Origin of the sequence: Bacillus daqingensis (assembly GCF_042654445.1) — a bacterium.
Lineage (GTDB): Bacteria > Bacillota > Bacilli > Bacillales > Salisediminibacteriaceae > Alkalicoccus > Alkalicoccus luteus.
In genome coordinates this window covers 287,377-345,047 of record NZ_JBHSGK010000005.1, presented here as the reverse complement: position 1 = coordinate 345,047, position 57,671 = coordinate 287,377, and the positions used below count along the sequence as shown (strand labels likewise).

At 53.7% G+C, this 57,671-nt stretch carries 54 protein-coding genes (2 of these 54 only partly in view); 4 read left to right on the top strand and 50 right to left on the bottom strand.

The features are described 5' to 3' along the window. The 20 genes from atpD to prfA all read right to left on the bottom strand — a co-directional run. A protein-coding gene (atpD, locus tag ACFO4L_RS07955) for a F0F1 ATP synthase subunit beta (protein WP_377909153.1) crosses the window boundary here: on the bottom strand, window positions 1–569 show its beginning. It extends 844 nt beyond the left edge of the window; 569 of the gene's 1,413 nt are visible here — the first part of the coding sequence; its start codon is at window positions 567–569; the stop codon falls past the left edge of the window. 27 nt (window positions 570–596) lie between these two features. After that, window positions 597–1,481, bottom strand: coding sequence for an ATP synthase F1 subunit gamma (gene atpG, locus ACFO4L_RS07950; protein WP_377909152.1), 885 nt, complete (start codon window positions 1,479–1,481; stop codon window positions 597–599). Between the two features lie 62 nt (window positions 1,482–1,543). Continuing rightward, window positions 1,544–3,052, bottom strand: coding sequence for a F0F1 ATP synthase subunit alpha (gene atpA, locus ACFO4L_RS07945; protein WP_377909151.1), 1,509 nt, complete (start codon window positions 3,050–3,052; stop codon window positions 1,544–1,546). A gap of 13 nt (window positions 3,053–3,065) precedes the next feature. After that, window positions 3,066–3,617, bottom strand: a complete 552-nt coding sequence (locus ACFO4L_RS07940; protein WP_377909150.1) for a F0F1 ATP synthase subunit delta — start codon at window positions 3,615–3,617, stop codon at window positions 3,066–3,068. Continuing rightward, window positions 3,614–4,111 carry a F0F1 ATP synthase subunit B gene (atpF, locus tag ACFO4L_RS07935; RefSeq protein ID WP_168005917.1) on the bottom strand — a complete coding sequence of 166 codons (498 nt, stop codon included), beginning with the start codon at window positions 4,109–4,111 and terminating at the stop codon, window positions 3,614–3,616. The genes ACFO4L_RS07940 and atpF overlap by 4 nt, the downstream gene beginning before the upstream one ends. A gap of 126 nt (window positions 4,112–4,237) precedes the next feature. Beyond that, window positions 4,238–4,468, bottom strand: coding sequence for a F0F1 ATP synthase subunit C (gene atpE / locus ACFO4L_RS07930; RefSeq protein ID WP_205774536.1), 231 nt, complete (start codon window positions 4,466–4,468; stop codon window positions 4,238–4,240). Between the two features lie 76 nt (window positions 4,469–4,544). After that, the gene (atpB, locus tag ACFO4L_RS07925) at window positions 4,545–5,270 is read right to left on the bottom strand and encodes a F0F1 ATP synthase subunit A (RefSeq protein ID WP_377909149.1); all 726 of its coding nucleotides are present in this window, start codon (window positions 5,268–5,270) and stop codon (window positions 4,545–4,547) included. A 57-nt stretch (window positions 5,271–5,327) separates the two neighbouring features. After that, window positions 5,328–5,699, bottom strand: a complete 372-nt coding sequence (locus tag ACFO4L_RS07920; RefSeq protein ID WP_168005915.1) for an ATP synthase subunit I — start codon at window positions 5,697–5,699, stop codon at window positions 5,328–5,330. After that, window positions 5,683–5,934: an AtpZ/AtpI family protein gene (locus ACFO4L_RS07915; protein ID WP_377909148.1), complete on the bottom strand. Its 252-nt coding sequence runs from the start codon at window positions 5,932–5,934 to the stop codon at window positions 5,683–5,685. Before ACFO4L_RS07915 ends, ACFO4L_RS07920 begins: the two co-directional genes overlap by 17 nt. A 678-nt stretch (window positions 5,935–6,612) precedes the next feature. Continuing rightward, on the bottom strand, window positions 6,613–7,242 hold the full coding sequence (gene upp / locus ACFO4L_RS07910; protein ID WP_168005910.1) for a uracil phosphoribosyltransferase: 630 nt from the start codon (window positions 7,240–7,242) through the stop codon (window positions 6,613–6,615). A 238-nt stretch (window positions 7,243–7,480) separates the two neighbouring features. After that, a complete protein-coding gene (locus tag ACFO4L_RS07905; RefSeq protein WP_377909147.1) occupies window positions 7,481–8,746 on the bottom strand; it encodes a serine hydroxymethyltransferase in 1,266 nt (421 codons plus the stop codon). A 225-nt stretch (window positions 8,747–8,971) separates the two neighbouring features. After that, on the bottom strand, window positions 8,972–9,682 hold the full coding sequence (locus tag ACFO4L_RS07900; protein WP_377909146.1) for an ABC transporter permease: 711 nt from the start codon (window positions 9,680–9,682) through the stop codon (window positions 8,972–8,974). Then, complete coding sequence (locus ACFO4L_RS07895; protein WP_377909145.1) at window positions 9,679–10,530, bottom strand: ABC transporter ATP-binding protein; 852 nt, start codon at window positions 10,528–10,530, stop codon at window positions 9,679–9,681. The genes ACFO4L_RS07900 and ACFO4L_RS07895 overlap by 4 nt, the downstream gene beginning before the upstream one ends. A 106-nt stretch (window positions 10,531–10,636) precedes the next feature. Then, window positions 10,637–11,608, bottom strand: a complete 972-nt coding sequence (locus ACFO4L_RS07890; protein WP_377909144.1) for a LytTR family transcriptional regulator DNA-binding domain-containing protein — start codon at window positions 11,606–11,608, stop codon at window positions 10,637–10,639. Window positions 11,609–11,833: 225 nt separating this feature from the next. Beyond that, complete coding sequence (locus ACFO4L_RS07885) at window positions 11,834–12,373, bottom strand: TIGR01440 family protein (RefSeq protein WP_377909143.1); 540 nt, start codon at window positions 12,371–12,373, stop codon at window positions 11,834–11,836. Window positions 12,374–12,386: 13 nt separating this feature from the next. Continuing rightward, window positions 12,387–12,827 (bottom strand): ribose 5-phosphate isomerase B, encoded by a 441-nt coding sequence (rpiB, locus tag ACFO4L_RS07880; protein ID WP_377909142.1) that lies wholly within the window; start codon window positions 12,825–12,827, stop codon window positions 12,387–12,389. A gap of 5 nt (window positions 12,828–12,832) precedes the next feature. Then, entirely contained in the window at window positions 12,833–13,498 is a 666-nt protein-coding gene (locus ACFO4L_RS07875; protein ID WP_377909141.1) for a low molecular weight protein arginine phosphatase, read from the bottom strand. Window positions 13,499–13,671: 173 nt separating this feature from the next. Next, window positions 13,672–14,724 carry an L-threonylcarbamoyladenylate synthase gene (locus ACFO4L_RS07870; protein ID WP_377909140.1) on the bottom strand — a complete coding sequence of 351 codons (1,053 nt, stop codon included), beginning with the start codon at window positions 14,722–14,724 and terminating at the stop codon, window positions 13,672–13,674. A gap of 142 nt (window positions 14,725–14,866) precedes the next feature. Beyond that, window positions 14,867–15,721 carry a peptide chain release factor N(5)-glutamine methyltransferase gene (prmC, locus tag ACFO4L_RS07865; protein ID WP_377909139.1) on the bottom strand — a complete coding sequence of 285 codons (855 nt, stop codon included), beginning with the start codon at window positions 15,719–15,721 and terminating at the stop codon, window positions 14,867–14,869. 10 nt (window positions 15,722–15,731) lie between these two features. Beyond that, window positions 15,732–16,799 carry a peptide chain release factor 1 gene (prfA, locus tag ACFO4L_RS07860; protein ID WP_377909138.1) on the bottom strand — a complete coding sequence of 356 codons (1,068 nt, stop codon included), beginning with the start codon at window positions 16,797–16,799 and terminating at the stop codon, window positions 15,732–15,734. Between the two features lie 192 nt (window positions 16,800–16,991). Between prfA and ACFO4L_RS07855 the strand changes: the two genes are divergently transcribed. Continuing rightward, window positions 16,992–18,320 carry an FAD-dependent oxidoreductase gene (locus ACFO4L_RS07855; protein ID WP_377909137.1) on the top strand — a complete coding sequence of 443 codons (1,329 nt, stop codon included), beginning with the start codon at window positions 16,992–16,994 and terminating at the stop codon, window positions 18,318–18,320. Between the two features lie 873 nt (window positions 18,321–19,193). On the opposite strand, the gene fabG is transcribed toward ACFO4L_RS07855, so the two are convergent. The 12 genes from fabG to ACFO4L_RS07795 all read right to left on the bottom strand — a co-directional run bounded on the left by fabG (window position 19,194) and on the right by ACFO4L_RS07795 (window position 33,053). After that, entirely contained in the window at window positions 19,194–19,934 is a 741-nt protein-coding gene (gene fabG, locus ACFO4L_RS07850) for a 3-oxoacyl-ACP reductase FabG (RefSeq protein ID WP_377909136.1), read from the bottom strand. Window positions 19,935–19,968: 34 nt separating this feature from the next. Beyond that, window positions 19,969–21,267, bottom strand: a complete 1,299-nt coding sequence (locus ACFO4L_RS07845; protein WP_377909135.1) for a GntP family permease — start codon at window positions 21,265–21,267, stop codon at window positions 19,969–19,971. A 12-nt stretch (window positions 21,268–21,279) separates the two neighbouring features. Next, window positions 21,280–22,848, bottom strand: coding sequence for an acyl CoA:acetate/3-ketoacid CoA transferase (locus tag ACFO4L_RS07840; protein ID WP_377909134.1), 1,569 nt, complete (start codon window positions 22,846–22,848; stop codon window positions 21,280–21,282). Between the two features lie 301 nt (window positions 22,849–23,149). Beyond that, the gene (locus tag ACFO4L_RS07835; RefSeq protein ID WP_377909133.1) at window positions 23,150–25,153 is read right to left on the bottom strand and encodes a sigma 54-interacting transcriptional regulator; all 2,004 of its coding nucleotides are present in this window, start codon (window positions 25,151–25,153) and stop codon (window positions 23,150–23,152) included. Window positions 25,154–25,174: 21 nt separating this feature from the next. Further along, window positions 25,175–26,365, bottom strand: a complete 1,191-nt coding sequence (locus ACFO4L_RS07830; RefSeq protein WP_377909132.1) for an acetyl-CoA C-acetyltransferase — start codon at window positions 26,363–26,365, stop codon at window positions 25,175–25,177. Between the two features lie 192 nt (window positions 26,366–26,557). Then, complete coding sequence (locus ACFO4L_RS07825; protein ID WP_377909131.1) at window positions 26,558–27,187, bottom strand: thymidine kinase; 630 nt, start codon at window positions 27,185–27,187, stop codon at window positions 26,558–26,560. A 184-nt stretch (window positions 27,188–27,371) separates the two neighbouring features. Beyond that, window positions 27,372–27,614, bottom strand: a complete 243-nt coding sequence (locus ACFO4L_RS07820; protein WP_377909130.1) for a type B 50S ribosomal protein L31 — start codon at window positions 27,612–27,614, stop codon at window positions 27,372–27,374. 134 nt (window positions 27,615–27,748) lie between these two features. After that, complete coding sequence (rho, locus tag ACFO4L_RS07815) at window positions 27,749–29,020, bottom strand: transcription termination factor Rho (RefSeq protein ID WP_377909129.1); 1,272 nt, start codon at window positions 29,018–29,020, stop codon at window positions 27,749–27,751. A 411-nt stretch (window positions 29,021–29,431) separates the two neighbouring features. After that, window positions 29,432–30,718 carry a UDP-N-acetylglucosamine 1-carboxyvinyltransferase gene (locus ACFO4L_RS07810; RefSeq protein WP_377909167.1) on the bottom strand — a complete coding sequence of 429 codons (1,287 nt, stop codon included), beginning with the start codon at window positions 30,716–30,718 and terminating at the stop codon, window positions 29,432–29,434. Between the two features lie 112 nt (window positions 30,719–30,830). Next, the gene (fsa, locus tag ACFO4L_RS07805) at window positions 30,831–31,478 is read right to left on the bottom strand and encodes a fructose-6-phosphate aldolase (protein ID WP_377909128.1); all 648 of its coding nucleotides are present in this window, start codon (window positions 31,476–31,478) and stop codon (window positions 30,831–30,833) included. A 114-nt stretch (window positions 31,479–31,592) separates the two neighbouring features. Beyond that, window positions 31,593–32,459, bottom strand: a complete 867-nt coding sequence (gene fba, locus ACFO4L_RS07800; protein ID WP_377909127.1) for a class II fructose-1,6-bisphosphate aldolase — start codon at window positions 32,457–32,459, stop codon at window positions 31,593–31,595. A gap of 219 nt (window positions 32,460–32,678) precedes the next feature. After that, on the bottom strand, window positions 32,679–33,053 hold the full coding sequence (locus ACFO4L_RS07795) for a response regulator (protein WP_377909126.1): 375 nt from the start codon (window positions 33,051–33,053) through the stop codon (window positions 32,679–32,681). Between the two features lie 213 nt (window positions 33,054–33,266). Here ACFO4L_RS07795 and ACFO4L_RS07790 point away from each other — a divergent pair, with 213 nt between their 5' ends. Beyond that, a complete protein-coding gene (locus ACFO4L_RS07790; RefSeq protein ID WP_377909125.1) occupies window positions 33,267–33,773 on the top strand; it encodes a DUF2529 family protein in 507 nt (168 codons plus the stop codon). 130 nt (window positions 33,774–33,903) lie between these two features. Here ACFO4L_RS07790 and ACFO4L_RS07785 read toward each other — a convergent pair whose 3' ends face one another. The 10 genes from ACFO4L_RS07785 to ACFO4L_RS07740 all read right to left on the bottom strand — a co-directional run bounded on the left by ACFO4L_RS07785 (window position 33,904) and on the right by ACFO4L_RS07740 (window position 48,411). Continuing rightward, window positions 33,904–35,499 (bottom strand): CTP synthase, encoded by a 1,596-nt coding sequence (locus ACFO4L_RS07785; RefSeq protein ID WP_377909124.1) that lies wholly within the window; start codon window positions 35,497–35,499, stop codon window positions 33,904–33,906. Between the two features lie 540 nt (window positions 35,500–36,039). Continuing rightward, window positions 36,040–36,531 (bottom strand): DNA-directed RNA polymerase subunit delta, encoded by a 492-nt coding sequence (gene rpoE, locus ACFO4L_RS07780; RefSeq protein ID WP_377909123.1) that lies wholly within the window; start codon window positions 36,529–36,531, stop codon window positions 36,040–36,042. A 154-nt stretch (window positions 36,532–36,685) separates the two neighbouring features. Then, on the bottom strand, window positions 36,686–39,958 hold the full coding sequence (icmF, locus tag ACFO4L_RS07775) for a fused isobutyryl-CoA mutase/GTPase IcmF (protein WP_377909122.1): 3,273 nt from the start codon (window positions 39,956–39,958) through the stop codon (window positions 36,686–36,688). A 3-nt stretch (window positions 39,959–39,961) separates the two neighbouring features. After that, on the bottom strand, window positions 39,962–40,627 hold the full coding sequence (locus ACFO4L_RS07770) for a TetR/AcrR family transcriptional regulator (RefSeq protein ID WP_377909121.1): 666 nt from the start codon (window positions 40,625–40,627) through the stop codon (window positions 39,962–39,964). 4 nt (window positions 40,628–40,631) lie between these two features. Further along, window positions 40,632–41,555, bottom strand: coding sequence for a methylmalonyl Co-A mutase-associated GTPase MeaB (gene meaB / locus ACFO4L_RS07765; protein WP_377909120.1), 924 nt, complete (start codon window positions 41,553–41,555; stop codon window positions 40,632–40,634). A gap of 20 nt (window positions 41,556–41,575) precedes the next feature. Beyond that, a complete protein-coding gene (locus ACFO4L_RS07760) occupies window positions 41,576–42,718 on the bottom strand; it encodes an acyl-CoA dehydrogenase (protein ID WP_377909119.1) in 1,143 nt (380 codons plus the stop codon). A 30-nt stretch (window positions 42,719–42,748) separates the two neighbouring features. After that, window positions 42,749–43,891 (bottom strand): acyl-CoA dehydrogenase, encoded by a 1,143-nt coding sequence (locus ACFO4L_RS07755; protein ID WP_377909118.1) that lies wholly within the window; start codon window positions 43,889–43,891, stop codon window positions 42,749–42,751. A gap of 19 nt (window positions 43,892–43,910) precedes the next feature. Next, window positions 43,911–44,762: a 3-hydroxybutyryl-CoA dehydrogenase gene (locus ACFO4L_RS07750; RefSeq protein WP_377909117.1), complete on the bottom strand. Its 852-nt coding sequence runs from the start codon at window positions 44,760–44,762 to the stop codon at window positions 43,911–43,913. Window positions 44,763–44,766: 4 nt separating this feature from the next. Beyond that, window positions 44,767–45,957 (bottom strand): acetyl-CoA C-acetyltransferase, encoded by a 1,191-nt coding sequence (locus tag ACFO4L_RS07745; RefSeq protein WP_377909116.1) that lies wholly within the window; start codon window positions 45,955–45,957, stop codon window positions 44,767–44,769. A 351-nt stretch (window positions 45,958–46,308) separates the two neighbouring features. Next, window positions 46,309–48,411: a (Fe-S)-binding protein gene (locus ACFO4L_RS07740; RefSeq protein WP_377909115.1), complete on the bottom strand. Its 2,103-nt coding sequence runs from the start codon at window positions 48,409–48,411 to the stop codon at window positions 46,309–46,311. Window positions 48,412–48,651: 240 nt separating this feature from the next. Between ACFO4L_RS07740 and ACFO4L_RS07735 the strand changes: the two genes are divergently transcribed. Together ACFO4L_RS07735 and ACFO4L_RS07730 are read left to right on the top strand one after the other, a co-directional pair. Further along, window positions 48,652–49,842: a phospholipase D-like domain-containing protein gene (locus tag ACFO4L_RS07735; RefSeq protein ID WP_377909114.1), complete on the top strand. Its 1,191-nt coding sequence runs from the start codon at window positions 48,652–48,654 to the stop codon at window positions 49,840–49,842. A 168-nt stretch (window positions 49,843–50,010) separates the two neighbouring features. After that, window positions 50,011–51,894 carry a heavy metal translocating P-type ATPase gene (locus ACFO4L_RS07730; RefSeq protein WP_377909166.1) on the top strand — a complete coding sequence of 628 codons (1,884 nt, stop codon included), beginning with the start codon at window positions 50,011–50,013 and terminating at the stop codon, window positions 51,892–51,894. Between the two features lie 53 nt (window positions 51,895–51,947). Here the strand turns inward: ACFO4L_RS07730 and ACFO4L_RS07725 are convergent, their stop codons facing one another. From ACFO4L_RS07725 to mbcS, 8 genes are all read right to left on the bottom strand, one after another. Continuing rightward, entirely contained in the window at window positions 51,948–52,400 is a 453-nt protein-coding gene (locus ACFO4L_RS07725) for a nucleoside deaminase (RefSeq protein WP_377909113.1), read from the bottom strand. Then, a complete protein-coding gene (locus ACFO4L_RS07720; protein WP_377909112.1) occupies window positions 52,397–52,855 on the bottom strand; it encodes a nucleoside deaminase in 459 nt (152 codons plus the stop codon). Before ACFO4L_RS07720 ends, ACFO4L_RS07725 begins: the two co-directional genes overlap by 4 nt. 145 nt (window positions 52,856–53,000) lie before the next feature. After that, window positions 53,001–53,171, bottom strand: a complete 171-nt coding sequence (locus tag ACFO4L_RS07715; RefSeq protein WP_168005851.1) for a XapX domain-containing protein — start codon at window positions 53,169–53,171, stop codon at window positions 53,001–53,003. Window positions 53,172–53,342: 171 nt separating this feature from the next. Next, complete coding sequence (gene argS / locus ACFO4L_RS07710; protein WP_377909111.1) at window positions 53,343–55,010, bottom strand: arginine--tRNA ligase; 1,668 nt, start codon at window positions 55,008–55,010, stop codon at window positions 53,343–53,345. After that, complete coding sequence (locus ACFO4L_RS07705; protein ID WP_377909110.1) at window positions 55,007–55,447, bottom strand: YwiB family protein; 441 nt, start codon at window positions 55,445–55,447, stop codon at window positions 55,007–55,009. The genes argS and ACFO4L_RS07705 overlap by 4 nt, the downstream gene beginning before the upstream one ends. A 61-nt stretch (window positions 55,448–55,508) precedes the next feature. Then, complete coding sequence (gene speB / locus ACFO4L_RS07700; protein WP_377909109.1) at window positions 55,509–56,390, bottom strand: agmatinase; 882 nt, start codon at window positions 56,388–56,390, stop codon at window positions 55,509–55,511. Further along, a complete protein-coding gene (gene speE, locus ACFO4L_RS07695; RefSeq protein WP_377909108.1) occupies window positions 56,391–57,224 on the bottom strand; it encodes a polyamine aminopropyltransferase in 834 nt (277 codons plus the stop codon). 425 nt (window positions 57,225–57,649) lie between these two features. Continuing rightward, on the bottom strand, window positions 57,650–57,671 hold the final stretch of the coding sequence (mbcS, locus tag ACFO4L_RS07690; protein ID WP_377909107.1) for an acyl-CoA synthetase MbcS. 1,553 nt of this gene lie beyond the right edge of the window; 22 of the gene's 1,575 nt are visible here — the last part of the coding sequence; its start codon lies beyond the right edge, outside the window; its stop codon occupies window positions 57,650–57,652.

Here is a 57,671-nt window from a genome sequence, read left to right as displayed (position 1 = left end):
TCCCCTACGCCGGCAAATACGGAAATACCTTCGTGCTCCTGAGCGATGTTGTTAATCAGCTCCTGGATCAGAACGGTCTTTCCTACTCCGGCACCGCCGAACAGACCGATCTTACCACCTTTTACGTAAGGGGCAAGCAGGTCTACGACTTTGATGCCTGTTTCAAGAATAACCGTTTCCGTCTGAAGCTCATCATATTCTGGAGCTTGACGGTGAATCGGGTTGCGCGGTGCGTCTGCTGCAATTTCTTCATCGAGGTCGATGTTTTCACCGAGTACGTTGAAGACGCGGCCGAGCGTCACATCCCCGACTGGAACGGAAATAGGGCGACCTGTGTCGAGTACTTCTGTGCCGCGGACGAGTCCGTCTGTAGAGGACATCGCAACCGTACGGACTGTATCGTCTCCGAGGTGAAGCGCAACTTCGAGCGTCAGGTCAATGCTGACTTCGCCTTCTGTCTGCGCCTTCTCGGAAATCGTGATGGCGTTGTTAATGTTAGGCAGGTGGCCGCGCTCAAACTGAACGTCTACTACCGGACCGGTAACCTGCGTGACGCGTCCTTTCATCATGGTCTTTCCTCCTCCACCTTAGCTGTCTTAGCTTTGTGCTGCGGCTCCGCCGACGATCTCGTTGATTTCCTGCGTGATCGCTGCCTGACGGGCGCGGTTGTAGCTGAGTGTCAGTTCGCTGATGCGGTTGTCTGCATTATCCGTTGCAGAGCGCATCGCGGACATACGGGCACCGAACTCACTGGCCTTTGCATCGAGCAGGGAGCCGTAAATCAGGCTTTCTGCGTAGTGCGGCAGCAGCTTTTCGAGAATCGTTTCGGCATCCGGCTCGTACAGGTAGGAAAGGCGTCCGGAAGATTCCTCTTTCGGCTCCTCTGCCTCCTCTACAAGGCTTGTGAGCGGAAGCAGCTTCGCTTCTGTTACCTTCTGGCTGATCGCACTGATAAAGTGGTTGTAGTGAATGAACACTTCGTCAAACACTTCATCGGTAAACATCTGCACCGTTGTTTCCGCTATATTTTTAATCTCTGCATATTCCGGCTGGTCAGCGAGACCGACGATTTCCTGGACGATCGGCATGTTGCGCTTCTTAAAGAAGTCGCGGCCGACTTTTCCGATGACGACGAGACCGTACTCCTCCTCGGAGCTGTGACGCTCCTGGATCAGCTGGTACGTTTCACGGAGAAGTCCGCTGTTGTATGCGCCGCAAAGTCCGCGGTCGGACGTGATGACGATGTAGCCGGTTTTGCGGATTTCCTGTCTCTCCTGAAGCATCGGGTGGGACACATCTTCAGAGCCCTTGGCGATGCTTGCGACTACCTCACGGATTTTGGCCTGGTACGGCTGAAACTGTTCAGCTTTCCCCTGGGCACGATTAAGCTTGGCAGCGGAAACCATTTCCATGGCCTTCGTAATCTGCTTTGTCTTTTTCGTGGAGCCGATCCGCGTTTTAATATCCTTCAGAGATGCCAACGTTCTTCACCACCTTTACTGCGGAAAAGCCGGGGAGGACTGCCTCCCCCGCTGTCTTTACATTAGTTTGAGGACTGGAACGTCTTCTTGAATTCGTCAATCGCACCTGTCATCGCTTCGTCTTCTGCGAGCGCGCCGGTGTCCTTGATTTGAGACAGAAGATCTTTTTTATTGTGCTCGAGGAACGTGTACAGCTCCGCTTCAAAGCGGCGTACATCTTCCACCTCGATGTCGTCAAGGTGTCCTCGCGTCAGTGCGAACAGAATGAAGACCTGCTTTTCAACCGGAAGCGGCTGGTTGAGGCCCTGCTTGAGCACTTCTACTGTACGGGCACCGCGGTCGAGCTTCGATTTCGTCGAGGCGTCGAGGTCGGAACCGAACTGCGCAAATGCTTCAAGCTCACGGTAAGAGGCAAGGTCAAGACGGAGCGTACCGGCTACCTTCTTCATCGCCTTAATCTGGGCGGAACCGCCTACACGTGATACGGAAAGACCTGCGTCAACGGCCGGGCGTACCCCGGAGAAGAAGAGGTTGGACTGCAGGAAGATCTGACCGTCTGTGATCGAGATCACGTTTGTTGGAATATAAGCTCCGATATCGCCTGCCTGTGTTTCAATGAATGGCAGTGCAGTCAGAGAGCCTGCTCCTTTGTCGTCGCTGAGCTTTGCAGCACGCTCAAGCAGACGAGAGTGAAGATAGAAAACGTCCCCTGGGAATGCTTCACGACCCGGCGGGCGGCGGAGCAGGAGGGAAAGCTCACGGTAGGCTGCTGCCTGCTTCGTGAGGTCATCGTAAATAACAAGCACGTGCTTGCCGTTGTACATGAACTCTTCACCCATGGAAACCCCGGCGTACGGCGCGAGGTAAAGAAGCGGTGCCGGCTGGGACGCACTTGCTGTAACGACGATCGTGTAATCGAGTGCGCCGTGCTGGCGAAGTGTTTCTACCACGCCTGCAACGGTTGATTCCTTCTGACCAATTGCGACATAAATACAGATCATGTCCTCTTCTTTCTGGTTGATGATCGTATCCATGGCAATCGCTGTTTTACCAGTCTGGCGGTCCCCGATGATCAGCTCACGCTGTCCGCGGCCGATTGGAATGAGGGAATCGATTGCTTTTACGCCTGTCTGAAGCGGCTCGTGTACGGACTTACGGTCCATGACACCAGGAGCGGCGCTTTCAATCGGGCGTGTTTTGGATGTTGCTACCGGGCCTTTGCCGTCAAGCGGCTGACCGAGCGGGTTGACAACGCGGCCGAGGAGCTCTTCCCCTACCGGTACTTCCATGATTCGTCCTGTACGCTTGACTTCGTCTCCTTCACGAATATCAACATACGGTCCGAGAATGATAATACCTACGTTGTTCTCCTCGAGGTTCTGGGCCATTCCCATGACACCATTGGAAAACTCGAGCAGTTCTCCGGCCATAACGTTCTCCAGGCCGTGAGCAACGGCGATCCCGTCCCCGACACGGATGACGGTACCGACATCATTTACTTCCATTTCAGATTCATAGCCTGCAATCTGCTGCTTTAGCAGCGAACTGATTTCATCGGCTCTGATGCTCATATATCGTTCACCCCTATCTACTGATGCCTGCAGTCATGCGTTCATGAATGCGTGCAAGCTGATTCGCGACAGTGCCATCATACACAGTATCTCCGATGCGTACGCGCAGCCCGCCGATGACATCTTTGTCCGTAACATTATGGATCGTCAGCTTCTGCTTTCCGGAACGCTTGGCAAATACGTCTGCAACGGCGTTCTTTTCAACTTCACTGAGCGGCTTGGCTGAATGTACGACCGCCTCAGCAACTCCCTGCGCTTCATATGTCAGCGCCTTGAAGTTGTCCGCAATGGCCGTAAACAGCGATTCACGCTGGTTGTCCACGAGAACCTTCAGCAGGTTAATCACCTGCTGGCTGACCTTGCCGGAAAAGGCCTGGTCGAGGATCTCTTTTTTACGGATGTTCGTCATCTTTGGATGGCGGAACACTTCGTCAAGAAGGTTCGTGTCCTGCGTAACCTGTGCTACGGTATCAAGATCTTCCAGAGTTGTGTCCAGCGTCCCCTGCTCCTGCGCCAGTTCAAACAGCGCAGTGGCATAACGCACACCGATTGGATGTCTCATCATAGGTCTTCGCCAACTTCTTTAAGTGTTTCCTGAATGAGTTTCTCCTGTTCCCGTTCATCCAGCTCTTTCTCGATTACCTTGGATGCGACAAGGACAGACAGGGTGGAAACTTGCTCACGAAGCGCGGAGATAGCCTGTGCTTTTTCTGTGTTGATTTCCTGTTTCGCGTTTTCTTTCATTCGTTCTGATTCACGGCGCGCGTTCTGCATGATGTCCGCCGCCTGGTTTTCACTTGATTTTTTCGCGTTTTCCACGATTTCTTTCGCTTCTTCACGCGCTGTCTGAATGGCGTCACGCTGCTCCTGCAGGTACTTTTCAGACTCTTCGCGGTTCTTTTCTGCCGTAGCGATCTGGTCCGCTACATGTTTTTCCCGCTTTTCCATCATTCCCATAACAGGACCGAAGGCAAATTTCTTGAGCAGGAGAAGCAGAACGAAAAATGCTGCTATTTGATAAAGCGCATTAATCCATTCAATTTCATTGATATCAAACAACAGGGTCGCCTCCTTTTTCCTAAGCTGTCTTGTGGGAAAAGGGAATCCAGACGAGCTGGACCCCTCTATCTACATAAGGAATGGCGAAGCGAGTTAAAACTTCTCCGCCAGTTAGAATGTGTTAACCTACATTTGACCAAGGAGCAGGAAGGAGATAACGATCGCAAAGATCGGAAGGGCCTCAACAAGCGGAATACCAATGAACATAACAGTCTGAAGCGGACCGCGCAGTTCCGGCTGACGAGTAACACCCTGAAGCGTGTTTGCAACAACAATAGCAACCCCGATACCACCTGCGATAGCTGCAAGTCCAGCTGCTAGACCAATACCAATACCAATAAGACCAATTTCAATCATTCTGAAAATCCTCCTTAGAATTATGTGTGATAGATGTATGAAGAATACGCCCTTGCAGGGTCATTATTCACGAAAATTAGTGTTCCTCGTTTACTTTGTGGGCCATGTACACCATCGTCAGCATGACAAAGATGAAGGCCTGAAGGGAACCAATGAAGACACTGAATGCCTGGAAAATAACGAGCGGCAGAAACGCACCGAACACCCAGAACAAACTTGACGTACCAAGGCCGACGAGCATGACGATAATAACTTCTTTCGCATAAATGTTTGCGAAAAGTCGCATACCAAGCGTGACCGTGTTGGAAAACTCCTCAATCAGCTTAAATGGTAATAAGAAGCCGACCGGACGGAGATAATCCTTTCCGTATTCTTTCGGACCTTTCAGCTTAATGCCGTAATAATGCGTCAGCAGGATCACGAACAGGGCAAGCGAAAGGGTCAGAACCGGATTTGATGTCGGGGAATTCCACCAGACGTAGTGCTCTCCGGCAGTCGCAAGCTCAAACGGAACACCCATCATGTTCGCAACGAACACGTAGAGGATGAGCGTGATGCCCAGCATAAAGAAATTTTTGCCGCGTTCCCAGTCCATCGTACTGCTGATGATGTTTTTGATAAACTGCACGAGATACTCAATGGCATTCTGCGCGCCGGTCGGATACATCTCAATGCGCCGTGTCATAAAGAATACGACGAAAAAGACGATGGTCATCGCTGCGGTTATCAGCAGAATGTTCGGCACGTTGACCGTCATCCACGGAATACCAAACAGATCGACCGTTAAGAATTGATTATCCAATCGTAAATTCACCTCTCTTTGATGCATTTCAGACGGTTCCGCTTTGCAAAAGCCGCACTACTGGAAATGTTTTTTTTGGAAAATGGGATCAATCAGAAGAATGACATACGTAACTGCGAGGCCTGCAATTACACCAATCATATCGAAATACTGGGGAAAAGCTTGCGCAATAACTAATGCGATGATGACACCAACCATCCTGCCGAGCGTTCCGATAGAAAACCTGTACCTGCCCGAAGCGTGCGAGTCGAGCACCCGCTTCGTCTGGAAATATGTACTGATGAGATTCAGCAGGCTAACCGCCGTACCGAATGCCATTCCAAGGAAAAACGTCGAAAACGACGTCACCGCAGCAGTCATGAGCAACAGGACGATGATAACCGCCGTGTAAATTGTGTAGCGTCTGGCAAGGTTATACATCATTGTCATCGTTGTCCTCCGTAAATCTCATCACTGTGGTGTAAATGCCGTACATCGCTGTGATCAGTCCTGCCAGAAGCAGAGTGATCAGAAAAACGCTGCCGGTTCCTAGCCATTGATCGAGCCATCTGCCACCAAAGACACCTACCAATACCGCTCCTATTATATAGGAGGATATCGTCGACATAAGCGCAAAGGCTTTCAAAACGGATCGATAAGGTGATCGCTTTGGCTCGTTCGGCATACCGCATGACTCCCCGCTCACAAAAAATGGATTGTTCACCCGATACCCTTAGTCATCGTACAACACGCCCCCCTGTCTGTCAACACAGTGAAAACGTCAACAATGCCGACGTATCAAGGGCTTGTGCAATGTCCGACTGCCTCGTCAGAACCCCTCGGATTCCGTCCCAAACCTTTTTCGCACGCCTCCTATTATACATAAGATTGTGAAAAATGTCTTTTATATGTGGGAGAAAATTAAATGTGAATTTTTTGTGAAGAATCAGGCTCTCTGCCTGTGACAGCAGGAATTCTGCCGGCTTACAGGAAAATCCATTCGGCAGATAAGCCAGAATGTGGTTTACGATTGTATAAAGAGGGTAAGAAAATTGCTATTTTGAAGAAGAACACGGTTTGCGGTGTCGGCAGCAGGCGCTTATTTGGGCGGTGCAGAAAAAGTTGAATGTTTGCATGCTGAAGTTAATCATTTGCCGGGTGTAAATGATGCTTTTTTCGTTATAACAGTCTTACGTTGATGCTCGTGAACAGTTGCTTGCCAATGATAAAGCTTTCAGAGGAAAAGTTGAAGCTTTTGCAGGCAATGTTGATGATTTACTCCGAAAAGTTGAACACTTTCATTAATCGTTTTTCACTATAAAAAAAGCAGAAGCCCTCGTACAGAGCTTCTGCCTTGCGACTTTTACTTTGTTCCAAACAAACGGTCGCCGGCATCGCCGAGACCTGGAACAATATAGCCTTTTTCATTCAGCTTTTCATCAAGTGCTGCGAGGAAGATATCCACATCAGGGTGGGCTTCCTTCATCGCTTCGACGCCTTCCGGTGCAGCGACGAGGCACATAAGCTTAATGTTTTGAGCGCCGCGCTTTTTCATGACGTTGATCGCTTCGATCGCCGATCCGCCTGTGGCAAGCATCGGGTCAACGACGATAAAGTCACGCTCGCTCGTGTCCTTTGGAAGCTTCACGTAATATTCGACCGGCTTGAGCGTTTCCGGGTCACGGTAGAGACCGACGTGGCCGACCTTTGCAGCTGGAATGAGCTCCAGCATGCCGTCTACCATGCCGAGACCGGCGCGCAGAATCGGGACGATGCCGAGCTTTTTGCCGGCGATCGTGTGGCACGTTGCTTCTGCCACCGGCGTCTGTACCTGTACTTCCTGAAGCGGCAGCTCGCGGGTGATTTCGAACGCCATGAGACCGGCAATTTCATTTGTCAGCTCGCGAAATTCCTTCGTGCCGGTCTTCTCATTGCGTATGTAAGAAAGTTTATGTTGAATCAACGGGTGGTCAAACACGTATACTTTTGCCATCATTTTCACGCTCCTCAGCTTCGTTTCCTTTGCGTATTCTACCGTACCAGGGCCCTCTCTGCAAGAGCTGATCACGCATGCACCTGCCGAATGAACGGCTCGCGCTGCTTGAAGAGCAGCATAAACCTGGTCTTCTTTGCCCCGCAGCGCTTGCCACCGCCGCTTCGTCCCTTTCTTTTCCATAAAAAAGGGGCCGTCCTCCACGATGGATGGACAGCCCCGAAACAGGGCTCAGCGCCTATTCGTCTTCGTACATTGGGAAGGCAGCAGTCAGCTTCGCCACGCGGCTGCGCGCTTCTTTGAGCACTGCTTCGTTTTCCGGATCCTTCAGTACAGAAGCGATGATTTCGCCTACTTCTGTCAGCTCCTGTTCTTTGAAGCCGCGGGATGTGACCGCTGCTGTACCGATACGGATACCACTTGTGACAAACGGGCTTTCCGGATCGAATGGAATGGCGTTTTTGTTCGTCGTAACGGCCACTTCATCGAGCGCTTTTTCCGCTACTTTTCCTGTCAGGTTCAAGCTGCGCAGATCGAGCAGCACGAGGTGGTTGTCGGTGCCGCCGGAGACGAGATCGATCCCGTTGTCCGTGAGCGCCTTGCCGAGCGCTGCCGCATTTTTCTTCACCTGCTGGGAATACGTTTTAAAGTCGTCACGAAGCGCTTCGCCGAATGCGACAGCCTTCGCGCTGATCACGTGCATGAGCGGTCCGCCCTGCAGACCAGGGAAAATCGCTTTATCGAGCTTTTTACCGTACTCTTCTTTGGCGAGAATCATACCGCCGCGCGGTCCACGAAGGGTTTTGTGCGTTGTCGTGGTCACAAAGTCCGCATACGGCACCGGGTTCATGTGGTCGCCTGTTGCGACAAGTCCTGCGATGTGGGCCATGTCGACCATCAGGTATGCATCGACTTCGTCCGCGATTTCCTTAAAGATGCTGAAGTCAATTTCACGCGGATAGGCGCTTGCACCGGCAACAATCATCTTCGGCTTGTGCTCCTTCGCCAGCTCGCGCACCGTATCATAGTTGATTTTACCGGTGTCCGGCTCGACGCCGTAGCCGACAAACTCATACTGCTTTCCGCTGAAGTTGACCGGGCTTCCGTGCGTTAAATGTCCGCCGTGGTTCAGATCCATGCCGAGCACTTTGTCGCCGTGCTCCAAAAAGGCAAAGTAAACAGCCATGTTCGCCTGGGCGCCGGAGTGCGGCTGCACGTTGGCATACTCTGCCCCAAACAGCTGCTTGGCGCGGTCCCGCGCGATATTTTCGACGGTGTCTACGTGCTCACAGCCGCCGTAATAGCGCTTTGCCGGATATCCTTCTGCATATTTGTTCGTGAGAACCGATCCCTGCGCTTCCATTACTGCACGAGATACAAAGTTCTCGGATGCGATCAGCTCGATGTTATCGCGCTGACGCTTCAGTTCCAGCTCCATTGCCTCAAAAAGTTCCGCGTCCTGTGCCTTTACATGACTAAGTGCCTGCTTATCGATCGTTGTCATTATACATGGACCCTCCCTAAGCTCTTCGTAATTAGCTTGATACTGCCCTTCATTTTAACGCCTGCCGCGAAAATAAGCAAAGGAATTTGCACTCGTCGGACGAATGAACACGCTTTCATTCTGTTTTTTCTTAAAAACCAGTTGATTCGCGTGATTTTATCTCCCAAAACAGAGCGAAAAGACGGATGTCCCTTCGCTCTGTTTGCTTAAACATTCGTATTTTGTCTACTCCTCAATGAATGTCCGCTTCCGGTAGACAGCGACCGTCAGTACAGCAGCCGCAACTGTCCATCCGGTAATAACAAGCAGATAGCCGGATACGTCAGCCAGTCCTCCGCCCTGGCCGACGGCAGCCGCAATGTACTCCAACTGAAAGTTCGGCAAGTATTCCAGCCAGGCAGCAATATCATACTGCTGGAAAAACTCGATGAATAATCCGCCCATGCCGAGAATGAAAATAACCGGCAGAATCAGCACCGATGCTTCTACGAGCGTCCGGGCAAGCAGACCGAGCAGCAGACCGACCATTAAATAGAACACAAGCGAAATCGCCAGGCCTGCATACACGTATATTCCTTCCGGCGTGTAGCCGGTGATTTGCATGCAGATGACGAGTGTTACGGCAGTCAAAGCGGCAGCTACTGCACTTTTTCCCGTTAAAATCTCCGTAGATGTCGCAGGTGACAGCATGAGAGAACGAAGCGTCTTCTTTTCTTTTTCTTCAGCGATCAGCGCCGTCTGCACAAAGCAGGCGACAGAGGCAAACGTCAGATTAATGACGAGGTAATGCACAACAAGCGGAATATCGTCCTGGCGTCCAAACATGAGCGCGAAGAAAAATGGCATCACGGCTGTTGTCAGCACGAACATGTTCTTGGAGAGCTCCTTCATGTCTTTCGCAGCGATGGCGTAGGTTCTGACGATGGAAAAATTCATACGAGCTCCCTCCCGGTTGTTTGAATAAAAATGTCTCCAAGCGTTGGCAAATTCGTTTTAACCTCAGCCACACGGCCGCTCCCAATCCAGTCGGCGAGTTTTGCCGCATCATCCTTCGTCTGCTGCAGGCTGTATGCTGAACCGTCCTTCAGTTCAACGGAGATCGTGCCATCGGCGTACGCCTGTCGCAGCAGCTTCGGCTTGTCGCTCAATTGAACCCGTCCATTGTCCAGGAAGGCAACACGGTCGCAGAGCGTTTCCGCTTCCTGCATATCGTGCGTCGTTAAAAAGATCGTGGTCCCCTGCTCCCGCATTTCCTGCAGACCGCGGTGAATGCGGCTGGAGCTCGCCGGATCAAGCGCCGCTGTCGGTTCATCGAGGAACAGCAGCTCCGGCTCATGCAGAATCGCTCTTGCAAACAGCACCCGCTGTGTCATGCCTTTGCTCAGCTTGGCGGCAGGCTTCTTCTTTTCCCTACTCATGCCAGTCAGCTCAAGTACTTCGTCAATTCGTTTTCCAGGCTGCTTTACTTCATAAAGCTTTGCGAACAGCTTTAAATTTTCCTGAACGGTCAGCCGCTGGTACAGACCGCTTGCCTCCGTCATGATCCCGATCCGCTGTAAATTTTCCCGCCGCTTCATCTGCAGCGCCGGCTTTCCGAATACTTCTGCTTCCCCATCCGTAATTGGCATTTGTCCGGTCAGCAGATGAATCGTCGTCGTCTTTCCAGCTCCACTCGGTCCGAGAAACCCGTAAATTTCTCCGCGGCTGATGTCGACATGCAGTCCGTCGAGCGCCTTTTCCTGCCCGAAATACTTGCTCACCTGATTCATATAGATGATACTCATGTGCATTTCCTCCTTGGCTGGTTGATGCTTTCAGCGTAAAAGGAAATCCGTGCCGGCGCAGTAAAAATCGGCTGAACGGAGCATATGACCGGCTGACAAGCGCACCTTACAGGCCAAAAACAGCCCGCAGTTCGTCGAGCTTCTGCTTGGAAAGCGGCACTTCCGTTTTTGCTTTGTTTGCGAGCTGCAGACTGTAGCTGTTGCGCGTCCACGTGATCACTTCGCGCACCTTTTGCAGGTTGACTATATAGGAGCGGTGACAGCGGAAAAAGCCGAATGATTTCAGCTTCTCCTCTAGCTCCTGCAGCGTAAACGCACACGGATAGGATTCGTTGTTGATACATATGTACGATCGGCTGTCCCGGCTCTCAATATAATCAATTTCCGGAGGATCAAACAGCACCATTTTATCCTCCAGCTTTGCCGGGATTTTTGAGAAACGAACCTCATCTGCCGTTGCATCACCGGTCTCATGATCGTGCTCAACCGGCACTTCTTTCAGTCCGTCCTCCTTTAACCGGTATATCACATCTGCTGCGGTAATGGCACTTTCCATTGCAGACGTGAGAATGAGCACGGCACGACCGCTGTCTGCAAGCTTTCGCAGCTGCCGGCGGATGATTTTACGGGATTCGGTATCGACGTTTTGCTCCATTTCTTCCACGATATAGATAGAAGCATCCTGAAACAGCATTTTCGCAGCGCAGATCCGTCGCTGGATGGAATAGGAGAGCCGGTCAATCCGGTCCCGATAGCAGTCAAGCAGCTGCAGTTCTTCGGCTGCTGCTTTAGCTGAAAGGCTGGACTGGTACAGGCGTCTGTAAAAGGTGAGCTGATCTTTGACGGTAAGCTTTGGATACAGACCTTCTTCACGCAGCATGAGCGACATCTGCTCATCTGGCATCATCGCATCCTCCGCTTTGAATACCGCTTCTTTAGCGATGATTGCCTCAATCAGCTCCAGCTGATGTTCACTCGCTGTATAACAGGCGGTGATCGTTTCGTTTGGAAGCGGGATCGTCAGCTCCGGCAGGCGTCGTCCGGCTCCAGCTCGCGGGATAAAGTGCAATTCGGTCATCACGTGCTCCTTTCACCAGGATCATTTCCCGGGAAATAGTCGTCTATTTCCTAATTCTACCGCATGCTTGAAAAATGTACACCATCGGTTTATCAGCAGGATACCAATAAGAACATATGTTCTTATTGCAGGGTGCAGTCCCTGACTTTCGTCCCTCAAACATGGTGCAGACTTATCACCTGCTGCACGAAAAAACCTCAGGCGCTTCTGCCTGAGGAATGTCTTCTACTTATAGGAGGCGCGTGCGCCGCCGATCAGCTTCGGCCGGGTGCGCGCAAACGTGACGTGTGCTTCCCCAATCGACTTGATCGAGGTGCGCACCGGCACGGCCACTTCCTTTAAATGCATGCCGATAAACGTATCGCCGATGTCGATCCCGGCGTGAGCGTGAACACGCTCCACAACGACCGGATCATTCATTCGTTCGTAAGCAAGAGCTGCCATCGAGCCGCCTGCTTCCGGCACAGGCACGACCGTTACCGGGTCGAGGTGATACCGCTCGGCTGCCTCTGCTTCGAGCGTTAAGGCGCGGTTGATGTGTTCGCAGCCCTGGAAGACGAGATGCACCCCGTACTTCGTCTGAAACGCTGAAAAAGCATCCCACAGCTCACGCGCTACGTCTGTCGTGCCGGCTTTTCCGATTTTATGACCGCGCACTTCACTCGTACTTGTGCCAATAACGAGCAGCTGACCGGGCTTGAGTGCGGCCTGCTCCTGTAGCTCTTCCAGCGCCAGCGTGACATCGTGCTTCAGCTTTTCTTCCACGGCAGATCCCCTCCTAGCGATTTTCGTATTTCATCATTTTGTCGACGCGCCGCTCGTGGCGGCCGCCTTCAAATTCAGTGGAGAGCCATACCTTTACAATTTCCTGTGCGATCCCTGGCCCGACGACGCGTTCTCCCATGGCCAGCACGTTCGTGTCATTGTGCTCACGCGTTGCTTTTGCAGAAAACAAGTCGTGCACGAGGGCACAGCGGATGCCTTTCACCTTATTTGCCGAAATCGACATGCCGATGCCGGTTCCACAGATGATAATACCGCGGTCTGCTTCGCCGGAAGCGACCATTTCTGCAGCTGGAATGCCGTAGTCTGCGTAATCAACGGAATCGGCGGAGTGGTTGCCAACGTCCTTTACTTCATGGCCAAGCTCTTCTATAACGGGTACGAGCTGCTCTTTCAATGCGTATCCTGCATGGTCTGATCCAACTACAATTTTCACTTCCGTCACATCTCCTTTTGTGCTAGTTTCTTTACAAGTTTCTCAACTGCTTCTTCGATTTCTTCATACGTTGCGTTGTAAATGGCTTCGTCTCCGCCGAATGGATCACGGACATCCATCGCCGGCAGATCCCATTCCAGCCGATCGATGGCGCGCTGATGCGGTTCGAGCGCCTGAAGCAGCTCCTCTTCCATTTTTTTCTGCTTATCAGACTGCATCGGTCTTTCATCGTTGTATTTATCCACAGCCGACTGATTGTCCGCAACAAAAGCCGCACGCTTCATTTCGATCTGGGCGAGATGATCGCGAAGCTCATCGATTTTATCAAGCGATTCCTGATCGTCCAGCACATATTCCTTCAGCGTGTACACGTGATCCGCCCGCTCCGGAAATTGCTCAATCACGAGCTGCTTATGCGATTCTGTCATCGTAAGGACGAGATCGGCCCAGCCGAGCAGGTCCTCCGTCAGAGACTGTGACTGATGACTTTCCATTAGATTATGACGGGCCAGCGCCTGCCTGGCACCTTCTGAAATCGGCATGCCGTCCATTGCATGCACGCCGGCTGATTTCGCCTGCATGTCCTCATGCTCTCTCTTTTCCATAAATACGGCTTCTGCCATCGGGCTTCTGCACGTATTTCCGGTGCAGACAAATAACACTCTCTCCATCCTGTCACTTCCTTTGTTCTGTCTTTATATCCTTCTCATACCCGACGCCGTCCGTCGTGAATCTCTCTTCTATTTTACCATATTATCCGATTTTCGGCCGTTATTCACATGTGGATAACCGCTTCACGCATAAAAAAAGCAGGACCCCGCTGCGACGGGATTCTGCCTATTTGCTAGAACGTACGGTTTTCCGTGAGCACGCGTCCTCCAGCTGCTTTCACGAGCCGATTCATCACTGCAAAGCCAAGGTCTTCTCCTGCAATCACCTGCATGAAAATCTGATCGACCTCTGTTTCTTTAAAGGTGCGCAGGGCATGATAAAGCTCGCGCGCGACTGTTTCGGTATCGCCGGCTGGCAGCACGTATTCGCGATCGGCGCCGCTCTCTCCGGCAAGATCTTTCGTTAAAATAACGCCGACCCGCTCCCCGCGCTCGCGGCTGGCGCGAATTTGTTCATGCATGAAAGCAGTGGTGCCATCCAGCAGCGTGAGCGGTGCTTCCGGAGCATAGTGGCGGTATTTCATACCAGGCGATCTCGGCTGTTCTTCTTCTGACAGCGCCGGATCCACGTCGACGGTGCCGATGACGGCTTCGATTTCGGCTGACGTCACGCCTCCCGGCCGTAAAATAAGCGGAGGTTCCACCGTACAGTCAATCACCGTAGACTCCAATCCGACTCCGGTGGGACCGCCGTCCAAAATTCCCGCAATCCGTCCATCTAAATCCTCGGCCACGTGCATCGCACGCGTTGGACTCGGCCTTCCCGACCGATTTGCGCTCGGAGCAGCGATGGGACAACCGGAAGCACGAATCACCGCTCGTGCTGCAGGATGGTCCGGCAGGCGGATGCCGACAGTGGATAAACCTGCCGTTACCTTTGTGGATAACGTGCCGTTATGAGGGAGAATGATCGTTAATGCCCCCGGCCAAAAGGCGTCCATCAGTTTTTCAGCTGTTTCCGTGATCGCTGCCGCAGCAAGCGCAGCATCCTGTTTATCGGCGATATGCACGATCAGCGGGTTATCGGACGGACGGCCCTTCGCTTGAAACACAGAAGCGACGGCTGCATCAGAGCGGGCATCTGCGCCGAGTCCGTAGACGGTTTCAGTCGGAAATGCAACCAGCTTTCCCTCACGCAAAAGCGCCCCAGCTTCAGCGACCGCAGCTTGAAACGTCTTTTCCCCAACATTATCCACAGACCAGTGGATAGTTTGTTGATAATCCATCAGTTATCCACTCCCCTCGAATTATTTAATCTGATGTTCGCCGGACAACTCTACACATTCTGTGGATAAAAACGGTTTATCCACAGAAACTGGGTATAACTTCCGCATATTCCGTGGATAACTTTGTGGAATACCGAAAAAGTTATCCACGGATACGAACAGGCTGACGGATTGCCGAAACGATCCGCTCCCGTCCGTTGATGTCGCGTCGTACGTTCACTTCCGCATCCGGAAGCGCCTCTTTCAGGAGCGCCGCTACGGCTTCTCCCTGACCGTCCCCGATCTCAAACGCTGCCAGGCCGTCTTCGTTTAACATGCCAGGCAGTGCCGCCGCGAGCCTACGGTAGATGACGAGTCCGTCCTCCCCTGCAAACAGGGCACCTTCCGGCTCGTGCTCGGTGACGTTTCGTTTCATAAACGACCGGTCTCCCTCTGGTATATACGGCGGGTTGGATACGAGTACATCAAACATTCGTCCGGCTACCGGACTGACGAGGTCACCGAGCAGAAACGTGACATCTGCTTCAAGCGAAGCTGCGTTTTGTTCGGCTGTTTGAAGCGCCCGTTCAGATATATCAACTGCCGTGACAGAAGACTCCGGCAGCTCCAGTGCCAGTGTAATGGCAATGATTCCGCTTCCCGTACCGATATCGACTATAGATGCGTCCTGCTTCCGGCACTGCTCGAGCACGTGCTGCACGAGCTCTTCTGTTTCCGGACGCGGAATCAGCACGTCCGGGTTGACGTGAAAACGACGCCCGTAAAATTGTTCGCTGCCGGTGATATGCTGCACGGGCACGCCGGACGCGGCCGTGCACACATCCTCCATGTACCGTTCCAAAAGTGACTCCTCGATCGGACTGCGCATTTCTGCCAGCAGCTGAGCCCGGCTGTATCCGGTATGGTGCTGCAGAAGAATGGAGGCAATTTCTTTTTCTTCTCCGGCTTCCTCCAAAAAAGAAGAAGCCCGGGAGAGGGCTTCAAACATCATCGTCATGGACATCTCCTTAGTTTGCGTTCTCCATCATACGGGACTGCTCTTCAATGATAAGCGGATCGATCACTTCATCCAGTCCGCCTTCTAAAATCTGATCCAGCTTCTGCAGCGTCAGGCCAATACGGTGGTCCGTCACGCGGCTCTGCGGGAAATTGTACGTGCGGATCCGCTCGGAGCGGTCGCCGGAGCCAACAGCTGATTTGCGATGCTCGTCGTATTCTGCCTGAGCTTCCTTTTGAAACTTGTCATAGATGCGGGCACGCAGTACCTTCATCGCTTTTTCTTTATTCTTGATCTGTGATTTTTCATCCTGACAGGAGACGACGACGCCGGTCGGCATGTGCGTAAGCCGCACGGCAGACATCGTCGTGTTTACCGACTGGCCGCCCGGTCCGCTCGATGCGAACGTATCGACGCGGATATCTTTTTCGTTAATGTCGACTTCTACTTCTTCAGCTTCCGGCAGAACCGCAACCGTCGCCGTCGACGTATGAATCCGGCCGCCGGATTCTGTCGTCGGCACGCGCTGAACGCGGTGAGCGCCGTTCTCGTACTTCAGACGGGAGAAGGCTCCCTTTCCGTTTACCATAAAGATAATTTCCTTATAGCCGCCGATGCCGGTGCCGTTCGCTTCAATCACTTCCGTTTTCCAGCCCTGCTGATCCGCGTAGCGGGAATACATGCGGTACAAGTCTCCGGCAAAGAGAGCTGCTTCATCGCCTCCGGCTGCACCGCGGACTTCCACGATGACGTTTTTGTCATCGTTTGGATCCTTTGGAAGCAGGAGCACGCGCATCTTTTCCTCGAGCTCCGGGATCTCGTCGCCGAGCTCATCCATTTCCATCTTTACCATTTCACGCATCTCATCATCGAGACTGTCCTGCAGCATTTCTTTTGCTTCGTCGTACTGCTGCTTAATGTCCTTATAGCGGCGGTACGTTTCTACCGTTTCCTGCATGTCGGACTGTTCCTTGGAATAATCGCGCAGTTTTTTGTTATCACTGATGACGTCCGGATCCATCAAGAGCTCTGTCAGCTGATTGTACCGGTCCTCTACTGCTTGCAGACGATCAAACACGTCGCTTCACCTCACCTTAAATTCGCGTCACCTCGTCCATCGGGCAGACGAAGGCACTTTCTATCCTTTTCACAGTATAGGCGTAAACCCTGTGAAAATCAACGGGCAGAGCCGGATTTGACAGGGGTGCAGATGTGTTTACGAAAAGTGGGCCGGGGGGTATAGGAGAAGCAGTATGCAAGGAGGGATAGCATGAAAGTAGTGATTATCGGCGGAGATGCTGCCGGCATGAGTGCCGCCATGCAGATTGTACATAAACGGGAGGACGCTTCGATTACGGTGCTCGAGCGCGGCGGTATTTATTCATACGGCCAGTGCGGGCTTCCTTATTATCTGGGCGGAACCGTTGATGAGGCGGAAGACCTGATTGCCCGTCCCGTTTCCTTTTTCCGCGACAAAGGAATCGATGCGAAAACGTACCACGAAGTGACAAAGGTCGAATCTGATAAACAGCTCGTCCACGCGTTCGATCACGAAAGCAGCAGCGACGTTTCCTTCAGCTATGACGTGCTGCTCTGTGCAAGCGGCGGCAGTCCGTTACGCCTGCCGGTAGACGGTGCTGATTTGGAAGGCATTCATACGCTGAAGACGATCCCGGATGCGAAAGCGATTAAAGACGACCTCGAGCAGACCGACCAGATTACGATCGTCGGCGCCGGCTACATTGGACTGGAGGTAGCGGAAAATTACGTCGAGCAGGGGAAAAAGGTGCGCCTCATTAACCGCTCCGATAAACTCGGCAGCAACTTTGATGAAACCGTGAGCGAGGCCCTGCGCGAAGAAGCAGAAAAGCACGGCATTGAGCTGCATCTGCATGAAGACGTCACGCGCTTTGAAGGCGAAGACGGCCGCGTGTCCCGCATTGTGACGACAAAAGGATCGTATGAAGCAGACGGCGTCATCGTTGCGGTCGGCATTTCGCCAAACACCTCCTATTTAGAAGGAACTGGCGTGCACCTGCATTACTCCGGAGCCGCGATTGTCGATCCATACATGCGCACGAACGTGGCCAACATTTATGCCGCCGGCGACTGCGCCACCCAGTATCACCGGATAAAAGAGCAGCATGACTACGTTCCGCTCGGCACGCACGCCAACAAGCAGGGCCGGGTTGCCGGCGCCAACATTTCCGGTGAGCGGAAGACGTTCCAGGGCATTGTCGGTACTGCCATCATGCGCTTTTTTGATCTCACTGCGGGCCGTACCGGCATCGGCGTGAGTGAAGCAAAGGAAACCGGCTACGCCTGCAGCGTGAAAGTGATCGAGACGCATCCGTATGCCGATTACTTCCCGGGGGCCAATAAAATGAAGCTGCAGCTCGTAAAAGATGATGCCAGCGGGCGGCTCCTCGGCATCCAGGCCGTCGGCACGACCGGTGTTGACAAGCGGATTGACGCGGCTTCGGTCATGATTTACAACAACATGACAACGACCGACATTCAACATTTGGATTTAAGCTACGCCCCGCCGTACAACTCAACATGGGATCCCGTACAAAAAGGGGTAAGAGCCTTTAAATAACAACAAAAGCCCGCACGTCGAGGTGCGGGCTTTTCAGACTGTGGATAAAGTCATTTTAGGTGAATAAGATGGCGGCTGCCTGTATCTGCGGACCCTCGCTTTCCGGAGAGAACGGGCTCGGCTTTCCCTTCTTCCGTCCGCCGGACCTTCGCCTCGTTCTGAGCCGAGATCCTTCGATGTCGGCAGCTGATCGTACGTTTTACGTGCCTGGTTATGAAGGCACAATCGGCTTCCATACGGATAGAACTTCCTCATGAGACGTTTCGATGTTAAATAGGGATGTCCGTCCTACATCGAATTCATGATAAATGTCAAAAAGCAGTTACGTCTGTCGTGACGTTGTTCTCCAACAAGCAGAGCCGTTTTCCCGATGTGTCCGGCGTGCCCGTGGAAGCCGCGCAGTCTGAAGATGCCGTACCGTCCAGATCTGCGAACGGCATCCACGCACGGGCGGAGCCGGACTGGCTCTTGAAGGCTTCTTGTAAAAAGCCCGTGTCCGAAGCCGTGCCTTTCTTCCTTTCATACAGGGTTACCCTGAGAAATAGCTGAAGGCCAGCCCAAGGCAGGCTCGGTAAGCAGAGGGGAAAGTCAACCAAACGAATCAACATGTAAGTTGAAAGGCTTTTGCGTGCATACACGCATGCCTAGGAGACTGGTGCTATTCCTTCAATTTCAGCTGGAAGAGTGGGAGTTGATCTGGTGAAAATAGACTGCAGTTGAAATACGCTATTTTATCCTTACTGGAGGCTGGGCGGCGTTAAGCCGCTTTCGCCTTTCGTTAAGTTGCCTTTCGGCTCCTCAGTCGAAAACCATCATTATATTCATTGCCCAAACAAGAAAAAACCGGGCCGCGGCCCGGTTTCCTTTAAGCTATTAAATGACAACGCCGCCGTCTACGGCGAGAATCTCGCCGGTGATAAACGAGGCTTCGTCGGAGGCGAGGAATAAATACGCGTTTGCGATGTCACGGCTTTCCGCAAGCCGGTTCATGACGGACTTCTCTTCCATAAAGGCAAGCACCTTGTCCGGCATCTTTTCGGTCATCGGCGTTTTTACGAATCCAGGAGCAACTGCATTGACGCGCACATTAAAGCGGCCGAGCTCCTTGGCCCACGTTTTCGTCATGCCGTTCACGCCCCATTTCGCGGCTGCATAATTTGTCTGGCCGAAGTTGCCGTAGCTCCCAACAACGGAGGACGCATTTAAAATGACCCCGCTCCCCTGTTCCTTCATAATGGCAGCAGCTGCCTGCCCGGTGTTGAACACGCCTTTTAAGTTCACGTCAATGACACGGTCCCACTGATCTTCTTCCATTTTCAACAGCTGTGCGTCTGCAGTGATGCCGGCGTTGCTGACAACGATGTCGACCGAGCCGAATTCCTGCTTGCACTGCTCGAGCATCGCCTTCACGGAGTCGCGGTCTGTGACGTTGACCGTGCAGGCAGAAGCACGTCCGCCCGCCTGTTCAATCGCTCCCACCGTCTGCTTCACATCGTCCTCGTTCATATCTGCCACGACGACAGTGGCTCCTTCTTCTGCAAACCGGAGGGCGGTTGCCGCTCCAATTCCTCGTCCTGCTCCTGTGATGACAGCTGCTTTATCTTTTAATCGCATGTGTATCTCTCCTTTAAACTAATAGAGTTTCTTTTTACAGTAATCCGACGGCATATACCGCAATGGCGACGACCGCGGAAAAGACAGGGATCAGGGCGCCGACGACGAAGATATCCTTGTAGGAATCTTTGTGCGTCATCCCCGTGATCGCCAGCAGCGTGAGCACGGCACCGTTATGCGGCAGCACGTCCAGTCCGCCGGAGGCAATCGAAGCGATGCGGTGGAACGCTTCCGGCTCCATATTCGTCGCAATCGCAATTTCATAATAGCGGTCCCCGAGCGCATTGAGCGCGATCGTCATCCCGCCTGAGGCAGACCCGGTCGCACCGGCGAGCACGTTGATGGCAACTGCCTGTGAAAAGAGCGGGTTTCCCGGCACGCTCAGTACGAGCTGGGTCAGCCGGTCAAAGCCCGGTACCGCCTGCACGACTGCCCCGAAGCCGACAGCGGCACTCGTGTTGACGATCGCAATCACGGAGCCGCCTGCCCCGGCGTTGACAGCGGCGGAAAAGCCGCGGAATTTGTGAATATTAAATGCCATGATCAGAAAAATACCGATCAAGAGCGCCACGACAATGTCGAGTCCGAACAAGTTCAGAGAAAGCACGACCGCAGCGAGCGGTACGAGCGACAGCACCGTAAACAGCTTCGGCGGTATTTTCTCCTCCTCTTCCTGGTTGAACACCTTTTTGTCCTTCGGCTCTGTATATACTTCCCCGGCAGCACGCAGCTTCCCTTCCCGCCAGCGTAAATATAAGTAGCCGCCGACAGCCATGACGATCGCCGCGGAAATCCCCATAATCGGTGCGGCCATCGCATCCGTCTGGTAGTAGTCGCGCGGAATCAGGTTTTGAATCTGCGGCGTGCCGGGAATCGCCGTCATCGTAAACGTAAAAGCTCCGAGCGCAACCGTCGGCGGAATGAGCCGGCGCGGAATATTGGCGTCCCGGAACATGGCAAGCGCAAGCGGGTACACCGCAAATACAACGACGAACAGGCTGACCCCGCCGTACGTCAGTACAGCTGCTGATACGATAACCCCTAAAATAGCCCGCTTCGTGCCGATCACCTTCGTGAGCGCTTCTGCAACAGACCGGGCCATCCCGGTATCCTCCATCAGCTTCCCGAAGATCGCGCCGAGCATAAAGACAGGAAACCAGTCACGTGCAAAACCGACGAAGCCGTCCATGTACGTATTCGTGTAGGCGTCAAGCAGATCCAATCCGCCTGTTAATGCGACGACCCCTGCTGCGATCGGGGCTACCCAGATGATCGACCACCCGGCGTATGCAAGCCCCATAATAAGTAATAGCCCTAGAAATATGCCTAACATGAGTGTCCCCCCTTAGTTAACTGCCGGCTGCATAGCCTCCTGAAGCCCCATGCGTTCCCGGTTGAAAATCATTTTATCCATCGTTTTCAACTCCGGCGAAATAACCGGCCGGAAGTTCATCTGTGCGAGAATGTCGGCTTCGAGATCGACACCCGGTGCAATCTCGGTCAGCATGAGCCCGTCTTTTGTCAGTTCGAATACGGCCCGCTCGGTCACGTACATGATCGGCCGCTCCAGCTCGGCGGCGTATGTGCCGCTGAACGTCGTCTGCTCGACCTGCTCGAGGAATTTCTGCACCTTTCCCTCCTGTAAAATACGGAGCTCGCCATCTTCGACATCCACTTTCAGGCCGCCTGCAGTAAACGTGCCGCAGAAAACCACCTTCTGCGCGTTTTGCGAAATATTAATGAAGCCGCCTGCTCCCGTGACCTTTGAGCCGAACTTGCTGACATTCACGTTTCCTTCCTGATCCAGCTGCGCGAGTCCGAGAAAGGCGATGTCGAGTCCGCCCCCGTCGTAAAAATCAAACTGATACGGTTGATCAATGATGGCATCCGGGTTATTCGCAGCGCCAAAGCTGAGTCCGCCTGCCGGCATGCCGCCGATCGGTCCGGATTCCACCGTCAGACGCATGTCGCTGAGTACGCCTTCTTCACTTGCTACAGCTGCCACTCCTTCCGGCACGCCAATGCCAAGGTTCGTGATCGCTGCCGGGATCAGCTGCATCGCCGCACGGCGCGCGATTATTTTACGTTCATTGAGCGGCAGCGGCTCGAGTGAATCAAGCGATCGTTTGATCTCGCCGGAATAAGACGGGTTGTACTGCTCGGCAAATGTCTGCATGTGATGCTCCGGCGCTGCTTCTACGACTGCATCGACGAGGATGCCGGGAATTTTGACGAGCTTCGGATCAAGCGTGCCGCGCTCGACCACCTTTTCCACCTGCAGCAGCACGATGCCGCCGCTGTTTTTAGCTGCCTGCGCAATCGAAAGTGCTTCCAGGCTTCCGGCTTCCTTCGTCATGACGGCATTTCCCTCTTCATCTGCATACGTCGCGCGAATGAGTCCGACGTGAATCGGAAACGTCTTGTAAAACAGATACTCCCGGCCGCCGATTTCCATCAGCTCGACGAGTTCTTCCGTCGTGACGTTGTTGATTCGTCCTCCGCCCTTGCGCGGGTCAACAAAAGTGCGCAGGCCGACGTGGGAAATCGTTCCTGGCTTGCCGGCAGCTGTATCCCGGAACATGTGGGTGATGATGCCCTGCGGCAGATTGTAAGCCTCTACTTTGTTGGCAATCGCAAGCTCCGCCATTTTGGGCGCAAGCCCCCAGTGGCCGCCGACGACGCGCTTTAAAAATCCGGGATGTCCGAAATGATTCAGCCCTTTTGCTTTTCCGTCCCCTTGGCCTGCTGCGTACATCAGCGTCAGTCCGGCCGGTGCTTGCTCCTCTAAAAAGCGTTCTTCAATGGCGATCGCGAGCCCTTCCGGCACCCCCGTGCCGACAAATCCTCCTGTAGCTACTGTCGATCCGTTCTCAATCATGCCCGCTGCTTCACGGGCGCTCCTTACTTTTGACATGCGAGTCCCTCCTAAAAACGTTCTGCCACGTTACATTGCAAGTTCCGTGCCAACTTCTCACCGACAAAACTTGCGGTATGACAGGGTTTTATAGAAAGCGCTTTCAATCTAACGGATAAAGTTGTACGTATTTCTAAACAGATAATCGAATGACTCTAATCAATATGTAAGCGTATTCATACATGTTTTTCAGAAGAAGTGAACATGTGTCAGATAAAGCGGACACTTTCAATTGTATTGCCCGAACCGCTGGATGCCGGTAAAAAAAGAATACGCCGGGAAGCTTGTCCCGGCGCTGGCACTATACCTTTTCATACCGCTTCAGTTTTTCATACAGAGACGTCCGGCTGATGCCGAGCAGGCTGGCAGCGAGCGATTTATTTCCATCTGCATAGCGAATCGCCTGCTCCACCGCCCGCTGTTCCGCCTCCTGCAGCACTTGCTGCAAGGCAGCTGGCTTTTCCATCGTACCGCCGCGAATCGACGGCGGAAGGTGCTCCGGCTTCAGCGAGCTGCTGCCGCGCGCGATCGTAACCGACCGTTCCAATACGTTTTCGAGCTCCCGCGTGTTGCCGGGCCAGCTGTACGTGCGAAGCAGCCGCCAGACATCCTCATCGACGCCGGCGACCGACGTGCCGGTTCGCTCCGAGGCTCGCGCGAGAAAATGCGGCACAAGCTCCTCCAAATCGTCTGTCCGTTCACGCAGCGGCGGAATCAGGATGGAAAAAACGTTCAGCCGGTAGTAAAGGTCGAGCCGGAACTGTTCGTCTTCAATCATGCTTTCAAGGTCCCGGTTGGTCGCCGCGATAACCCGGATATCCACGCTTCGTGACGCCGTGGCACCCACCGGCTCCACCTCCCGCTCCTGCAGGACGCGAAGGAGCTTTACCTGAAGATGCAGCGGCAGTTCGCCGATTTCATCGAGAAAAATCGTACCGCCGTCCGCTGCTTCAAATTTGCCTTTTTTACCGCCGCGTTTAGCGCCGGTAAACGATCCTTCTACGTAGCCAAACAGCTCGGATTCGATCAGATCGCCGGGAATCGCCGCACAGTTAACCTTCACGAACGGACCAGGTGCACGCGGACCTGCCAGATGAATCGCGTGGGCAAACAACTCTTTTCCTGTCCCGCTCTCTCCCTGAAGCAGCACGCTGCTGTCCGTGGCAGCAGCCTGCCGGGCCATTTCCTTCGTCCGGTTCCATGCGGCGCTTTTCCCTAGCAGCTGGTGGAACTGGTAGCTGGCCCGGTTAGTCTCGCGCCATTCACCCTTATAAGAGTCGAGCTCCCGTTCCAGCTTTTCAATTCGCCGCTTCAGCGCCTTGAAGCCGCCTAAATTTTTGAAAAGCACTTTGCCGACCGCTCCGTCGAGCTCGCCGTCCTTGTAAAGCGGCAGCCGGTTAGCGACCATATAGTCGCCGTTGATTTTCTGGATATCGGCAATTTCCGGCTTACCGGTTTCGGCGACAATGTGCATACGCGTATTTTCGATGATGTCGGCGACGTGGCGGCCAACCATATCTTCTTCCTTCATCCCGATAAACTGGGCGTACTCATTATTAACCATTGTAATGATGCCGCTGCGGTCGACCATGATAATCCCGTCGGAGGAGAGCTCAATCACCATTTCCATCTGTTCCGCCTTGTCTTTCCAGGCTTCATCTGCCGGCGCTTCGTCCGAGCGTACCTGCAGCAGGAACGAGCCGCCTGCAGGCTCTGCGAGCAGGTGATACGTACGACCTTCTTTCTCGACCGTCGTCGGCACCGCCTCCGCTTTCCCATGCAGGTAAGAGAGGAGCTCGCCGCCTCCCGGAATCTCTTGCAGCTCTGCGGCCTCCGTTCCGGCTGACGCGAGAATCTCTCCGCTGCCGGAAAGGAGACAGAGCATCCCTCCTTGCGGACAGAGAACGCGCAGCAGCTCTTTTCGTTCTGCTGCTGCCAGTCTGTCCGCTTCCTTCAGCCAGTCGTCTGCGTGAATGACACCGGCAAGTCCGCCTGCCTCATCTGCAACAGGCAGGACCGGCGGAAGCCAGCGCCATCCGGCAGGAACATCGTGCTCCCTCAGCATCACGTCCGGCTTTTCCATGACAGCCTCAACGTGCGTATCCGGTCCGAGCCCGTTCATCATCGAGCTCATGAGCGTATCGGCCGAAATCCAGCCCGCCGCTTTTCCGTCAGCATCGACGACCGGTACTGCCTCATCCTTAAGACGGTATAAGCCCGCGGCTGCCTCCTGAATGGTATCCGTCGTGCACAGCACGAGGTTTGGCTGCTTTAAAATGTGATGAACGTGAATCCGGCTCAGCATATCGGCTCTCCTCCACTTCGTTTACTGCTGCGGCCGTTCGACGAGCAGCGCCGTTCCCTGGCCCCCGCCGATGCAGAGTGCCGCCATCCCCCGGCTCTGACCGCTTCGCTTTAATTCATACAGCAAGGTGGTCAGCACGCGCGCGCCGGAGGCACCGATCGGGTGCCCGAGTGCGATCGCGCCGCCGTTTACGTTAACCTTTGCCGGATCGAGCTTTAAATCATCGACGACAGCGAGTGACTGTGCGGCAAATGCTTCATTTGCTTCCACGACGTCCAGATCATCAATGCCCCAGCCGGCACGCTCCAATGCCTGTTTCGCAGCCGGTACCGGCCCGTAGCCCATGATGTCCGGATCAAGTGCGGCATTGCCGTAAGCTTTTAAGACAGCGAGCGGCTTTACTCCGAGCTCGTTTGCCTTTTCTTCTGACATGACGACGAGCATCGCTGCCCCATCGTTGATGCCGGAAGCGTTTCCTGCTGTCACTGTGCCTCCGTCTTTTTTGAAGGCCGGCTTCAGCTTCGCCAGCTTCTCCATCGTCACGTTCGGCTTTGGAAATTCATCGTCGGACACGGTTGTCACTTCACCTCGGCGGCCCGGTACATCGACTGGCACAATCTCATCCTGAAAGCGGCCTTCTTCCACGGCACGGCCGGCGCGCTGCTGGCTTTCCAGTGCAAATGCATCCTGCCTTTCACGGGAAATGTTCCACCGCTCTGCAATGTTTTCAGCGGTGATGCCCATGTGCACCGGTTTAAACGCGTCCATCAGGCCGTCTTTCAGCATCGTATCGACAAGCTTGCCGTCGCCCATGCGCTGGCCCCATCTCGCGCCAGGCATGACGTACGGTGCGTTGCTCATGCTTTCTGTGCCGCCCGCTACGATAATGTCGGCGTCGCCGAGCATAATAAACTGGGCCGCCATGCTCACCGAACGAAGTCCGGATCCGCAGAGCTTATTGATCGTTGTCGCCGGAACCGTATCCGGAATTCCGGCCTTTATCGCCGTCTGCCTAGCAACGTTCTGCCCGAGTCCGGCGGAAAGAACATTACCGATATAGACATCTTCAATTTGATCCGGCTGAAGTCCAGCCCGCTGAATCGCTTCCTTAGCAGCGTGCGCCCCAAGCTCCACGGCTGATACTCCTGAAAGGGCGCCTCCAAAATTGCCGACTGGTGTACGTGCTGCGCTTGCAATAACTACATTTCGCATGTGTAAGTCCTCCTTTGAATTTTACGTATGCGCTTTCTTTATCATGCAATAAGCGTGCCACTCTCGTAAAGTGTTCATTTTTCCGTACACCTCAGCAAAGGAAGGACAAATGGCCCTCAGCGCAGTCCAATCAGCCTTTGCGCTCCCATTAAAAAAGCCAGCTGAGCACAACGGCTTCAGCTGGTTTTTCGGTTACTGGTCGGTATTACGGGCGAGGTTGATGGCTGGCACGTGGGTCGTTTTCGGTCTGCCGGGCACGTCGTGGCAGTGGCGGCAGCGCGGCTCGTACTGCTCGGAAGCACCTACGAGGATGATCGGATCATCGTAGGAGGCCGGTTTATTGTTAATAAGACGCTGGGTGCGGCTGGCAGGGGAGCCGCAGGAAAGGCAGATCGCCTGCAGTTTCGTGACCGATTCGGCAAGCGACAGCAGCAGCGGCATGCAGCCGAACGGTTCTCCACGGAAATCCTGATCCAGGCCAGCGCAGATCACGCGCTTGTTGTCATCAGCAAGCGTCTGCACCACGTCGACGATCGCCGGGTCGAAGAACTGAATTTCATCAATTGCGACAACCTGTGTATCTTTTTCAAGCAGGGTGTAAATATCCTCAGAATCTGTCACCGGATACGCGTACACTTTTGACCCGTTGTGCGAGACGACTTCAGTTTCACTGTAGCGGTCGTCAAGCTGCGGCTTGAAAACCTGTATTTTCTGGCGGCCGAAGCTTGCGCGGCGGACTCGGCGGATCAGCTCCTCCGACTTGCCGGAAAACATGCTGCCGCAGACCACTTCAATCCAGCCTTCTTTACTCGTCAGATGCATAGGCGACGCTCCCTGTTCATGGTTTTTGTATGTACAGCGGTCAAATAGTCATAAAAAAAACACGGCATCCGCGACGCTTCCGCTAAGAGCCTCAGCTCCAACGGGGTAATCCAGCGTCGGTTCCGCACGTGTTCTGACAGAGACGGGCCGGAATGATCCGGCCGCTTCTCTGAATGGAGTCTGCTTACATTCCGTACTTCTTCTTGAACTTGTCTACGCGTCCACCTGCATCAGCAAACTTCTGCTTGCCAGTGTAGAACGGATGAGAATCAGAAGAAACTTCGACTGTGTAAAGCGGGTATGTGTTCCCGTCTTCCCACTCGATTTCCTGATCCGTGCTCGCTGTAGATCCACTCAAGAACATGAAGCCAGTACTGGAATCTTTGAATACTACTTTACGGTATTCTGGGTGAATTCCTTGTTTCATGTCTTTTCAACTCCTTCCGCCCTGAATCTCTCGAAACAGAGTAAGTCTGTGCACTAACTTCTTCACACATAGATGGAGTATAACAAGCGGCCAGGCGGAATGCAAGTCCTATTTCACCCGGATGCGGAACCGGATTATTTATCAGAAGACTTTGGCTTGGAGGCTCGCTTAAATGAAGCAAACAGCTCTTCGTTTGTTTTCGTTTCTTTCACCTTCTTCAGGAACTTTTCCATGAAGTCAGGCTGATCGTTGAGTGTACGGCGGATCGCCCACAGGTTCTCAATCTGCTCCTGCGGCAGCAGCAGCTCTTCTCGGCGCGTGCTGGAGCGGCGAATGTCGATCGCCGGATAGATACGTCGTTCGGCAAGCTTGCGGTCGAGATGCAGCTCCATGTTGCCGGTGCCTTTAAATTCCTCATAAATGACATCGTCCATGCGGGAGCCGGTTTCGACAAGCGCTGTAGCGAGAATCGTCAGGCTGCCGCCTTCCTCAATGTTTCGGGCAGCTCCGAAAAAGCGCTTCGGACGGTGAAAGCTCGCCGGATCGATCCCGCCGGAAAGCGTACGTCCGCTCGGCGGTACAACGAGATTATAGGCACGTGCAAGTCTCGTGATGCTGTCCATCAAAATAACGACGTCCTTCTTCGCTTCGACGAGCCGCATCGCACGGTCAAGTACGAGTTCAGCTACCTTGATATGGTTTTCCGGCACTTCATCAAACGTGGAGCTGACGACTTCCCCTTTGACGGACCGTTCCATATCCGTCACTTCTTCCGGGCGCTCGTCGATCAGCAGCACGATGATCTCCATTTCAGGATGATTGACGGCGATGCTGTTGGCGACCTCCTTCAGCAGCAGGGTTTTACCTGCTTTAGGCGGTGCTACGATCAGCCCGCGCTGGCCGTAGCCGACCGGAGAAATCATATCGAGTACGCGGGAGGCGACCATTTTCGGTTCGTGCTCCAGCTTCATTTTCCGATCCGGATAAAGCGGTGTCAGCTGTGGAAAATGAGGACGCTCCGAGGCTTTATCAGGATCTTCACCGTTTACAGCAGCTACTTGCAGCAGTCCGTAATAGCGTTCGTTTTCCTTCGGTTTTCTCACCTTCCCGGATACTTTATCACCGTTACGGAGCCGGAAGCGGCGGATTTGCGAAGCGGAAATGTAAATATCCTGCGGGCTCGGCTTGTATGTATTAGACCGCAGAAAGCCGAAGCCTTCCGTTTGGATAATTTCCAAAATCCCTTCCATGAACATCAGGTCTTCGTTTTCCGCCTGCTTTTTAAAAATAGCAAAAATCAGCTCTTTTTTCGTAAGCTGGCTGTAGTAGGAAACTTTATGTTCCTTTGCGAGCGCGTAAAGCTCTTTCAGCTTCATGTGCTCCATTTCTTTTAATGTTACACCCATTTGTGTCACCAAACCTTTTCTTCGTTTTCAAGCTGTCCGCTGCTTCCAAAAATCCAGCAGGAAGCATCCGGCAGCGTATTTGTACTGTCGGTGCGAAGCAAGACTTATTTATCTAATCATAATCGAGCTGGACTGACAAGAGAGGACGGTCTGCAGAAGTACGAGGAAAACAGGCAGGGCGCTTTGAAAAAGAGGCAAAGCGCCTGCGGCAGCCGGCGCTGGCTGCCTGATCTGAAAACGTTGCTTGGAAGACGGCGGCTGTCCTCGCATAACGTGTAAGAGAAACCGGTCTGAGCCTTGCAGCGGGACCCTTTCGGCCGTTCGCCGTCCGTCACGCCGGTTGCTGCGGAGATCGCGTCTTCTCCGGATACGAGATCCTCCACCTAAAGGACGCGGCCCAATGCATTCCCGCTATGAATTTTTAATTTCTTCTTCCTCTTCGACGGAAAGCTTTTCACGCCATACATTCGCTCCAAGCGCATTCAGCTTCTCTTCGAGGTTGGCATAACCGCGGTCAATATGATGCACGTCTGTGATTTCTGTCACTCCGTCTGCGATCAGACCGGCGGCGACGAGGGCTGCACCTGCACGCAGGTCGGTCGCGCGCACGCGGGCTCCCTGCAGCCTGGACGTCCCGCTCACCAGTGCTGCGCGGCCTTCCACTTTAATATCTGCTCCCATGCGGCGGAGCTCGTCCGTATGCTTAAAGCGGGCGCTGTAAATCGTATCGGTGACCATGCTGGAGCCGTCAGCCTGCGTTAAGAGCGCGGTGACGGGCTGCTGCAGATCGGTTGCAAATCCCGGGTAGACAAGTGTTTTAATGTCCACCGGCCGCAGGTGATCCGCCCGTTCAATATGAACCGCATCCTCATCTTCCGTAATCTTCACGCCCATTTCGCGAAGCTTCGACATCAGTGATTCCAAATGAAGCGGAATAATGTTGTCGACTGTTACGCTGCGTCCCATCGCTGCTGCGAAAATCATATACGTTCCAGCTTCAATCCGGTCAGGAATAATCGAATGACGGCATCCGTGAAGCTCCTTTACTCCTTCGATACGGATGACGTTCGTTCCTGCTCCTTTTATTTCTGCCCCCATGTTTGTTAACAGCGTAGCAACATCAATGATTTCCGGCTCCTTCGCCGCGTTTTCAATCACGGTGCGCCCTTCCGCTCTGACCGCTGCAAGCATAATATTGATCGTAGCGCCGACGCTTACGACGTCGAGATATATCCGGGCACCGGTCAGCTTCTCCGCCTGCAGATAAATCGCTCCCTGCTCATTTGTCACCTTCGCACCTAGGGCTTCGAACCCTTTAATATGCTGGTCGATCGGGCGCGGGCCCAGATTGCAGCCGCCCGGCAGTCCAATGACGGCCTTGCCGAAGCGGCCGAGCATCGCTCCCATCATATAGTAGGAGGCGCGCAGCTTCTTCACACGGCCGTTCGGCAGCGGCATGGCGATCATCCGCTCCGGATTGATGGAAAGTGCTCCGTTGATAAACTCTGTTTCCGCTCCTGCTTCCTGAAGCAGATCTGCGAGTATGCCTACATCTGAAATAGCAGGCAGGTTGTCGATGATGACGGTTGAATCTGCCAGCATGGCTGCCGGGATCAGCGCAACAGCACTGTTTTTAGCGCCGCTGACCGAGACACTGCCTTCCAGCAGATGACCGCCTTCAATTAAAATTTTATCCATCACGTGGTTCCTTCCTTGAACGAAAATGAGATGATTGTTGCTGCGTACCCGGGGCTGTCTTCGTGCGGAGAAAGCAGGCGGACGAGTCGCCCGCCTCTGTCAGTTTGCTTTATCAGGCGTTCTGGCTTTTCTGCCAGTCGCTGAGGAATTTTTCAATACCGATATCCGTAAGCGGGTGCTTTGTCAGCTGCTCGATGACCTTCCACGGCAGCGTCGCAATATGAGCGCCGCGCAGGGCCGACTCTGTTACGTGCTGCGGGTGGCGGATCGAAGCGGCAATAATTTCTGTTTCAATGCCGTGCAGGTCAAACATGTCGGAAATCGTGCCGATCAACTCGAGGCCGTCGTGTCCGATGTCATCCAGTCTGCCAAGAAACGGAGAAACATAACTTGCACCGGCTCGTGCAGCAAGCAGCGCCTGATTCGCTGAGAATACAAGCGTCACATTCGTTTTGATTCCGAGGCTGCTGAACGTCCGAACAGCTTTCAGGCCTTCCAGGGTCATCGGCACCTTCACCGTAATGTTCGGTGCGATTTCCGCGAGTTCCTTGCCTTCCCGGATCATACCGTCCGCGTCTGTCGCGATTACTTCCGCACTGACAGATTCCTCAACGAAGCTCGTAATTTCCCGGAGCCTTTCATGAAAGTCCGCCCCCTCTTTGGCTACGAGAGACGGGTTGGTCGTCACGCCTGCCAGAATGCCAAGCTCCTGCGCCTGGCGGATCTCGTCTGTATTGGCTGAATCAATAAAAAATTTCACTGCTGAATTCCTCCTCTGCTGCAAATCGTCCGGGTTCCCCCGGCAAATGATAACGCTTTCTCCCATGATGGAAAAGAAGGAGTCAGCGCACTGCTGACCTCCTTCTCCTTTCGCTTACTGCGCCTGGCCGGAAGAACCGAACTCACGCATTTTACCAATCACGGTTTCCTTGATTGCTTCGCGGGCCGGCCCGAGGTATTTACGCGGGTCGATCATGTCCGGATTCGCATCAAGCGTCTCGCGGACTGCCTTTGCAGAAGAAATCTGGTTTTCCGTGTTCACGTTGATTTTAGCTGTGCCAAAAGAAATCGCCTTTTTGATGTCTTTTGTCGGAATACCGGTTCCGCCGTGCAGAACGAGCGGCACTTCCGTCATCGTGGAGATTTCCTCCATGCGGTCAAAGCCGAGGTTCGGCTCGCCTTTATATGGACCGTGTACAGAACCAAGAGCTGGTGCGAAGCAGTCTACGTTCGTTTCACGGATCAGCTGGTCACACTCGGAAGGGATCGCATACGCCGCTTCTGCGTCGTCTACAATCAAATCATCTTCCTGTCCGCCGATACGGCCAAGCTCTGCTTCAACAGAAACGCCGAGCAGGTGAGCCACTTCGACAACCTTCTTTGTCAGAGCAATGTTTTCCTCAAGCGGGTGGTGGGAGCCGTCGATCATCACAGATGTGAAGCCGGCATACATTGCTTCCACGCACTTTTCAAAGCTGGAGCCGTGGTCCAGGTGAATCGCAACAGGAACCGTTGTTCCGTAGCTTTCCATCAGCCCTTCAACCATTGCTACGACAGATTTGAATCCGCCCATGTAGCGGGCTGCACCTTCGGATACACCGAGAATAACCGGTGACTTTTCTTCTTCTGCCGCCTGCAGGATCGCCTGCGTGAACTCAAGGTTGTTCAGGTTGAACTGACCTACCCCGTAAGAATTGGCTTTTGCTGTTTCCAGCATCTCTTTCATCGATACTAAAGGCATGTGCTAAAGTCCTCCTTCTGAATGGTCACGTGCTTCTTTCAGCTTTTCTGATGACTGCAGGGTAAAGCATACAAATAAAGGCGATCGTGCTTGATCGCGGCTGTTATTTGTATGATTCGGACGTTTTACCAGCTGCTGCCCAGAAAAACTCACGCCCTCATTATAGCACATTCCGCTCCCGTTTCACGGGTTTGAATCGATTATTTTCAAGGATAGCGCTTACAGTTTCGCCTTTTCCTCAAAAAACCGCCGCACGCTCTGCCGAACGATATCAATATCGAATGGTTTGGAAAACTGCTGGGATGCTCCAAGATCCGCCGCTTCCCGCATCAGCTCCATTTCTCCGTATGCCGTCATCATAAATACTTCTGTTGCCATGCTTCTGGCACGCATCTCCCGCAATATTTCAATACCGTCCATGCCCGGTATTTTCATATCCAGCAGGACAAGGTCCGGCTCTTCAGACTGAATCATGTCGAGTGCGGCCTGCCCATTGGACGCCTCGAACGTTTCATAGCCGTCTTTTTCCAGTACTTCCTTCAGCAGGAGGCGGATGCCGATTTGATCATCCACAACCAGCAGTTTTTGGCCCATACGTATTCCCCTTCCTTCATACTCCCCTATATTCTTCCTTCAATTACCTTTTGTTACCATAATAGTGAATCTGATCGAAAAGATCAATCATTGTTTTTCGGATCGGCCGTTCCCGCTGGTTCTTCTGGTTTCAAACGGCGTGTTGCAGGCAACAGTTAGATGGAACCGCTATGCTCATGATAGGCTTAGATGGAAAGGAAAGGATGGATAGTCATGAAAAAAATGTTTGATACACAAGTGAGCGGGCTTCTTCAGAAGCTGGAGGCCCTTGAGGAGTCCGTCGAAGATGCTGCCCGGATGACAGCGCAAAGCCTGATCGGCGATGGTCATCTTTATGTCGCTTCAAGCGCCGATCTCGGCGGAATTGTATCCCAGGCCGTGCACGGGGCGGATGCCGTTCAGGATGCCGAACGGCTGGAGGACGACACAGTGCTGACGGATTTGGATACGGTCTGGGTGTTCACGTCCAGCCGTGAAGAGACTGCCGCAGCCGAAACACGTGCTGCCGATGCCGGGGCCGTACTCGTCGTCGCCTCACCCGAAGCTTCGGAGGAAGCAGACAGCATCCGCTCGTTCTCCCTGCCGACCGGTGTGACGCGCCCGCTGCTCCCGACCGAGTCGGGCGCACGGATCGGCGAGCCGCACCTGCTCGTCACTCTTCACCTGTACTACATGCTCTTTTTTCAGCTGCAGGAAATCATCGAAGAGCACGAAGACTAAGGCTTCGAGCAGAACCACTGGCCGAAAAGAATCTCTTCATCAAAGGGAATACCTTCTAAGAGCAGGATGACTTCATCTTGAAACAGGAAAGGACCGGCGGCCGCCGGTCCTTCTCTTATTTTCTATACGATCAGTTGTCGGAAGCAGCGCGGATGAACTCCCGGAAGAGCGGCTGCGGTCTTGTTGGACGGGACACGAATTCCGGATGGAACTGGGACGCCACAAAGAACGGATGATCCGTCAGCTCAATTACTTCCACGAGGCGGCCGTCCGGGCTGGTGCCGGAGAAAGCAAAGCCTTTTTCAACCATTTCTTCGCGGTATTTGTTGTTAAACTCATAGCGGTGACGGTGCCGCTCGTATACGACCGGCTCTCCGTAAGCTTCGAACGCCTTCGTGTCCGGCGTCAGCTTGCACGGATAGAGGCCGAGGCGGAGCGTGCCGCCAAGATCTTCCACGTCCTTCTGCTCAGGAAGCAGGTCGATTACCGGATCTGGAGTCGCCGGATCGAGCTCAGCCGAATGCGCCTGCTCATAGCCGAGTACGTTGCGTGCAAATTCGACCGTGGCTAACTGCATGCCAAGGCAGATGCCGAGAAACGGAACGCCGTTAACACGTGCGTGTTCAATCGCCGCGATCTTCCCTTCAACACCGCGGTCGCCGAATCCGCCCGGCACAAGAATACCGTCTGCACCGGCAACCTGTTCGGCGATTGTTTCACGTGAAACTTCTTCCGAGTTGACCCATTTAATCGATACGTCAGCATCGAACTGGAAGCCTGCATGCTTAAGTGCCTCTGCCACAGACAAATATGCATCCGGAAGCTCGACGTATTTGCCGACCAGGGCAATTGTAATGCTGCGGGAGAGATTTTTAACACGGTCGACGAGCGCGTTCCACTCGGTCATATCTGCTTCTTTGCAGTTCAGGCTGAGGTGGTCGCAAACGAATTGATCAAGCTTCTGCTCCTGCAGATGAAGCGGCACTTCGTACAGAGTATCCGCATCGCGCGCTTCAATCACCGCCCGCTTATCAATGTCGCAGAATAACGCAATTTTATCCTTCATTTCTGTCGGCACCGGACGCTCGGTACGCACGACGATCACGTTTGGCTGAATGCCGAGACTGCGCAGCTCCTTCACGCTGTGCTGTGTCGGCTTCGACTTCATTTCACCTGCTGCAGCCAAATAAGGGATGAGCGTGCAGTGAATGTAAAGGACATTTTCAGCCCCGAGGTCGCTCTTCACCTGGCGAATCGCTTCGAGGAACGGCAGACTCTCAATATCTCCGACTGTGCCGCCGATTTCCGTAATCACGATATCCGGATTTCCTTCTGAAGCCGCCTGCTTGATGCGCCCTTTAATCTCATTTGTGATGTGCGGAATAACCTGCACGGTCCCGCCGAGGTAGTCGCCGCGGCGCTCTTTTTTCAGGACGGAGGAATAGACCTTTCCTGTCGTGACGTTGCTGTATTTACCGAGGTTGATGTCGATGAAGCGCTCATAGTGACCGAGGTCGAGGTCCGTTTCCGCCCCGTCATCTGTTACGAAGACTTCCCCGTGCTGATACGGGCTCATCGTTCCCGGATCGACGTTGATGTACGGATCAAACTTCTGGATGGTCACTTTCATTCCGCGGTTTTTCAAGAGCCTTCCCAATGATGCGGCTGTGATGCCTTTTCCAAGGGAGGAAACGACACCGCCTGTTACGAAAATATACTTTGTCATTCTGCTCATCTCCTTTATCGTGCATGCCGAATGCCTTCCGGCGCTGCTTTACGTCCGGGCTTTGTGTGCAAAAAAGAAAAGCGCCCCCTCTCAGAAAGAGGGGGCGCGTACATGTCTGTTCCGCTACTCCGTTTTAGGGAGCCCAAACATGATTCTATCCGGGGCATGATCAAAAGTCAAGGCGGACTTTCATGCTCTCGCAAAATCAGGCTAAAGCCCTCGTTGTGCAGACCGGATGGAAACGGATGCGTGAACCAGAAGCGCCTCCCTGCGAGCGCCAAAAAAGGGAACAAAGCTGAATGCTTTGCCGTTGCAAATGAAGCTTTCTTCGGGAGATCAGTCCCAGGTTGATGCCCGTGAACACTTGCCGGCCGAGGTTACCGTTTTCCAGCTGAAGGTAAACGCTTCGGGAGAGAGGTTCACGCTTTTGCAGGAAATGTGAACCACTTTCGCAGCACGCCAGTCCGCTCGCACACGCTTTTGTCAGACTAAACGAAAGCCGCCCCGCGCTGGCTGCACAGGACGGCTTCTCGTTGTCTGTTAATTCGTTTCTTCTTCCTCTTCTTCATCCTCGTCGTCTTCGCCAACGACAGGCTCTTCTTCGGTATCGAATTCGTCTGATTCATCCACGTCTGCATCTTCTTCGTTCGCAAGCTCGTCCAGCTCGTCCTCGATGTCCTCGAACTCGTCGTATTCTTCAAGCTCGTCCTCAAGCGCCTCTTCTGCATCTGCTTTACGCTTTTTCGGCATCATTTGAGACAGCTCTTCTTCCGTCTGCTCAAACGGATACCAGGAACGAAGTGCCCAGCGGTTGTCACCGAGGTTCACGAAACGGCCGTCCAGAGACATTTGTGTATAGAGATGCGCGATGCGCTCCTGCTTACGCTCTTCTGTCAGACCTTGAATTTCAGCTACGCGGTTGATCAGTACACCGTAGTCCTCGGGGCTGTTCTTTTCCGTCAGCAGCTCAAACGTCACTTCAATCATCGAAATTTCCTTCAGCTGTTCTTCTGTGTAATCCTTCAACGCCATAAGTGAGGCACACCCTTTCCCTTCATCCTGTATCCATAATCAGAAGCAGCCCGCCTTGCTTCGGGCGGACGGCTCCCGTTATACGCATAAATTCATACCTTCCATTATAAACATACTGCCGCCTGTTTTTCCAGCGGATGCGTAAAATTATTTTCTACAGGTTGCGCCGGTACTGTCCGCCGACTTCGTAAAGGGCAGAGGTGATCTGACCAAGACTCGCTGAGCGTACGGTTGTCATGAGCTCTGCGAAGATGTTGCCGCCGGACAGCGCCGTCTGCTTCAGCCGCTCCAGCGCTTCTTCCGCCTCTAGTGCATGGCGCTCCTGGAAGTCTTTCAGCCTGGAGATCTGACCTTCTTTTTCCTCACGGGAGGCACGCGCAAGCTCCATATCGAAGTCCTCTTCGGACGGCGGGTTCGGATTCAGGTACGTGTTCACGCCGATGATCGGCAGGTCGCCGTTGTGCTTTTTCGTCTCATACAGCAGGGACTCTTCCTGAATTTTTCCGCGCTGGTACTGTGTTTCCATCGCGCCGAGCACGCCGCCGCGGTCGCTCATCCGCTCCATTTCGAGCAGAACCGCTTCCTCGACGAGGTCGGTCAGCTCTTCAATGATATACGAGCCCTGCAGCGAGTTTTCGTTTTTGGCGAGTCCCATCTCCTTCGTGATGATGAGCTGGATCGCCATCGCGCGCCTTACGCTCTCTTCTGTCGGCGTGGTCACCGCCTCGTCATACGCATTGGTATGGAGGGAGTTACAGTTGTCGTAAATCGCCATCAGGGCCTGCAGCGTCGTACGGATGTCATTAAAATCGACTTCCTGCGCGTGCAGCGAACGGCCGGACGTCTGAATGTGATACTTCAGCTTCTGGCTGCGCTCGTTCGCGCCGTATTTTTTCTTCATTGCCGTCGCCCAAATACGGCGGGCAACGCGACCGATAACCGCATATTCCGGGTCGAGGCCGTTACTGAAGAAGAAGGACAGATTTGGCGCAAAGTCGTTGACGTTCATGCCCCGGCTTAAGTAGTACTCGACGTACGTGAAGCCGTTGGACAGCGTAAACGCCAGCTGACTGATCGGATTCGCTCCGGCTTCTGCGATGTGATAGCCGCTGATTGACACGGAATAGTAGTTTCGCACGCGTTGGTCGATGAAGTACTGCTGAATATCCCCCATCATACGCAGCGCAAATTCCGTTGAGAAAATACACGTGTTCTGGCCCTGGTCTTCTTTTAAGATGTCGGCCTGAACAGTACCGCGAACGACCTGCAGCGTCTGCTCCTGAATGCGGGCGCGCTCGTCTTCTGTCGGGTTGCGGCCTTCACGCTCTGTGAAGAGCTCGACCTGCTGGTCAACGGCTGTATTCATGAACATCGCAAGGATGATCGGAGCCGGTCCGTTGATCGTCATCGACACGGACGTGGACGGTGCGGTCAAATCAAAGCCTTCGTACAGCTGCTTCATGTCGTCCAGCGTACAGATGCTGACGCCGGATTCGCCGACCTTCCCGTAGATATCAGGACGGTAGTCCGGATCTTCCCCGTAAAGCGTAACGGAGTCAAACGCCGTGCTGAGACGCTTCGCCTCATCGCCCTCCGACAAGTAGTGGAAGCGGCGGTTCGTTCTCGCCGGACTGCCTTCTCCGGCAAACTGCCGTTTTGGATCTTCCCCTTTTCGCTTAAATGGAAAGACACCTGCCGTATAAGGAAAGACACCTGGCACGTTTTCGCTGCGGACCCAGCGGATGATATCTCCGTAGTTTTCATATTTCGGGAGGGCAACCTTCGGGATATCAAGTCCGGAAAGCGAGCGGGTTTTCAGCTCCGTCACGATCTCCTTGTCGCGGATTTTCGTCGTAAACGTATCCTGCGCATATGCCTGCTTCGTTTTTTCCCACGTGTCGAGCGTCTTTTTGACGTCCGGAAGCAGCTTTTGCTCTGTTTCCTGCTTCAGCCTGGCGACGTCTTCCACCGATGCGCCGGTTTCTTCCAGCAGCTGCAGCGTGCCTTCCAGCTGGAACAAACTGCGCGCATAGCCCGCCTGCTCCTCTGTTTCCTGGTGGTAGCCTTTTACGGTCTGTGCAATCTCCCGTAAATAATGCACCTGCTCGGCCGGAATGACGGCGCTGCGAAGCTGAATTTCGTCATGCTCCCCAAGATCCGTCTCCCATTCCATGCCGCAGCTGTTGTTGATCACCTGAACGAGCTCGAAAAAGAGACGGTTCGTACCCGGATCGTTAAACTGGCTCGCTACTGTACCGTAAACCGGCATCGTTTCCGGCTCTTCATCAAAGCGGAGATGGCTGCGCTGATACTGCTTGCGTACTTCCCGGCGTGCGTCTTCCGATCCTTTCCGGTCGAATTTATTAATGGCAATGATGTCTGCGAAGTCGATCATGTCAATTTTCTCCAGCTGCGATGGTGCTCCGAATTCGCTCGTCATCACGTACATGGAAACGTCAGACACGTCTGTCACCGCAGCGTCACCCTGGCCGATCCCGCTCGTTTCAACGATAATCAGGTCAAAACCGGCCAGCCGTACAACCGGGATGGCTTCCTCAACAGCCTTCGAAAGCTCCTGCCGGCTGTCCCGCGTAGCAAGCGAGCGCATGTAGACGCGGTCATGGTGAATCGCATTCATGCGGATCCGGTCGCCAAGCAGCGCACCTCCGGTTTTCTTTTTCGTCGGGTCGACCGACAGCACGGCAGCCCGTTTATCCGGAAACGCCCGCAGAAAGCGGCGGATCAGTTCATCGGTCAGGGAGCTTTTTCCAGCACCGCCCGTACCGGTGATGCCGAGCACCGGCGCTGTCGTACCCGCCTTTTCGCGAATCGCTTCCAGCACCCCGCTCTCTTCGTCACGGAGCTCCTCGCCGAACGCCTTTTTCTCAGCACTCGTAATAAATTTAGCGAGTGCCCGCCGATCCGCGTCGATGATGTGCTCCAACCCAAGTCCTGCAGCCGGTGTTTCAAAGTCACATGCTTCCATCATTTGATCGATCATGCCCTGCAGGCCGAAGCGGCGTCCGTCCTCCGGTGAAAAGATGCGTGTGATGCCGTAGTCGTGCAGTTCGCGGATTTCAGCAGGAATAATCACCCCGCCGCCTCCGCCGAACAGCTTAATATGACCGGCGCCGAGACGTTCCAGCTCATCGTGCAAGTACTTGAAATACTCCACGTGACCGCCCTGATAGGACGAAATTGCAATTCCCTGCACATCTTCCTGTACGGCTGCCTGTGCGACTTCACCGACGGACCGGTTGTGCCCGAGGTGAATCACCTCTGCGCCGGACGCCTGCAGCATGCGGCGCATAATGTTGATGGACGCGTCGTGTCCATCAAACAGAGCGGATGCTGTTACGAAGCGGACCGGGTGCTTTGGGACATACTTTTCCTGCTGCTGAACCGGCTGTTGAGACGTCTTTTCCATACGCTATTCCTCCTTTTGCGGCACCGGCTGCTTATCCGGCGCCTGTTCGTTGACTCCAAATCCGTAAATGAGCTGACGGAGCTGATAGTCGATGTATTCATCCACGCTGTATTCTTTTTGAACGGCCCAGCGGCGGAAGGTCCACATCTGGCCGACGACGAGAATGTGGTGGGCAGCGAGCGACAGCTGCCTGTCATCCATCGTTAATACACCTTCCTCCCGCGCGTTGATGAGCTCTTTTTCAAACACGTCCTTGATCCGGATTTCTTTTTCCAATACGTAGCGGAGCGCTTCCCCGGAGAGCGACTTCGTCTCCTGATACATGACGAGCACTTCATCCTGCAGGTCATCGACGACGCGGAAATACGATTCGATCACCTGCCGGAGCCGTTCCAGCCCGCGCAGATTGCTGTCGAGCAGTTTTTCCCACTTTCTGACGACCTCATCGTAAACCGAATCACAAACGAGAAAGAGGATGTCTTCTTTCGACCCGATGTATTCATAGAGCGTGCCGATGCTGAATCCGGATGCATTGGCGACCTCTCTCGTCGTTGCTTTATGGTAGCCTTTTTCGTTAAATAAACCGACAGCGGCTTTGACGATCTGCGCCCTGCGGCGTGAAATAAGCCGTTCATCCTTTACGAGAGACGGCACCTGCTTTTTCCCCATCGGATCACTCCCCTTTCCTATCCTGAAGCCGTTTGTAAATGCGGTCTGCCAATTCATATGGATCGTGTGTCCCGCCTTGCTGCATCACTTCTGCGAGCACCGGCTCGACTTCTTTACCGAGACGTTCCAGCACGCGGCGGCGGACGTCCGTTTCCAGCTGACGTACGCGCCTGTCCTGCTTTTCTCCCGACTGCTTCAGCCACTCGTGGTGCTTCTCCAGTGCTTCAATGACGGCCTCGGTTCCTTCTCCAGTCGTTGAAACCGTTTCGCTGATTGATTTATACGAAGGCGCTCCCGATATATGCAAGAGGTCTTCAAGCTCTGCTTTCAGCTGGTTTACACCCGGCAAATCGGCTTTGTTAATGATGAACAGGTCGGCAATTTCCATAATGCCTGCTTTAAAGGCCTGAATGATGTCGCCGCCTGACGGATACAACACAAGCGCAACCGTATCCGCCGTTTTCATAATATCGAGCTCCGACTGTCCGACCCCGACTGTTTCCACCACGACCCGGTCGTAGCCTGCGGCATCGAGCAGCCGCACCGTATCCTGACACGCTTCCGAGAGCCCGCCGATGCTGCCGCGTGTGCCCATGCTGCGGATAAACACGCCGCTGTCGGCGTCGTGATCATGCATGCGGATCCGGTCGCCGAGCAGTGCTCCTCCTGAAAACGGACTCGTCGGATCGACAGCCACAACCGCTACCTTCTCGCCCTTTTGACGCCAATGCTTCAGCAGCTGATTCACGAGTGAGCTTTTGCCGGCACCGGGTGATCCGGTGATGCCGACGACCTGTGCCCGGCCGGTATGCGGATGAATTCTCTGCATCAGCTCCCGCTGGTCCGGATGCCGGTCTTCTACAATGGAGATGGCGCGGCCGACTTGCCGTTCCCGGCCGTCCAGCAGCGCCTCCAGATTTACATTCACCGGCTTCCCTCCTGACTGCGTTAGTCTGCGAGCAGCATCTTCGAAATGACGAGCCGCTGCACTTCGTTTGTACCTTCATAGATCTGCGTGATTTTTGCATCACGCATGTAGCGTTCCACCGGATAATCCTTCGTAAAGCCGTAGCCGCCGTGTACCTGGACCGCTTCCACCGTTACTTCCATCGCCGTGTCACCAGCCATCAGCTTCGACATGGCCGACTGCAGACCGTAAGATACACCTTCTGACTCTCTCCAAGCTGCCTGATACGTGAGCAGGCGGGACGCTTCAATTTTCGTTGCCATATCGGCAAGCTTAAAGCTGATGCCCTGCATCTGCCCGATCGGCTTGCCAAACTGCTTTCGCTCCTTCGCGTAGGCAGTGGCGTGATCGAGAGCTCCCTGCGCGATCCCGACTGCCTGTGCAGCGATTCCGTTGCGTCCGCCGTCGAGTGTCATCATCGCAATTTTAAAACCTTCCCCTTCTTCACCGAGCCGGTTGGCAGCTGGAACGCGGACGTTGTCCATGATCACTTCAAGCGTCGGGGAGGAACGGATGCCGAGCTTCTTTTCCTTCTTGCCCATCGTGAAGCCTTCCATGCCTTTTTCGAGTATGAACGCGGTACAGCCCTTATGCTTCTTTTCCGGGTCCGTCAGCGCAAACACGAGGTACACGTCTGCTGCACCGCCGTTTGTAATCCAGACCTTCGAGCCGTTTAACAAGTAGTCGTCGCCGTCACGCTTCGCTGTCGTTTTCATGGCGGCCGCATCACTTCCAGATCCCGGCTCTGACAGGCAGTACGCGCCGAGCAGCTTGCCTTCTGCCATCGGCTTTAAGTAGCGCTGCTTCTGCTCTTCTGTGCCAAACGTGTACACCGGCCAGCCGGCGAGTGACACGTGCGCTGACAGTGTGACGCCGGTCGATGCACAAATACGCGACAGCTCCTCTACCGCAATCACGTAGCTTAAATAATCGGCGCCGATGCCGCCGTATTCCTCCGGCCATGGAATGCCCGTCAAGCCAAGCTCTGCCATCTGATCGAACAGGCCGCGGTCAAACCGCTCTTCCTCATCCCGCTCTGCTGCTGTCGGCTCTACTTCGTTTACGGCAAAATCACGTACCATTTTTCTGATCATTTCCTGCTCGTCTGTTAATTGAAACTGCATGTCTCCCGCTCCTTTTATCGTTTGCCCGCATTACCCTTTTAACAGGTGGTTGCTGACGACGATTTTTTGAATTTCGTTCGTACCTTCATAAATCTGGGTCACTTTCGCATCCCGGAAATAGCGCTCAACCGGATAGTCTTCTGTAAAACCGTAGCCTCCGTGAATCTGCACCGCTTCAATCGCTGTTTTCATCGCTGTATCTGAAGCAAACATTTTCGCCATCGAGGCTTCTTTTCCAGCCGGATTGCCTGCGTTTCGCAGGGAGGCCGCCCGGTAGGTGAGCAGCTTGGCTGCTTCCACGCTCGTTGCCATATCGGCAAGCTTAAAGCCGATGCCCTGCATCTGTCCGATCGGCTTGCCGAACTGCTTGCGTTCCTTTGCATAAGCCGTTGCTGCTTCAAGCGCTGCTTCTGCAATGCCGAGCGCCTGCGCTGCGATACCAATGCGCCCCGCATCCAGGTTGGCCATGGCAATCTTGAAGCCGTCTCCTTCTTCACCGAGACGGTTCGCTTTTGGAATGCGGCAGTCTTCAAATGTGATCGGGCACGTGCTCGATCCTTTCAGGCCCATCTTCTTTTCCTTTGGCTGGACGGTAAAGCCCGGAGTGCCTTTTTCCACGACGAACGCGCTGATGCTTTTGCTGCCCGGATCCTTGGAGGTGCGGGCGAACACGATATACGTATCGGCGTAGCCGCCGTTTGTGATCCACATTTTTGATCCATTTAACACATAGTCGTCGCCATCGGCAATCGCGGTTGTCTTCATCCCGGAAACATCGCTTCCTGCTCCTGCTTCTGAAACAGCGAACGCTCCGAGGTATTCGCCTGAGGCGAGCTTCGGCACCCAGCGCTGCTTTTGCTCTTCTGTTCCGAAGTAAAGAATCGGGTTTGTCCCGACTGATGTATGCACCGAGAGAATAACGCCGACGGTCGCACTGACGCGGGAAAGCTCATGGATCGCAAGAATATAGGACGTGTAGTCCATTTCCATCCCGCCGTACTGCTCCGGAATCGGCATGCCCATGAGGCCAAGCTCGCCCATCTGGCGGACGATTTCTTCCGGGAAGCGGTCTTCCCGCTCCATTTTTTCGATAGCGGGCGCCACTTTTTCCTGGGCAAACTGGCGCACCATCCGTCTTGTCATTTCCTGTTCTTCTGTAAAGGTTAAATTCATGCTGTCGTCATCCTTCCGCTCAATCGTACACGTAGAAACCGCGTCCAGTTTTCTTGCCGAGCCAGCCTGCTTTCACGTACTTGCGCAGCAGCGGGCACGGCCTGTATTTATCGTCGCCGAAGCCTTCGTGGAGCGTTTCCATGATATAAAGACACGTATCAAGGCCGATAAAATCGGCGAGTGTGAGCGGCCCCATCGGGTGATTCATGCCAAGCTTCATCACACTGTCGATTTCCTCAGGACCGGCCACCCCTTCATACACGGTGAAAATAGCTTCGTTCAGCATCGGCATTAAAATCCGGTTTGACACAAACCCCGGAAAATCGTTTACTTCGACTGCTGTTTTTTTCAGCTTGCCCGTCATTTCCGCCACCGCGTCGTAAACCTCGTCGGACGTCTGCAGGCCGCGAATGACCTCCACGAGCTTCATCACCGGCACCGGGTTCATAAAATGCATGCCGATCACCTGATCCGGGCGCTTTGTTTCGGCCGCGATTTCCGTAATTGGAAGCGACGACGTGTTCGTTGCCAATATAGCGTGCTCCGGCGCCCGGGAATCGAGCTGGCGGAAAATATTCTTTTTGATCTCCATGTTTTCTACCGCTGCTTCAATGACCATATCGACGTCTTCTGCGTTCGCGAGATCGGTCGAGAGCTGAATGCGGCGCAGAATCCGTTCTTTGTCGGCATCCGACATCCGCTCTTTCTCCACGTCGCGTGCGAGCCGCTTTTCGATACCCTTCAGACCCTTTTCGGCCGCTTCTTCACTGACATCGTGCATATAGACGTCGTAACCGCCTGCTGCACAAACCTGTGCGATGCCTGCGCCCATCTGTCCGGCACCGACGACCATCACTTTTTGTATGTTCATGCGATTATGCCTCCGTTCCGCTGACTTCAATCATGACGGCATCTCCCTGGCCGCCCCCGCTGCAGATCGCAGCGATGCCGCGTCCGCCGCCGCGACGCTTCAGTTCATACGCAAGCGTCAAAATGATTCTCGTTCCGCTTGCGCCGATCGGATGTCCGATGGCGACAGCCCCGCCGTTTACGTTCAGCTTCTCCGGATCCAATCCGGCAATCTGCCCGCTCGCAAGCGAGACGGCCGCAAAGGCTTCATTCACTTCAAACAGGTCAATGTCGTCCACGCTCATGCCTGTTTTCTCCAGCAGCTTGTTAATGACAAGTCCCGGCGTTTTCGGAAAGTTCTCCGGCTCAACAGCAAGCTGTGTATGTGCTGTAATAACCGCAAGCGGCGTCAGACCCTGCTTCTCTGCGTTCGCTTCTGTCGTGAGAACAACAGCCGCTGCTCCGTCATTGACTCCCGGGGCATTTCCGGCTGTAATCGTGCCGTCACTTCCGAACACCGGCTTCAGCTTCGCAAGCCGGTCTGCCGTCGTATCGCTGCGCGGGGCTTCATCGTGTTCGACGACGAGCGGATCGCCTTTTCGCTGAGGTACTTCGACCGGAACGATTTCGTCATTTTTACCGGCATCTCTTGCTGCCGCTGCCTTCTGGTGGCTGCGGAACGCCCACTCGTCCTGCTGCTCCCGCGTCAGCTCGTGCTCAGACGCTGTTTTATTGCCGTACGTACCCATATGTGCTCCGGTAAACGAACACGTCAGCCCGTCGTGGATCATCATGTCATGGAATTTCTGCTCGCCCATCTTCAAGCCGAAACGCGCTCCTTTTACGAAAAACGGCGCCTGGCTCATCGATTCCATCCCGCCGGCAACGATTGTTTCGTGTTCACCGGCGCGAAGCAGAATATCAGCAAGCGTGATGCTTCTCATGCCGGAAGCACACACTTTATTAATTGTCTCTGTTTCTGTCTCCCACGGAAGACCAGCCTCGTGCAGCGCCTGTCTGGAAGGCAGCTGTCCCTGGCCTCCCTGAAGCACCGATCCCATAATGACGTGATCGACTGCGGAAGCCTCTGTCCCGCCTCGCTTCATCGCTTCTTTAATCGCCATACCGCCGAGCTGGGAAGCTGTGAATCCGGATAGCGCCCCTCCTAATTTTCCGACCGGCGTTCGTGCACCACTGACAATAACTGTTCTGCTCATACAACATCCTCCTTCAGCTTATGTAGATCACGCGGCGTCTTCTGCTGCTGACATGCAGTCGAATGAACGCTCGCTCAGGTTACCGCGAAAATAAAAGCGCTTACATACCTACTATTGTAAAACATTTTGCAGAAACTGTCTCCCGTTTCCCGGATTTTCTTTCCGTTTTTCCTCGACGAGTATACGTAGACGGTCCAGCAGTCGTCACTGCAGGCCGAAGAAAACGGTGTTACAGCTAGCTGCAGAGCTTGCAATCCGCTGTTATTCTTTGCCTGTTCCAGTTTACAGGCAGACCGGAACAGCGGAGGGGGCTGTCCCATATTCGGAACAGCCCCCTCGCATCCCTTCCTCTTACACGGCTGCTGGTTCTTCTTTTTTTACAATCGAACGTTCCAGGATTTCCGCGACGTCGAGCGTCTGCACGTCTTCGTCGACCTCCTTCGCCTTCGTACCATCGCTCATCATCGTGAGACAGTAAGGACATGCGCTTCCGATCATCGAAGACGACGTGGCGAGCGCCTGCTCGGTACGGGCCACGTTCACGCGCGTTCCGGTGTCTTCCTCCATCCACATCATCCCGCCGCCGGCGCCGCAGCACATGCCGTTTTCACGGTTGCGTTCCATCTCGACAAGCTTCACGCCAGGGATCGCCTTCAATATTTCACGCGGCGGATCGTAGACATCATTGTAGCGGCCGAGGTAGCAGGAATCGTGGTAGACGATCTGCTCGTTCACTTCGTAGGTCGGTTTGATGCGTCCTTCCTGAATCCACTGGAACAAGAGCTCGCTGTGATGGAAGATTTCCGCCTCGAGTCCGAAGTCCGGATACTCGTTTTTGAACGTGTTGTACGTATGCGGATCGATCGTCACAATTTTTTTAATGTCGTTCTTTTCGAACTCCTGAATGTTCGCTTGCGCAAGCTCCTGGAACAGAAATTCGTTCCCGATGCGGCGCGGCGTGTCACCGGAGTTTTTCTCTTTGTTGCCGAGGATGGCGAACTTGATGCCGGCTTCGTTCATGATTTTTGCGAACGACTGCGCGACCTTCATGCTTCTGTTGTCGTAGGATCCCATCGATCCGACAAAGAAGAGGTATTCAAATTCTTCCTCGCGCTTTTTCATTTCACGGACAGTTGGAACATCGATGTCCTCACGTCCATCGCGCCAGTTCTCGCGCTCTTTCCGGTTAATGCCCCACGGATTGCCCTGCTTTTCAATATTCTTGATCGTACGCTGGGTATCCGGATCCATTTTTCCTTCGGTTAAGACGAGGTAGCGGCGCATGTCGATAATTTTATCGACGTGCTCGTTCATTACCGGGCACTGATCCTCACAGTTGCGGCACGTTGTACAGCCCCAGAGCTCCTCTTCCGTAATCACATCACCGATCAGGCTGACGTCATACGGATTGATGTCCATGCTCTTAATCTCTTCTTCACTCGCCCCGGCGAGCTGGTTGCCGCGGGTGTGACCGAACGCATAGGCAGGCATCCACGGTGACTGCGACGTAACTGCGGCTCCTTTTTCTGTTAGATGGTCCCGCATTTTTAAAATCAGATCCATTGGTGAAAGCATCTTTCCGGTGCCTGTCGCCGGACACATATTCGTACAGCGTCCGCATTCCACACAGGCGTAGAGATCCATGAGCTGCTTCTGATCGAAGTCCTCGATCTGGTTTTTACCAAATTTCTCTGCTTCTTCATCCTCAAAATCGATCGCTTCCAGCTGCCCGCGCTTATGTGTCGGTCCCAGCCAGACGTTCGCTGGTCCTGCAATCAGGTGCGCGTGCTTGGACTGCGGAATATACACGAGGAATATAAGCAAAAACAGCAGGTGTGCCCACCAAAAAATGAAGAATCCGGCGCCCGCTGCGCCTGCCCCGATCGGTGAAAATGCTGCCGCGATACCGGAAGCAATCGGTTCTGCTGCGGTCAGGTTTTTATCAAGCCAGATGAATTCCATCCCTTTGGCAAAGAGCTTCGAAACCATCAGGCCGCCGATGAAGATGAGCACAAGCCCGGCTTTAAAGTTCCGCTTCAGACGAACGAGCTTTTCCACGTAACGCCGGTGGAAGGCCCAGACGACCGCAACGAGAATCATAAGCACAACAATTTCCTGGAAGAACGTGAAAATCGGATAAATCGGTCCGAGCGGCAGATGACTGCCCGGATTCAATCCTTTCCAGATAAGGTCGATTGCGCTGAACTGCACGAGCAGGAATCCATAGAAAAACATGACGTGAATAATCCCGCTCTTCTTATCTTTCAATAGTTTTTTCTGACCAAACACCTGCTTGATGAGCGCATCACGCCGCTCTTTCATCGACATGATGAATTCCGGCTTTTTCCCCATCTTAATATAGGCGGTACGCGTTCTGACCAATGAAGCAAACAGGTAGACAGCGTAAGCGGTTACAAGCAGAAACATGATCCAGTTAATGACGATTGGATCCATATGGAGCAGCCCCTTTCAAATAAAATAATCAGATAATGTCTGAAAACAGTATAGCACATTTTGGAACTGAATGAGTATTCATTCATAAATTTTTCGCAAGAAATTAACCTGCACATTTATTATAGCACAATATCCCTTCTTGGAAAGCGCTTTCTTTTCCAATTTTGACCTGTTCTGCTAGATTAACCGCCTTTGAAAACGGGAAGATAACGAAAGCAGTCACAACGAGGAGGATTTGACATGAAAAAACTTCGCTGGGGCCTCGCTGCACTGCTGGCCTGGATATCGCTTGATTTATACATCGGAAAAAAACGGCACAGGCGCCGCAGCGGCGAGCCTGCTCCGCCGGTTCGCACGAGCGGAAACGCTGCTTTTTTTAATCAGGGAGATGAGTTATTTACCCATATGCTGCAAAAAATGAAGCAGGCGGACACCTGTATTCATATGCACTTTTATATCTTTCGCGATGACGAGGTCGGCCGGGAATTTCTCGATGTGCTGATGCAAAAGGCTTCGGAGGGACTGGACGTCCGTCTGCTGCTTGACTGGCTCGGGGCACGTCTTCCGCTGCGGACGAGGCGCGAGCTGAAGAAGTCAGGTGTGCGCTTTTCGTACGCGCAAAAGCCTCGGCTCCCGTTTCTGTTTTATTCTATTAACGAACGGAATCACCGCAAAGTCACGGTGATTGACAATAAGCATGCGTACATCGGCGGCTTTAATGCCGGCAATGAATATGCGGGAAGCGACCCGCGCATCGGAATCTGGCGGGACTATCACCTGTATGTGACGGGCGCTGCTATTCCAGCGTTGAGCCGGCAGTTTGCAAGGGACTGGCAGGCGGATACACTCGAGCCGCTGACGATCCCTGATCCTGTCGAAGCAGACAGCGATCCGACGCCGCTTGAATTCCGTTCAACTGACGGAGCGCACGTCACCGATCATTTAAAAGCGCTTTTTGCCGAGGCAGAAACGTCAGTCTTCATCGGTACGCCTTACTATATTCCTGGTGCGGACATGCACCGTGAAGTGATTCGCCTGGCAGAACGGGGCGTGAAGGTCCGCGTGCTCATTCCGAAGCATCCGGATCACCCGCTCGTAAAGGACGCTGCCTTCCCGTATTTCCGGGAGCTGCTCGATGCAGGCGTTGAAGTCCGCCAGTTTGCGGAAGGGTTTTATCATGCAAAGGTGATTTTAATCGATGATCACGTCATTGATATTACAACGGCTAACTTTGATATGAGAAGCTTCTACATTAATCACGAAGCTTCCTGTACGATTCGGGACCGGACGTGGATCCAGTCGATCCTGCCGGGTCTCGACTCCGACTTTTACGAGTACGGCGAGCCGATTACGTACCATCTTCTCAGCAGCCGGACGTGGCCGGACCGCCTTCGTGAAAAAACGGCTACACTCATTTCGTCGTGGATGTAAAGGCGTTTATAAAGGGCGTAAAGGGGTATTGATTACTAACATCAAGAATCGGCATCACGATTACATGATTAGTTGCTGCTGTCCTCCAGGACGGCAGCAATTTCTCGTTTACGCAGATGAATGAGGATGATTCTCTTTCTCATATACCGGGGAGGGTTCCACATGGCGATGTCATCGACTGTCCTTAATCAGCCGCTTCGGCAGCCGCGGCTGCTGGAACACCGGGAACTGCTGTTTGCGCTTGCCGGAGGCGTGTTTTTCCTGGCCGGCCTTGCAGCCGGTTCATCGGCGCTTGCGATCTTTTTTTACCTTCTTTCCTACGGAGTGGGCGGCTTTTATAAGGCACGCGAAGGATTAACCGATCTCATTCACGACCGCTCGTTGAATGTTGAAATTCTCATGATTCTTGCTGCTCTCGGTGCTGCCTCCATCGGCTTTTGGAGCGAAGGGGCGATTCTGATTTTTATTTTCGCCATGAGCGGTGCGCTGGAAACGTACACGCTGCAAAAGAGCGAGAAGGACCTTTCCGAACTGGTAAAGCTGGCGCCGGAACAAGCGGTCCTTGTTACAAACGGAACAACGGTTACGGTCGCCGTTGATTCGCTTCGGCCGGGAGATGTGGTGCTCGTCCGCAACGGGGAACGGATTCCCGCTGACGGGATCGTACGCCGCGGCGCTTCTGCTGTCGACGAATCGGCTATCACCGGCGAACCGGTGCCGGTTGAAAAGCTGGACGGCAGCGACGTATTCAATGGCACCATGAATGGAAGCGGTACGCTGGAGGTAGAAGTGACACGAGAGAACAAGGACTCGCTGTTCCAGAAAATGATTGCACTCGTCGATGAAGCGAAAACGAGCCGGCCTAAGGCGCAGCGGTTCATCGAACGCATTGAAGGACCCTACGTCATAACGGTATTGATCGCTACTGCTCTGCTCATCGTCCTCCCTCCCCTTGTTTGGCAGGCACCGTTTGAAGCAACCTTTTACCGGGCCATGGTCATGCTCGTCGTTGCTTCCCCATGTGCGGTTGTTGCATCGATTATGCCGGCGCTGCTTTCGGCCATTTCGACCGGAGCACGTTTCGGCTTGTTAACCAAGGGCGGCATTCCGCTCGAACAGCTCGTGAAAACGAACGTGATTGCTGTTGATAAAACAGGTACGCTCACAAAAGGAAGCCCCCGCGTTACCGGGGTTTATGCACTGAATGGTGCCGAAGAGGAAGCACTCGCTGCAGTGGCCGGTACAGAGGCAGAGTCCTCTCATCCGCTGGCCCGAGCTGTCACGTCATACGTCAAGCGCTCCGGCATTCCGCTCCGTTCACCGATTACGACACAGAGTCATACAGGCAAGGGCATTGAAGCAGCGTTTGAAGACGGGATGTGGAAAATCGGCAATGAAACGTGGGCGCAGGCCGACAGGTGGCCTGACGAGGCAAGCCGGCAGCATCGTGCCTGGATGAGCACCGGACATACCGTCATTTTCGCTCTCCAAAACAACACACCACGGCTGATGATTGCGTTAAAGGATGAAGTCCGGCCTGAAGCTGCTGCGTTTGTGAAGGAAATGACGAAATACGGGATCGAAACGGTTATGATCACGGGCGATAATGAAGAAACAGCGAAGGCGATCGCTTCGGAAACGGGCATCCGCTCCTGGGTTTCCCGCTGTATGCCGGAGCAGAAGGTGACTGAAATCGAACGGCTGAGGCGGGAAAAGGGTGCCGTTGTCATGATCGGCGACGGTGTAAACGATGCACCGGCAATGGCAAAAGCTGATATCGGCATCGCTATGGGGTCCGGGACCGATGTCGCCGTTGATACAGCAGATATGGTGCTCATGAAAAGCGACCTTTCCAAGATCATGCTTGCTGTCCGCCTTTCCTCACGACTGCGGAGGATTGTGATTCAAAACCTCGTCTTTTCCAGTGCTGTCATCCTGTTTCTGCTAACCGCCAATTTTGCCCAGTCGCTGACGCTTCCGCTCGGCGTGATCGGACACGAAGGCAGCACGATTCTCGTCATCCTGAACGGCCTGCGGCTGCTGAGGCCGTAGTCTATAAGGAAAGCCCTGTCATTACCTGACAGGGCTTTCCGATGTATGGTCAGCTACTTGTTTTCGTACAGATAAAAGGGATGAAGCACTTCGGGATTGCCGGCGTGCTCCATGCTGATGGTGCCGCTTTCGCTGCTGAGGGCTTGATAAAGCCAGGCTGCATCGTGCCCGTATGCGGCTGCGTCCTCCGGATCCGATGCGTAGACGATCCTGTTTATTTTCGCCCAGTAAGCCGCCGCGAGACACATTGGACACGGATAACAGCTCGTATACAACACTGCACCTGGAAGCTCCGGTGAACCGATACGCCGACACGCTCTCCGCACCGCCTCTACTTCGGCATGAGAGGTTGGATCGTGCGTTTGATCTATATCGTTAACTGCTTCCGCGAGCATCACGCCGTCCTGCACTATAACAGCTCCAAACGGCTGTCCCCGTCCGGAAAGCACGTTTTCCCGCGCAAGGGCGGTAGCCCGGTTAATCCACTGACTGTCCTGCTCGTTCATGTTTTCTCCTCCTGTTTGACGAAAGGCGCCCGCGGATCAGCGTCGTGCGGGATAATCCCGCGTACCCGTACTGACCGCTTTCCTTTTTCCTTCTGGTACTCCTCATACATTTGCTTCGGCAGGTCATCAAATTCCGCCTGGCCTTCAATAGAGAGTCCGTAATAGACATCTTTTATCCCGCTCCAGTAAACAGCTCCGAGACACATCGGACAAGGCTCGCAGTTCGTATACAGTACGCAGCCGCTTAAATCAGTCGATCCAAGCTCCTTGCCGGCCTTCTGCAGTGCCCGTATTTCGCCATGTGCTGTTGGATCCTGTTGCTCCGGTCCGTCGTTAACGGCTGAAGCGATTTCCTCGCCGTCTTTCACTACGACAGCAGCGAACGGCGGCATCCCGTCCTCTACATTCTGTACAGCCATCTCCACACACTTCTGCATCCATGCATCGTGATTCATACGCTCACGCTCCTTATGAGTCCGTCTATCCCCCCTATCCCACCGTTTTCCTTTCCTTAAACAGTTTGTTTCAGCTGCTCTTTTATCCCGAGACATACAAAAAAAGCCTTCTGCGTCACGGGGACACAGAAGGCGGTTTGTCTTTCTAGCCAAAGAAAGAAGTGGAAACCCACTGAAATATTTTATATCCGAAGTAGATGCCAAAGATCCCCATAATGCCCGGCAGTGCGGGTGGAGCAGGAATCGGAAGACGGATCCATGCGAAAACAAATCCAACAATCAGTCCAGCCAGCGTAGCCAGTATGACGTCCTGCATGCTGTCACTCTCCTTGCGTTCATTTTATACCTTGTCCAGCTTACCAGAAAGAGGTACGTACATCTAGTGCTTTTTATGAATTACCGAAAATAAGTTCATTAGACTCAGAAAAAATGTTCTGACAGTCGTACGAAAAAACCGCACCGGGGCTAATGCCGGTGCGGGACGTGCTTACATTTTTTCCGGTGCAGAAACGCCGATATCGCTCAGCGCGTTATGAAGTGTGATACGGACTGCTTCCACGAGTGCAAGCCGTGCTTTCGTGAGCTGCTCATCGTCGGTGAGAACTTTTTCTGCGTTATAGAAACTGTGCAGCGTCTGGGCCAGATCGTATACGTAATTCGTCATGCGATGCGGTGCGTGGCGCTTCGCGGCATCTGCAACGGCTTCCGGATATTCGCCGATTTTCTTCATGAGATCCTGATCCTTTTCACTCGTCAGCACAGACAGATCTGCTTCGTGATCCGGCTTCAGGCCTTTTTCAGCCGCTTGGCGAAGCATGCTGCAAATGCGAGCATGCGCATACTGCACATAGTAAACCGGATTTTCGTTGGATTCCGATTTGGCAAGCGTCAGATCGAAGTCAAGGTGCGTCTCCGCTGCGCGCATAGCGAAGAAGTAACGCGTCGCATCGATGCCGACTTCTTCCATGAGCTCGCGCATCGTTACGGCGTTGCCTGTCCGCTTGCTCATTTTAACCTTCTCTCCGTTTTCAAACAGGTTTACCATCTGAATGATCTGCACCGTCAGCTGCTCCTTGCCGTAGCCGAGCGCCTGAATCGCAGCCTGCATCCGCGGAATATAGCCGTGATGATCTGCGCCCCAAATGTTAATCAGCTCTTCAAAGCCGCGGTTCAGCTTGTCCTGGTGATAGGCAATATCCGGTGTCAGGTACGTGTACGTTCCGTCCTGTTTAATGAGGACGCGGTCTTTATCATCTCCGTATGCTGTGGAGCGGAACCAGAGTGCTCCGTCCTTTTCATACGTTTCCCCGTTGGCGGCAAGCTTATCAAGAACAGGCTGAATCTTTTCCTCTTCGTACAGCGAGGATTCGGAAAACCAGTTGTCGAACATCACGCGGAAGTCAGCAAGATCGTCCTTCAGCTTATCTGTTTCCCTCTTTAGTCCGTAGTCGCGGAAGAAGGCACGGCGCTTATCCACGTCCGCATCCTTAAACCGGTCTCCATAGGATTCGGCAATCTCTTTAGCGAACCCGATAATATCCGAGCCGTGATAGCCGTCCGCCGGCATCTCTGCATCTTCCCCGATTTCCTGAAGATAGCGCGCTTCGAGCGAGAGCACGAGGTTGTCTATCTGATTGCCGGCATCGTTGATGTAGTACTCGCGCGCTACGTCGTAGCCCGCTTTTGTCAAAATGTTGGACAGCGTATCACCGACGGCGGCTCCACGGGCGTGTCCAAGATGCAGCGTGCCGGTCGGATTCGCTGAAACAAACTCTACCTGCACCTTTTTCCCGGCACCAATGTCGCTCGTTCCAAACGCTTCATCCATCGTCAGCGCCGTTTTGACGATGTCCGACAGGTAGTCTTTTTTCATGAAAAAGTTAATGAAGCCTGGTCCGGCGATGTCCAGCTTGTCGATCGCCGCTGCTTCATAGTTGATGTTCGCTGCGATGTCGTCTGCGATCGCACGCGGAGCCTTTTTGGCCACGCGGGCGAGCTGCATCGCCAGGTTCGTCGCAAAATCTCCATGCTCTTTATCTTTCGGCGTCTCAATGACCACGTCGGGAATCTCTTCAGCCGACGCCAGTCCTGCTGCGGTGACAGCCTGCTGCAGCTCTTGTTTCAGCGTTTCTTTAATCTGTTCTACCTGGCTCATGGCGTTTCCTCCTCAAACGTTACCTTCATCGTATACGTTCCCGTTTCCGATCCTTGCAGCGTCAACACATAGACGAGCCGGATGACGCCGGTCCCTGCGTCTGCATCCCAGTCGCAGCTGAGTTCCTTCGTTTTCGTCATCATGTGCATGGGACCTGCCTGACTGTTGTAAGTGCCTTCCGTGCTTGCACCTTCAATAAAGCGCTGGTTCATGGAAATGTCGCCTTCCCGGCGGACCGAGAGACGGCCGTCGCGGTACTGCATCGTCTGATCCGTTCCGGCCTCGTTTTCTTCACGGGGCTCACGGAACTTCAGGACGACCATGTCTCCGCGCCAGAGCACTTCCCCTGTTGCCTCCATCGTGTGCCGTTCGCGCTGCTTTCCATCCTTAATGTCTGTTCGGATACTGATGTCCACCGGCATGCGGTTTTGTGTCATAGTGTTTCACCCGATCCTTTCTTGATAACCAGACTATTATAACGGAAAAAAGCGGCTTTCATCAAGGGCGCGGCGGGAACCCGAGCATCATTTCCCGGATCAGCTTGCATGCTGCAACCGACGTCTGCTCAGCCGGGTCATAGGCGGGCAGCACTTCTACGAGATCACAGCCAATAACGTTAACGTCAGACTCCGAAATCAGGCGCACGGCTTCGAGCAGCTCTGCTGATGTAATGCCGCCTGCCTCCGGCGTGCCTGTGCCCGGTGCATATGCCGGATCAAGTACATCAATATCGATCGTGACGTATACGTTTCGCCCTGAAAGCTCCGGAAGCTTCTGCTTCAACGGTTCTGCCACGTGAAAGCGGCTCATGTGCATACCGGATGAAGCAGCATATTCGAACTCCTCGCGCATTCCGGACCGAATGCCGAACGAGTAGACGTTCTCCGGTCCGAGCAGCTCGCACGTCTTGCGGATCGGCGTGGAGTGAGACAGCTCCTCGCCCTCATACTCCTCGCGCAGATCGGCATGCGCATCGATATGGATGACAGCCAGATCGTTATACGCGTCGTAAGCAGACTGAATCACCGGCCAGGAGACGAGATGCTCGCCGCCAAGTCCGACCGGGAATCGTCCGTCACGGAAGAGACCGGCCGTATACTGCTTCATCAGCTCCAGCGATTTTGCAGCATTTCCGAATGGCAGCAGCATGTCACCGGCATCGTGCACGCGGATTTGTTCTAGGTGCCGGTCCAGATAGACGCTGTATTCTTCAAGGCCGATCGACGCCTCGCGGATCCGCTGCGGACCGAACCGGGAGCCAGGCCGAAAGCTTACTGTATAGTCCATCGGCATGCCGTACAGCACGATGTCCGCTTCTTCGTATGCTTTATCTGCCATAATAAACTTTCCGGACGAATAGCCTGCATCGAACAGCTTCATTTATTTACCCTCCGTGATGTCCTGGACGAACTTAGGCAGCGCAAATGCAGCTGTATGGATCTGCCTCGTATAATAGTTGGTTTCAAACGGGTGGAACCGGTCATCTTCCACCTCAAGCGGATCGTATACTTTAGACCCGAGTGTGAACGTCCACAGACCGCTCGGATACGTCGGGATATTTGCCGTATAAAGACGTGTCACTGGGAAAGTCGCCTTAATATCACGGAAGGCGTCTGCAACGAGCTGCTTCTGGAACCACGGGTTATCGGTCTGTGCAACGAAAATACCGTCGTCCTTGAGTGCTCGGCTGATGCCCTCGTAAAAGCCTTTCGTAAACAGGTTCACCGCCGGTCCGACAGGCTCTGTCGAGTCTACCATGATGACATCATATTCATTCGTGCTTTCTGCGATATGCATGAAGCCATCCGCTACTTTTACTTCGACGCGTGCATCATCCAGTGCACCTGCAATCGAAGGCAGATACTGCTTCGAGTACTCGATGACTTTGCCGTCAATTTCAACGAGCGTCGCTTTTTGCACTTCCGGGTGCTTCAATATTTCACGAATCACGCCGCCGTCACCGCCGCCGACGACGAGGACGTTCTCCGGGTTCGGATGCGTATGAAGCGGAACGTGCGCGACCATCTCGTGGTAAACAAATTCGTCTTTTTCTGTCGTCATCACCATGCCGTCAAGCAGCAGCATGTTGCCGAATTCCTTCGTTTCGACCATATCCAGCTGCTGAAATTCTGTCTTTTCACTGACATAGGTGCGCGTAATTTCAGCTGTAATTCCGAAATGCTCTGTCTGTTTTTCCGTAAACCAAATACTCATAGGTAAGGTCACTCCGTTCTTTTAAGTTCGTTTCTTAACGTAGCGGAAAATGGCTGAAATCGCAAGTGTTTTCGGGGTGTTTTCTCATATGATTGGAGGGAAGGACAGCCAGCTGGAGCGAGCAGCACTTCGTTCGTTTCTATAATCGCTTCGATATACACAGTAACGGGAAACGATCGCGAACCGTCTGGATGGTTCAAACGGGACGGAATCGTGCAACGTTCGCGGTTCGTTCATTTGTAATAACAGCCTGTTCCGTTACATGATCTGCTTTTATGCAGCACTGTATTCTACTAGCCGGTGTTACGTTTCTTTCTAACTGCGTTGTGCAGCTTTTGCCTTCGTTTCCCGCACACTTCTTTTAATCTTTTCTATGAAAATTCACCTATAGAAAAACCGCCCCGGTGCTTCCGGGGCGGTTCGGTTTATGATTCTCCAAGCTCCTGC

Bases quoted from the DNA above. Each gene is read 5' to 3' on its own strand.
- atpA (WP_377909151.1), bottom strand. From the start codon at position 3,052: ATGAGCATCAGAGCCGATGAAATCAGTTCGCTGCTAAAGCAGCAGATT.
- ACFO4L_RS07940 (WP_377909150.1), bottom strand. From the start codon at position 3,617: ATGATGAGACATCCAATCGGTGTGCGTTATGCCACTGCGCTGTTTGAA.
- atpE (WP_205774536.1), bottom strand. From the start codon at position 4,468: ATGATTGAAATTGGTCTTATTGGTATTGGTATTGGTCTAGCAGCTGGA.
- ACFO4L_RS07920 (WP_168005915.1), bottom strand. From the start codon at position 5,699: ATGACAATGATGTATAACCTTGCCAGACGCTACACAATTTACACGGCG.
- ACFO4L_RS07915 (WP_377909148.1), bottom strand. From the start codon at position 5,934: ATGCCGAACGAGCCAAAGCGATCACCTTATCGATCCGTTTTGAAAGCC.
- upp (WP_168005910.1), bottom strand. From the start codon at position 7,242: ATGGCAAAAGTATACGTGTTTGACCACCCGTTGATTCAACATAAACTT.
- ACFO4L_RS07905 (WP_377909147.1), bottom strand. From the start codon at position 8,746: ATGACAACGATCGATAAGCAGGCACTTAGTCATGTAAAGGCACAGGAC.
- ACFO4L_RS07900 (WP_377909146.1), bottom strand. From the start codon at position 9,682: ATGAATTTTTCCATCGTCAGAACCTACGCCATCGCTGCGAAAGACATG.
- ACFO4L_RS07895 (WP_377909145.1), bottom strand. From the start codon at position 10,530: ATGAGTATCATCTATATGAATCAGGTGAGCAAGTATTTCGGGCAGGAA.
- ACFO4L_RS07890 (WP_377909144.1), bottom strand. From the start codon at position 11,608: ATGACCGAATTGCACTTTATCCCGCGAGCTGGAGCCGGACGACGCCTG.
- ACFO4L_RS07875 (WP_377909141.1), bottom strand. From the start codon at position 13,498: ATGGAGAGAGTGTTATTTGTCTGCACCGGAAATACGTGCAGAAGCCCG.
- ACFO4L_RS07870 (WP_377909140.1), bottom strand. From the start codon at position 14,724: ATGGATTATCAACAAACTATCCACTGGTCTGTGGATAATGTTGGGGAA.
- prmC (WP_377909139.1), bottom strand. From the start codon at position 15,721: ATGACGATGATGTTTGAAGCCCTCTCCCGGGCTTCTTCTTTTTTGGAG.
- ACFO4L_RS07855 (WP_377909137.1), top strand. From the start codon at position 16,992: ATGAAAGTAGTGATTATCGGCGGAGATGCTGCCGGCATGAGTGCCGCC.
- fabG (WP_377909136.1), bottom strand. From the start codon at position 19,934: ATGCGATTAAAAGATAAAGCAGCTGTCATCACAGGAGCAGGACGAGGA.
- ACFO4L_RS07845 (WP_377909135.1), bottom strand. From the start codon at position 21,267: ATGTTAGGCATATTTCTAGGGCTATTACTTATTATGGGGCTTGCATAC.
- ACFO4L_RS07840 (WP_377909134.1), bottom strand. From the start codon at position 22,848: ATGTCAAAAGTAAGGAGCGCCCGTGAAGCAGCGGGCATGATTGAGAAC.
- ACFO4L_RS07835 (WP_377909133.1), bottom strand. From the start codon at position 25,153: ATGCTGAGCCGGATTCACGTTCATCACATTTTAAAGCAGCCAAACCTC.
- ACFO4L_RS07830 (WP_377909132.1), bottom strand. From the start codon at position 26,365: ATGCGAAATGTAGTTATTGCAAGCGCAGCACGTACACCAGTCGGCAAT.
- ACFO4L_RS07825 (WP_377909131.1), bottom strand. From the start codon at position 27,187: ATGCATCTGACGAGTAAAGAAGGCTGGATTGAAGTGGTCTGCGGCAGC.
- ACFO4L_RS07820 (WP_377909130.1), bottom strand. From the start codon at position 27,614: ATGAAACAAGGAATTCACCCAGAATACCGTAAAGTAGTATTCAAAGAT.
- rho (WP_377909129.1), bottom strand. From the start codon at position 29,020: ATGGGTGTAACATTAAAAGAAATGGAGCACATGAAGCTGAAAGAGCTT.
- ACFO4L_RS07810 (WP_377909167.1), bottom strand. From the start codon at position 30,718: ATGGATAAAATTTTAATTGAAGGCGGTCATCTGCTGGAAGGCAGTGTC.
- fba (WP_377909127.1), bottom strand. From the start codon at position 32,459: ATGCCTTTAGTATCGATGAAAGAGATGCTGGAAACAGCAAAAGCCAAT.
- ACFO4L_RS07795 (WP_377909126.1), bottom strand. From the start codon at position 33,053: ATGGGCCAAAAACTGCTGGTTGTGGATGATCAAATCGGCATCCGCCTC.
- ACFO4L_RS07790 (WP_377909125.1), top strand. From the start codon at position 33,267: ATGAAAAAAATGTTTGATACACAAGTGAGCGGGCTTCTTCAGAAGCTG.
- ACFO4L_RS07785 (WP_377909124.1), bottom strand. From the start codon at position 35,499: ATGACAAAGTATATTTTCGTAACAGGCGGTGTCGTTTCCTCCCTTGGA.
- rpoE (WP_377909123.1), bottom strand. From the start codon at position 36,531: ATGGCGTTGAAGGATTACACAGAAGAACAGCTGAAGGAAATTTCGATG.
- icmF (WP_377909122.1), bottom strand. From the start codon at position 39,958: ATGGAAAAGACGTCTCAACAGCCGGTTCAGCAGCAGGAAAAGTATGTC.
- ACFO4L_RS07770 (WP_377909121.1), bottom strand. From the start codon at position 40,627: ATGGGGAAAAAGCAGGTGCCGTCTCTCGTAAAGGATGAACGGCTTATT.
- ACFO4L_RS07760 (WP_377909119.1), bottom strand. From the start codon at position 42,718: ATGCAGTTTCAATTAACAGACGAGCAGGAAATGATCAGAAAAATGGTA.
- ACFO4L_RS07755 (WP_377909118.1), bottom strand. From the start codon at position 43,891: ATGAATTTAACCTTTACAGAAGAACAGGAAATGACAAGACGGATGGTG.
- ACFO4L_RS07750 (WP_377909117.1), bottom strand. From the start codon at position 44,762: ATGAACATACAAAAAGTGATGGTCGTCGGTGCCGGACAGATGGGCGCA.
- ACFO4L_RS07745 (WP_377909116.1), bottom strand. From the start codon at position 45,957: ATGAGCAGAACAGTTATTGTCAGTGGTGCACGAACGCCGGTCGGAAAA.
- ACFO4L_RS07740 (WP_377909115.1), bottom strand. From the start codon at position 48,411: ATGGATCCAATCGTCATTAACTGGATCATGTTTCTGCTTGTAACCGCT.
- ACFO4L_RS07735 (WP_377909114.1), top strand. From the start codon at position 48,652: ATGAAAAAACTTCGCTGGGGCCTCGCTGCACTGCTGGCCTGGATATCG.
- ACFO4L_RS07730 (WP_377909166.1), top strand. From the start codon at position 50,011: ATGTCATCGACTGTCCTTAATCAGCCGCTTCGGCAGCCGCGGCTGCTG.
- ACFO4L_RS07725 (WP_377909113.1), bottom strand. From the start codon at position 52,400: ATGAACGAGCAGGACAGTCAGTGGATTAACCGGGCTACCGCCCTTGCG.
- ACFO4L_RS07720 (WP_377909112.1), bottom strand. From the start codon at position 52,855: ATGAATCACGATGCATGGATGCAGAAGTGTGTGGAGATGGCTGTACAG.
- ACFO4L_RS07715 (WP_168005851.1), bottom strand. From the start codon at position 53,171: ATGCAGGACGTCATACTGGCTACGCTGGCTGGACTGATTGTTGGATTT.
- argS (WP_377909111.1), bottom strand. From the start codon at position 55,010: ATGAGCCAGGTAGAACAGATTAAAGAAACGCTGAAACAAGAGCTGCAG.
- ACFO4L_RS07705 (WP_377909110.1), bottom strand. From the start codon at position 55,447: ATGACACAAAACCGCATGCCGGTGGACATCAGTATCCGAACAGACATT.
- speB (WP_377909109.1), bottom strand. From the start codon at position 56,390: ATGAAGCTGTTCGATGCAGGCTATTCGTCCGGAAAGTTTATTATGGCA.
- speE (WP_377909108.1), bottom strand. From the start codon at position 57,224: ATGAGTATTTGGTTTACGGAAAAACAGACAGAGCATTTCGGAATTACA.